Origin of the sequence: Fructilactobacillus ixorae (genome assembly GCF_024029915.1) — a bacterium.
GTDB classification, from domain to species: Bacteria; Bacillota; Bacilli; order Lactobacillales; family Lactobacillaceae; genus Fructilactobacillus; species Fructilactobacillus ixorae.
In genome coordinates this window covers 1,209,742-1,267,412 of record NZ_CP097478.1, presented here as the reverse complement: position 1 = coordinate 1,267,412, position 57,671 = coordinate 1,209,742, and the positions used below count along the sequence as shown (strand labels likewise).

The following is a 57,671-nucleotide window of genomic DNA, read 5'->3' as shown; positions in this document are numbered from 1 at the left end:
ATGAGTCGCAAATCACTGGGGAAGCCGATCCCATCAGGAAGCAGGTGGGCGACCCGGTCACGTCGGGAAGTTTTGTGGTGAGTGGGAATGCCCTGATTCAAGTTACAAAAGTAGGGGCTGCCACGTTTGTAAACTCATTGACCGCCAAAATTAAGCCGACCCAACAAAATAACAGTCAGTTGCTTCGCCTGATCAACCGCATCATTAAAATTTTAACCATCATCATCGTGCCCTTGGGAACAATTCTCTTGGTATCCCGGTTTCTCCACGGGGTAGGGTATGCAGAAGCGATTCTCGGGACGGTTGCTGCCATGATGGGGATGATCCCCGAGGGTCTGGTTCTGTTATCGTCAGTTACCTTAGCAGTCTCTGCTTATCACCTCGCCCGGCAACACGTGCTGGTGCGGGACTTGGCTTCGATTGAAACTCTGGCCCGGGTTGATACCATTTGTTTGGATAAAACCGGAACGCTCACGAGTGGCGCCCTCCAGTTTAAACAACTCCAGTTAGAAACCACGCGGTACACGAAGGCGGAAGTCGGAGCGATTTTGGGTTCACTAGTAAACGGGATTGGGGACACGAACGAGACGGCCCGGACGTTACAGGCCCACTTTCAAGAACATCCCGATCCCGTGACTGACATTGTGCCCTTTTCGTCAGCGCGAAAGTGGAGTGGGGGCACGGTTGGAGCAGTTGGTAAATTTGCCATGGGGGCGCCCCAGTTTGTGTTGGACTTAACTCCCAAACAGCAAGCGGACGTCCAGCGGTTAGCGCAGGATGGTAACCGGGTCTTAGCCTTGGTGCAAGCGACCACGCTCCAAACCAATGACTTACAGGGAACGCAGTTAATTGCCTTCCTTTTAATTACGGATGTTATCCGGCCGGATGCCGCCTCCACGTTAGAGTACTTGCGGAATCAGGGCGTGACCGCCAAGGTGATTTCTGGAGACGATCCCACTACGGTTGCCCAGATTGCCAAGGCAACCGCGATTCCAGGTTGGCAACGGAGCGTTGATATGAGTCAAGTGGGAGCCGATGCGGACTATCAAGCGTTAGTTGCGAAGCACACCATTTTTGGGCGGGTGAAGCCCGCCCAAAAGGAACGGCTAATCAAAGCGCTTCAGGCGAATGGACACACGGTCGCAATGACTGGAGACGGGGTGAATGACATCCTGGCGTTACGCCAGTCTAACTGTGGGATTGCGATGGCCAGTGGAAACGAAAGTACCAAAAGCATTGCTGATTTTGTCTTGATGAATTCGAATTTTTCCGCGCTCATCAACGTTTTAAGGGAAGGGCGCCGGGTGATTAATAACATTGATAGCATTGCCTCGTTGTACCTGATTAAAACGATGTTTTCGGTAATGCTCAGTGTCCTCTTTTTGTTTCTGGCCAAGAGCTATCCGTTTGCACCAATCCAGTTAACCCCGATCAACAGCCTCATGGTAGGAATTCCGTCCTTTTTATTGGCCCTAGCCCCTGCGTTTCATCCAATCCGCGATCGGTTTATCGCTGGGATTACCGAAATTTCATTGCCGTCGGCGCTCACCGTGGTGATTAACGTTTTAGTAATCGATGGCCTCGGCAGTTTGTTGCACTGGCAGCAACTACAACTGTCCACTTTGAGCGTGCTCGTAACGGGCTTTGTCTGTTGGCAAGCGCTGATCTTAGTGAGTCGGCCCTTGAATCCCTACAAAACCGCGATCATTGCGGGCAGTATCATGCTCTTCTTAGGCACCTTCGTCCTGTTCCGCCACTTCTTGGGGTTTGCCTCGCTGGTTAGCTGGCCCCTCGGAGTGATTGGGTTAGTCCTGATTCTGCTAGTTAATCCCCTGTTTTTAGGGTTACAACGGGTAATCCACTGGTTAACAACGATCGTATCAGCCGTGTGGCGGAACCGGCGCCCGGCAGAGTAAGGATTATAGTTGAATTACCTGCGTGTGCACACGAAACTCGGTTTAAAATTTAATCTAGCTGATCAAAAAGCGTCCTCATCAAAGTTGATGGGGACGCTTTTTGGTAACTGTTTATTGATGGGAGCTAAGCCACTCCCTGACTTGTTGGTTAACTTCCACTTGATAGTTACCGGTGATGACTAATTTTTGGCCGGCACCTTCGTTACCACCCTTGACGGTTAAGCTAGGTTTGATCGTGGCACCAGGAGCGAGTTCTTTGATTTGGGCAAACAAAGTTCCGGTTCCAAACCCGGCGTTGGTAGCAAAGGGGAAAAGGGTTTTGCCCTGAAAAGCATAACTTGTTAAGAAGCTAGCCACTGGTTGGGGCAACGCCATGTCCCACGTTGGAGTTCCGAGGTAAATCGTGTCATATTCCGCAAAGTTTGGCACCTGGTTTGCTAACTCCGGACGCCGGTTAGCGTCTTGATCTGCCTGCGCCACGGTTTTTTGCTCTGCAAAGGAGGCCGGTAGGGGCTGTTTCGTTTGAATCGCGAACAGGTCGCCTCCTACGTGCGCGTGGATCAGCTGAGCAACTTCCTTGGTGTTGCCAGTCCGGGAAAAATAAGCGATTAAGGTTTTTGATTGTGGCATGGGATTCAATCCTTTCTATAACAAATAGTAATGCACAGCTAGAATAGCACAAAAAAGTGGGCAGGGCGCACTTTTACCCTAATTGATCTTAATTAATGAAGGCAAGGGATAATTTTTGAAGCCTTTTTTGTAAATTGATGGTATTTTTTGGAACATAAATTAAAAAAAGGTCCCTTTTAAGCCCCTTTTTTTGAAATTAAACTGTTTTTTTGTTATATATTTACAAACTGGGTGTTTCGCTGCTCGGTTTTTGATGATAGTATTTAAGGTGAATTAATCAGGAGATACAACCGGATTCAGAATTTGCAGAACTGCTGGATGCCGGTGGGCTGGAAGTTAGAAATAAAGGTGTTTTGCATGCATAAATATCAAACATTAGCTAAAAAAATAAAAAAACGCGCGCACGACCTGCAGAGCTTGACGGATCAGGAGCTGAAAAACCAAACGGTCCAGTTTCGCAATCAAATTAAACACGGGCGTCGCCTCGACGATTTACTCATTGAAGCCTATGCAACTGTTTGTGAAGCAGACCGGCGGGTTTTAGGGCTTTCTCCCTACCTGACCCAAATTATTGGAGCCTTAGTGCTCCACGAGGGCAACATTGCGGAAATGAAAACCGGAGAGGGAAAAACCCTCACGGCCACGATGCCCCTGTATTTACACGGCCTGATTGGGAACGGGGTGTTTTTGATCACGGCCAATCCCTACCTAGCACGGCGGGATGCTGAAGAAATCGGGAAGGTCTACCGCTGGTTGGGCTTAACCGTGGGGTTAGGCGTGACTAAGGACGATGACGAAGATGATGATGAACGGGATTTAGCTAAAATCTATGCCTCAGACATCGTGTACACCACCCACAGTAGCCTGGGGTTTGATTATTTATTTGATAACCTGGCCACGACCCCTGATGAACAGTACATTCATAATTTAGATTTCGCCATTATTGATGAAATTGATTCGATTTTGCTAGATCAAGCGCAAACGCCATTGATCGTGTCCGGAGCGCCGAACGTGAAATCGAATCTCTATGCGCTATCAGAACTGATGATTCACCAATTACAGGAACACGTTGATTTTGAAAAAGCGACGGACGGAAAAAGCGTGTGGTTAACGGAAGCGGGTTTGACCCACCTCGAAACCTATGCGGGCATCGATGATTTACTAAGTGAAGAGCACCATAATCTGTATCGGCACCTCGTGATTGCCTTAAAGGCGAACTACTTATTTACGAAGGATCGTGATTACGTGGTGGAAAACCACGAAGTGATTCTGCTGGATAAGATGAACGGGAGAAAGCTTCCGGGAACCAAACTCCAAGCAGGACTTCACCAAGCGATTGAAGCCAAGGAACATGCCAAAATTAGTGAAGAAAGCAAAGGGATGGCCAGCATTACCTACCAAAACTTATTTAAGCTGTTCCAACGAATTTCCGGGATGACTGGAACCGCCTTGACGGATGCCGATGAGTTTCGGGATACCTATCATTTAGATACCATCGTGATTCCGACCAACCGGAAGGTTATTCGCAAGGACCATCCGGATCAAGTGTATGTCACGAACCAGGCTAAAATCGAAGCTTCGTTGGCGAAGGTAATCGAAATTTCGCGCGCGCACCGGCCAATTTTAATTGAAACGGGCTCCGTCTCCATGTCGGAACTCTATTCCCGGCTCTTACTTTCAAAGGGGTATGCGCACAACATTTTAAATGCAACGAGTGCTGCTAAGGAAAATCGGATTATCAAAGAAGCTGGGAATTGTGATTCCATTACGGTGGCGACGGCAATGGCCGGTCGGGGCACGGATATTAAGCTGTCCCCCCAGGCCAAGCAAAACGGCGGGCTCTATGTGATTGGGACCGAACGGATGTCGTCGGCACGAATCGATAATCAACTGCGGGGTCGGGCCGGCCGGCAGGGAGAACCCGGCGATAGTATGTTTTTTGTCTCACTTGAGGATAAGATTGTGACGGAAAACGCTCCAAAGTGGGTCAAGAAATTCCGTAAGCGGGTGACAGCTGATCCTAATTTTGATCTTAGTCAACCGCTGGCAAGTCTGCGCTTCAAACACGTGGTTGATCGGGCGCAGGGCGTGCAAAAAAACAGCGAGGTTGCTGGGCGGCAACAAACGCTGGCTTTTGATGAGGTGGCGAAAGTGCAACGGAACTACTTGTATCAGTTACGAAACCGAATTATGCGGTCGGCGGACCTCAATCAGATCCTGAAAACGGCGATTCGATTGGCTGTTTCAGATTTTGTGGACCAGGCGACGAATTATACCGAGGTCATTGACTTCATTTACAACAACATTGACTACTTTTTTGTGGATGAAGCGGGAGAACTAGAGGCAAATTGGCAAACTCCCCGGTTTTTAACTGAGTACCTCATGAAGCTGATTCAACACCGGCAAATCAAGGTTGCCCAACAGTTTGATAATGAAGACCAGTTAGCGTACTACAAGCGGCTGGTGATCTTGAAGTCGTTGGATTTAATGTGGATTGAACAAGTTGATGCCTTGCAACAGTTAAAAGAAGTCGTTAGCAACCGAAACTGGGGTCAGCATAAACCGGTGTATGAATATCAAGATGAAGCACAACGATCCTTTAAAACCATGAAACGCGAAATTTACCGGTTGATTTTAAAGAACAGCCTGCTTTCTGAGATCGTTGATCAAGATGACGGCACGCTTAAAGTGATTTTTGTGTAAAGCCAGCACAAAGAAGAGGTTAGAAAGTGAAAATCGTACTAAAAAAAGGGTGCTTCACACTCGGATTGTTAATTATCTTCGAATTAGGTAGTCTGGTGCTCTTGCCAGGCTTTGCACCCAGAGACTACGTGGGCACGATTGAACAAAGCTCATACATTAACATTGTTTCTGGAAACTTTGGGAGTCAAATTACCGTTCCCAGTCTCTTCGCGCTCGGAATGGGCCCCTATATGACGGCCCTCATTATTTGGCAAACGTTGTCCGCCATTAATGAGAAATCATTTCAGCGGTTATCACAAAAAACGGTGGGAACGTTGCAAAAGGTAATCACGATTTTTTTGGCGGTTGTCCAAGCGATGGCGACGACCCTCTTATTTTTACGGTATCACCCCCACTACTTGGGTTTTTCCAGCGGGGCGTTTTACTTTATGACCCTTACCGTTCTCGTGGCCGGCGCGATGTTGATCGTGTGGATGGCTGATTTAAACGCGAAGTTTGGGATTGGGGGGACCAGTATCTTTATCATTCCTGGAATCATCAAGAACCTGCCAAGCGTTTTGAACTCCGGGCGCACCACGCCGTTGCAGTTTCCAGTTTGGGGATGGTTGATCGTGGCCGTGGTGATTCTCTTGTTCGTGATTGGCGCCGTGTTTATCAACAATTCCGAATTACGCATTGAAATTGAACGGATTAACATTAATAACCGGTTGACGAATTCGTATATTCCAATCAAAGTGCTGGTTTCCGGGGCGATGCCGTTTATGTTTGCTCTCTCCTTGTTCTCGATTCCGTCCCTGTTGGTAGCCGAATTACAGGGAAATGGGGGGCTAAAGGCAGGGCTAGCCACCCTCTTTTCGTTCAATACTTGGCAAGGGGTGGTGCTCTATGGCTGCATTATTGTGTTACTCGGATACGGATTTGCGTTCGTGAACTTTCAACCACATAACATTGCGAAGTCGTTAAAGAAAAATGGTGATTACATTATGGATGTAACGCCGGGGGTCACGACCGAAGCTTACTTAAAAACCCAGTTAATGCGAATGGCCTTTTTAGGGAATGGATATATTTTACTGGTAGCCACGGTGCCTTTAATCATTGGGTTATTTTTCAATCAAGTGACTAATTTTTCGTTCTTATTTGGGTCAATTCTGATCTTAATCACGATGTTGGACAGTATTTTTCAAGAAATCCGGGCACTGGTGAATAAGCAACAATACCAAATTTTTTAACTCGCTTTGTAGGAGTAGACGCATGTTTTACTTAATTCCAACGTGGAAACGCGATACGTTAGCGCTCGATTACGATGCCATTTTAAACTATGCTTTGATGCTGGAAGAAAATGATGAACCGTACGTGCTGGTGACGGATACGTTTCTACCAATGTTTATGTACCAATTAAATCAATTTAACTTACTGAATGCTCCGGTTTTTCAAGCGTTTGATGTCATTCAGGGAGTTCAGCCGCGGCTCGGGAAGCCCTTGGCACTAGAAGATTTGCCAGAGCTTAACCACCTGGATCGCATTTATTCGCCCCAGGGGGTGCTCCTGGTCCAGGGAAGACAACGGGTTGCTACTGCCCGGATGTTTGCGGATCAATTTTTGCAACAGCTTACTTATTATCATGGTGATCAACGTCAGGTGGATGATTTTGATGCCCGGGGGTTTTTAGCGCGGCGTCGCCAGTATCAGGGCCATGCGTTACAAACAGAAATCCTGTTTGACCCAACCGGAACTCCAGTGCTCACAGTTGATCAAACAGAAGCGGGCCGGGTGAGCATTAATCCTGACTGCCACCGCTTTAAGCACGCTAGCTATGCCTCATTGGATGAACTCGTCACGGAGGTGATGGAGCGGTATTTAGACCAGCAGCCCCACTCCGTTAACCTGGTCGCCGCGTTTGCGCGTGAAAACATGGCCATTACCAAGCAGTTACAACGGCATTACCGCACTGGCATCGTGATTAATCAGGATGACTATCGGGACCAAAAGCTCATGCACGCAGCGTTTCAACTGCGCTCACCGTTGTTACTCCCTAGTTCCAACGTGGCTGATCAAGTGCGCCAGTTGGGGCGGCACCATAATGCAGCGTTACACGTGGTATCACCGTACACAACCCAACTTGAGTTAGGAAATAGTAACAGTAATGATACGCAGATCATTTTTTGGCACGTCAGCACCATGCATGCAACCCGTTTCAAGCGCTTAGCTACCGGATTAATCGAACTAGTCTTGGCCGCGGAAGACAAAGAGTTGATGATTGATACTCATTCAGAAGCACTTTATGGATTGGCCCAAACGACCATTAAAAGGCAGGTGGAGGCGTATTTCCAGATCTCGATGACTTCGGAAGCCTTTCGGTGGGTCCAACGGTACCTGCGCAAAAAGGCGAAGCATCAGATTACGCCGCCGTTAGCCAAAGAGGCCAAGCTGCGCAAGCAACGGCCCGATTGGAAACGCTTGGTGCGCGCGTGTGAGACGTTAGACCGGTTACACGTGCAGGGTAATAGTTCGGTTGCGTTTTACAACCAAATTTTTGACCGGCTTCGGATTCTCGTTGATCTGGAAATTGTGCCAAATAACTATTTGCAGGTTAAAGCGATTAACGCCGGGATTCCGCAGATTAACCAAGTGCGCACGCAGTTTGTGAAGAATCAGCAGAACGGCGTGGTGGTTAAAAAAGATGATGAAGTGGTTTTAGCAGTGCAGGCCTTCTTAGATTCACTACAGCGGTGGAATCAGGCCTTGGTGGAGAATGTGAAGGAAATTTCGGCCTTTTCGGGAACGGCCAACATCGAAAAGTTGCAGGAGATTTTTAAAGGAATGGGGTCTTAAGGTGGCACGGATAACAAAGGTCATTCAGTTAGGAGGTTCGCAACTGCTGCTTCAAGCGGATCTTAGTGCACAATTTACCTTCCAGTACTTTCCCCTAAAAACACCAGAAGACGTTTTAGCAATGGAAGACGAACTGGTTGAAAACAATGCAATTAAAGGCAAATACCAAACGGCGGTGTTTCTGTTAGGAATTCAATCCTTTGCCTACTTGATGCCCGAGTTACTGCAAAAGTTACCGGCTCATCAAATTATTTATGATCAAGCCGGGCAGTTACCGCCAGAAATTGAGGAACTGCTACAGACCAAACTAGCCAAACCGGTTGATCTGCAAGATCGCTTGGAGCTGGCTCGGTTTATCGAAGAGGTCTTTTTTGGGGGTCAGTATGGGGTGCGACTGGGCTTTGAGCAGTTAGAGATTACTCCGGCCTTTAAAGGATGTGCCACGCAATTAGGGAACGGGCGCCTAACTCTCGGCCCCGTGGAACTGGAACACTGGACCCAGGCAATTAACGAACGAATGACGTTGGCGTTAGAACCGAATACGAACTTTGAATTTTGGCCGGAATTTGACCTTAATTCCGAAGCGGCGGTTCAGTTCAAACTGTATTTACTCGATCAAACGGGGCAAGAAGTCCTCGACTATCTGGTTGTTGACGGTGCGGCGGTTTGTGAACAGGCTTATCGGTTCCGAACGCCAACGCAGAGCTGTATGCTGTACGTTTCGGTGTTTTTGCAGGGGCAAGTGACTAAGTTTAACTTACAAAATCTCCACATTCGTAAGTATCGGCGTCAATTTGGAACCTATCTAGTTGATACCCAGATGATTACCGATCCAGTCAACGGGCACGGTCAAGTCGCTGCTTACTTTAACCCGGGCGATGGTCATCCGCCACTTAACGTCTACTTTAGTGGGTTTCGAACCGCAGAAGGGTTTGAAGGAAATCGGATGATGAGTCAATTAGGCGATGGCCACGCCCCCTTCCTACTGATTGCAGACGAACGGTTAGCCGGAGGGGCCTTTTACATTGGCAGTCCGGAGTTTGAAGCGGCAGTCATCCAGACGATTCAAGCTTGTTTAAATCAGCTACATCTGTCCTCCCATGATTTGATTCTGTCGGGCCTTTCAATGGGGACCACCGCGGCCTTGTACTACGCGGCAAACTTGGAGCCACATGCCGTTATCGTTGGAAAGCCCCTGGTCAATTTAGGTACCATTGCTGCGAACGAACGGATTAACCGGCCTCATCAGTTTGAAACGTCGCTGGACCTATTGTTATTGCGGGAAGGCGCCACCGATCAAGCGGCGCAAACCCGGTTAAACCAGTATTTCTGGGATAATTTTGCAACGGGCGATTTTACCCAGACGACCTTTGCGATTGCTTACATGCGCCAGGATGATTATGACACCCAAGCGTTTCATGATTTGTTTCGGTATCTAAAGGACGCGAACCCCTTTACCCGCATCTTGTATAAGGGACTTACTGGTCGACATAATGATGACACTAGTGGGGTAGTAGCATGGTTTCAACGGCAGTACGAGAATATCTTGGCGAGTGATTTTAAGCGAAAGGGTGGTGTAGATGCAGAATGATTGTGTGATTTTAACCTGGGGCCAAGCGCTAAACGCGGCTGAGACCCACGGCGCTAAGGTTAACTATGGGACCGATGGCGTTCGCTTTGCTGCGCCCATGTTACCCCCCGGAACCGATTTATATACCTGGCATTCACAGCAAAGTTTTGAGGTAACTCGCTCCCAAGGGGCACTTCCATTGTTAAAACCCGATCAGCAGTATCAATTACGGAGTGATGTACAGGCGGAACCGCAGGGATCACTCTACTTTAAACTAATGACGTATGATCGTCACCAGCACTTAGTGGAAGAGTTTCGCTTAGACCACGCGCACCAAACGTTTCGTTACCCGGCAACGGCGCAGACGTATTCACTAGCACTGGTCATGCAGGCTAATCAATCATTCCATTTTCGCTGGGCGGCGCTTGCTCCAGCGGCAGATTTAGCGACGGACCACGTCGAACTTAATTCGGATCTCAGTCTGACCTGGATTGCACCCCCGGCGGCAACCGGAATTAACTTGTATGTTGGGCGCCGAGATGCTGAGAGTTGGAGTGTTCCATTAGCTTCCAAGCAAATTAGTGCGGTGGTTCGGCTTAGTGAGCAGGAACTAGCGAGTGCCGCTGTTACCACTGCCGCGTTACACCGGCGGCTGGCGCCGGTTAAGGAACGGAATCAGCAGGAGTTGCCTGTAACAATTTGTGGGTATGGTTATCCTACTCCTCACTTAACGCAATTAGCACGGCAAGTGCTGCAGACTAGCAAATAAGGAATGTTAAGATGAAAAAAAAGACTAATGGCGAAGCGATGAATTTTTTTGTCAACCGTGCGATGGGAATTGGAAATTCTGGGATCGAACACGCCCAGTTTTATCGGGCGCAACGGTTTACAGAGGCCCACTTACCCTATCGGTTGGTGTTCGTACAGTTAATTAAAAACCTGCATGAAGCAATGGCGGAGTGGAACTTACAGAATGATCAAGTGATCAATATGTATGAATATTTTGTGCTGGGCGAACGGTACCTTACCAAGGGGGTGCGCCGGTTTTATAAACCACGTGATCAGCAGGTTGTCGATGGAACCAAGACCATCCGGATGTTAAAGTCGGTTACTAGTTCAGGAGTCCAAATCATGGAAACCATGGTGCGCTATTCTCAGCCGACGGAACTCCTGGCGGTTTCTAAAGTAGAATTGTTTGAATACTCCTCTGGAACCCGAAAAGTAACCTTTGATTTTTACCATAATCAAAAGGGAGGGACGGTAATCCGGAACATTCATTTGTTTGATCAAAATCAGCAGCATCTTTTCTTTCGCAATGAAATTCAGTTACAACGGTATTTTTTTGCGCAACTAGACCGGGTTTATGGTTACAAAAGTAACTGGTTTCTGGATCGGGGCGAAGAGAGTGAAGTGGCTCTCTTTTATCCGAAGTTTGCTAACAGTCGAGTGCTTGAAATGGTCCATGCCGATCATCTGGCTAACCGGGATGATCCTAACCATCCGTTGTGGAATAACTATTATGAATATGCGCTAACCCATTTAGACCGGATTGACCGGGCTGTATCAGCGACGCAACGGCAAACTGATGACTTTTTAGTCGATTTTCCCAATGAAACTCAGAAATTTGTTACGATTCCCGTAGGTGGGGTTGCTGATCATCCAGAGCCACCACGACGAACCTGGAAACCGGGCGAACAATTCCACTTGGTAACTGCCTCGCGGCTCGCTGGCGAAAAACACATTGATCTCGCAGTCCGCGCCATTGCTAAGCTACGCCAATTAGGGTTTGACGTGACCTTTGACATCTATGGAGTCGGCACGCAGGAAAAAATTATCAGTGATACCATCAAAACAGAAGGCTTGGAAGACTACGTGCACCTTAAGGGCTTTTCTAGTCAGCTTGACCGCGTTTACCCGCAGTACGATGCCTTTTTGACGGCTTCTTTTTCCGAAGGCTTTGGGCTAACCACCATTGAAGCTCTGAATGCCGGCCTACCAGTGGTCGCTTATGCCGCGCGGTTTGGGGCACTTGAATTAATCAAGGATGGAGTGAACGGCTTTTTGGAGCCGTTTAAAGTGGGAGATGACCATCTGTACTTTAACGTCAATAGCTTGGTTAACGGAGTTCAGCGCCTGCTAGCTTCGGACTATGCTCAGGTTCAAAAGGCAACCCAAGCGTCCATGAAGCCGTTTCGGCATCACGTCATTACGAAAAGGTGGGAGGAACTAGTTCATGCACTACGAAGTGGTAAATAAGATTGATGTGGAGCACCCCAGTTGGAGTAGTCAAAAAAAACGCTTGGAAGCAACGGGAGGAGAGGTAATCACGTTAGCTCCCAATCCGACGTTGCGGGATCAACTGAATGAAACCCAGGTCACCGGATTTAACGTTCTTGATCGGGTTACTGGGCGCACTATTGATTTTGATCCCAATACGTACCTATATTTCAACCAGCTTCCGACGGTTACTGGCGCTGAAATCTTCATGAACAGTGACTTTAGCGTTGATGTCATCGCCGATGGGAACGTAATTGGCAATGTGATTTTGTTACCGAAACTGCGTCGCCACGTGCAACAAGTGGACTACCTTTACGAAAATGGGGATCGTGATTTTACGGAAGTCTTTGCGAGCGATGGGAAAAAGTTTAGTAACGAAATTTACACCAATCGCCAACTACAGCGAATCGATTTTTATGATGATCAAGAACGTCCAGTTGTCCGGTTCTATTACTTCGGAGGTCGCTTAAACTACATCACGGTCGAAAACTTTAAGACGATGCGAATCACGGCAACCTACATTTCGATGGCTGATTTTTTGGCAACTGAAATGAAAAAAATTGTAAAAAAACAGGACACCGTTGGGATTAACTTCATGGGAAATGAACTGTGGTCGTTGGCCAAAACCAAATCGCACAATACGTTATATTTAGAAGAAGATCCCTTTACACCGGATGGTCGAATTAAGCAAAATTTAGCTGATATTTTGGCCGATAACATTAAGTTCGTGCAAACGGTCCGGATGCCCGCCCCGTATTTAGAAAAGCTTCGGGTTGCCGGCTTACCTACCAAGAAAATTGTGACGGATTAAGGTTATGGAGAGATAACACAGATGCCAATTAAAAAACATGATGATTTACAAACTGATATTCAAAAACGCTTTAATCAGGAAAAAAAGTATGTAACGGATGCTAGTGATGAGAAGCCACGGGGTCGCGGTTTTATGCTTGTGACTTCGATTATTATGTTAGTAATCGTTGTGATTAGTATGGTTTCAACGTTTGTTTCCTTTTTAAATTAGATAGGGTTACAACTTTATTTTTCCATTTTTTCATCAGGATTGACTTAGTTATTTTTAACTAAGTCAATCCTTTTTGTTTAGATAGATAATCGTCTGGGAGTGTCCAGACACGGACTCTCCGTCGTCAAGCAAACAAAAATTATCAAAATATAACCAGCCCTTTTTATTTTTTAGCAAAATCCATTGTAATATTGAAATTAATTTAGTGCAATCCAATTGGTTACGTTAATTGTACGTAACAATAAAATTTTTAGATGGGGGTTATCTGAATGGATGATAGAAGTAACCATAAGCAAAACCTCACTCGTCTAGTCCATGAAAATGGCAAAATACATTATAAGATGTATAAAGACGGAAAAAAGTGGGTTTTTGCTGGAATCACCCTGATGGGAGGAATTCTTGGTGCTAACGTTGGCGTCAGTGCAGCGCATGCTGATACAACGACGGGGGCCGGGAACAATCCCAGTAAGGAAGCAAAGAAGGATGTGCTAGCGGGAAATGATTCTGCAACCATCCCGTCGACATCGACTAGCAATTCTGGAGTCAGTAGTAATCAGGATTCGCAAGCCAAGTTAGACCAAGTCTCAACTAGTATGAGTGAAGCTTTACAGCTCTCAACTAGTAACAGTCAGTCATTGTCAATCTCTAACTCAACTAGTCTGAAGTTGTCCATATCAGCCTCAACTAGTCTGAGTATGAGCACTTCGACCAAGGCTGACCAAGAGGCTGGTACTGATCAACAGGTGCACCAGACTGATTTGGACCAAGCCAAGCAGCCAGCTACTGATCAATCGGTAGTTCGGCCCGAACAGCTGGAAAACCAACATGGTGGGCAAGGGACTGCTAACCAGTCAAGTAGCCAAGCTAACCAGACTGAAGAACAATCGGGTGCCCCGGTTGCTAAACTCCAAACCATGGTTGCTGGCGTTGCTACTGCTGATAACAACAAGGTGGCGCAGCAACAACCAGCTAATTCTGCGATTAACGAGCAGACAGCGTATAACGACATCAAACAAAAAGCACCACAAGATGCCGTGGTTTCAATTAACGCGCATGATGGAGTTGCTAACATTGGTTTACCAACCAACGTAACGCCAAGTGCCGCTGTTTTGGCAGGAATTACGGAAGCTGGTAAGAAGAATAATTTAAAGACCAACTTCGTACATTTGAATGCCGATGGTTCACAACGAGATACATTACACGTTGCCTCTGATCCGGACAGGAATCGGCAATCGTTTGAGGACCAAGTTAAAAATGGTGACTCTGCTAAAACGCCAACTTCAGTAACGGTATTAACTCCAGATCAAGTTACCAATAACGAACGTTATAAGCAGGCGGCAATTGCCAATAATGCTTACGCTAAGGTGGAAAGCTATAGCCAACTGAAAGCAGCTTGGGAAAATAATTCGATTCGTTATATTGACATTGCCAATGATATTCAGTTTAAAAATGGTGAGCAGCAAATTAAGACCAGAAATACTGGGAACAGTGTCATTATCAACGGAAATAATCATATTGTTGACTTAGGTAATAATAACTTTGCATTCAAAAACAATAGTGATAATCCGACTGAAATCACAATTTCTAATATTACTTTCAAACAGGGATATACCTCGAACAAAAATATTTCTAGCTCATTGGTATATGCTGCACAAGGTAAGTTCGTTACGGCTAATTTCAACAACGTGACGGTTCAACCATCAACTGCAGGGAATACCAAGGGCAATGTTCAAAATCCAATTCGGATTTTCTATGGGATAGGTTCTAAACTTACCTTCTCCGGAAATAATGTTTTTGAACTTTCAAATGAAATTGCTCGTGGAATGGGTAGAGTTGAAATTGCCAATAATGCACATGTAACTCTAAACCGGACTGCTAATGATAGTGAATTCTCAGAATTTAACTTTAATGTATACGAAAAAGACGGTAATGCTGGAGAAGGAAATCTCTTTATCATGGGGGATAACTCTTCCAATACCGTTAATTCATATGACAACAAAGCCGAAGACTTTCCTGCTATTTATCACAAACTTGGTGGGATGCGAGTCGGTGATAATGTTACCTGGTCACAAAGTGGATTCCGTTACTTCTTGAATGGTGATCAAGGGAACGCTGGACGTGACCATAAGAATGCGGAATTTATTTTTGGACAAAACTTCCACATTAAAGCAGATGCTGCTAATCGCCGTGGTGCAATTAAGTTAATTGGTAACCAGAAAGCGATTTTTAATGCAGGAACGGTGATGGATATTCAACAACAAGATAAACGTCCAGTTGTTGATTTACGAAATAATTCTAGCGTGGAATTTATTTCACCGAAATCTTTACACCTAGCAATTCAAGATGATGATGGACGACCTAATGCAGCTCGTAAAGGAATAATTTCTGGTACTGGAACCTTTACGATGGACAATTCTGGAATCAAAACTTGGATTAACAGAGATTCACCAGAGAACGTTCCCGATGGTAATGATAGTACAAAGTTTGTAAAACTTGTGGTGAAAAATGGAGAGGCAACTGTTACTGATTTAGATGGTCAAGTTGCTGATTCAACAATTCTGACTAATAATACTCGAGAATTACAAACAGAGGCTTTATCAGCCGGTAAGATCAAAATTGAGTAAGTTGATCAGTACGGTAAAGTCATTAAAACGACTGAAATTCCACAACAAGATCGCGGTTCGGTTGATTCTTATATTCCATTGAACACTGATCAGTTTGCGAACAAAGAAATGCCAGAACATTACATGTGGGGCTTAGGAAAACAAGTTCCTGAGGCTGCGCAAAATGATGCACAATCTGGCGGTGATCCAACTAGTACCGCTGATAATGGTGATGAAACCGGACAAGCAAATTTAGCAATTGTGCCAATGGATGGGCAGACGTACACATATAAAATTTATGTATATGGTCAACCTAATAAGAATGTTACTTATCGGTATGTTGATGTAAATACTGGGAAGGTAATTGAAGTAAATGGCAAAGTTGCTGGGCAAGAAGCAGCTGGGACTAAGAATGTTCCCGCAAATTATGGAAATAAAATTAATTGGAATGATCCTTACTATACCCAAGAAAATGCTCCGGCTGGATATCATTATGCAACTGGTCAGTATCTAAAAGGTAACCAACAACCTAGTGAGATGGTAGTTACTGATCAACCACAAAATACTAAAATTTATGTAATTGCTGATACCTATCCATCTGAATCAACTTCAACAAGTAATAGTAATTCTGTAAGTACGAGTAATAGTTATTCAATTAGTGAATCTAATAGTTTGAGTACTTCGGATAGTGCGAGTGTCAGTGAATCTGATAGTTTGAGTGTTTCAGATAGTGCGAGTGTTAGTGCCTCCGATAGTTTGAGTGCTTCGGATAGTGCGAGTGTCAGTGAATCTGATAGTTTGAGTGCTTCGGATAGTGCGAGTGTTAGTGCCTCTAATAGTTTGAGTGCTTCGGATAGTGCGAGTGTCAGTGAATCTGATAGTTTGAGTGTTTCAGATAGTGCGAGTGTTAGTGCCTCTAATAGTTTGAGTGTTTCAGATAGTGCGAGTGTTAGTGCCTCCGATAGTTTGAGTGCTTCGGATAGTGCAAGTGTTAGTGCCTCAGACAGTCTGAGCGTGTCCGATAGTGCGAGTGTCAGTGCCTCCGATAGCTTAAGCATGTCGGACAGCGCCAGTGTTAGTGCCTCAGACAGCCTAAGCATGTCGGACAGTGCGAGTGTCAGTGCCTCTGACAGCCTAAGCGTGTCGGATAGTGCGAGTGTTAGTGCTTCTGATAGTTTGAGCACATCAGATAGTGCAAGTATCAGTACTTCAAACAGTACGAGTGACTCGGCCAGCTTGAGTACTTCAAACAGTGCCAGCTTGTCAATGAGTACGAGTGACTCAGCAAGCTTGAGCACTTCAAACAGTGCCAGCTTGTCAATGAGTACGAGTGACTCAGCAAGCTTGAGCACTTCAAATAGTGCCAGCTTGTCAATGAGTACAAGTGATTCAGCAAGCTTGAGCACTTCAAATAGTGCGAGCCTGTCAATGAGTACAAGTGACTCGGCCAGCTTAAGTAGTTCGAACAGTGCGAGTCTGTCAATGAGTACAAATGATTCAGCAAGTTTGAGCACTTCAAATAGTGCCAGCTTGTCAATGAGTACAAGTGATTCAGCCAGCTTGAGCACTTCGAACAGTACCAGCTTGTCAATGAGTACAAGTGATTCAGCAAGCTTGAGCACTTCAAACAGTGCCAGCTTGTCAATGAGTACGAGTGACTCGGCCAGCTTGAGCACTTCAAACAGTGCCAGCTTGTCAATGAGTACGAGTGACTCAGCAAGCTTGAGCACTTCAAATAGTGCGAGCCTGTCAATGAGTACAAGTGACTCGGCCAGCTTGAGCACTTCAAACAGTGCCAGCTTGTCAATGAGTACGAGTGACTCAGCAAGCTTGAGCACTTCAAACAGTGCCAGCTTGTCAATGAGTACGAGTGACTCAGCAAGCTTGAGCACTTCAAATAGTGCGAGCCTGTCAATGAGTACAAGTGACTCGGCCAGCTTGAGCACTTCAAACAGTGCCAGCTTGTCAATGAGTACGAGTGACTCAGCAAGCTTGAGCACTTCAAACAGTGCCAGCTTGTCAATGAGTACAAGTGACTCGGCCAGCTTGAGCACTTCGAACAGTACCAGCTTGTCAATGAGTACAAGTGATTCAGCAAGCTTGAGCACTTCAAATAGTGCAAGCCTGTCAATGAGTACAAGTGACTCGGCCAGCTTGAGTGCCTCTGACTTAAACAGCGCTTCGATGAGTGCAAGTACATCTGCTAGTGTTGCTGCTTCAGACGCTAACAGTTTATCGATGAGTACTAGCACTTCACTAAGTACAAGTGCGTCGAAATTTGTTAGCGAATCTATGAGTGCAAGTTCTTCACTAAGCACAAGTGCTTCTGATTTTATCAGTGCTTCATTAGGTAATCATGGATCGATGACAGTCAATAGCATGAGTGAGGCAGCCAGGGTTTCAAATGGAAACGGGACTGTGCTGAATCAAAATGCTACTGAAGAAAAGCAGAAACAGCCTAGTTCCAAGCAGCAAAAATTACCGCAAACTGGTAGTGATCAGCAAAATCTGACGTTGCTAGGCTTGTTGACGATGTTCCTAGCCGGATTGGGAATTAAACGGCGGAAACGCGACGAAAAGTAGTGCAACAATTAAATAAAAACTGGTAATGATTAGTAATGGTGTGGTTGCTTATTTACCAATTTAGTTTTTGGGATCTATTTCGATTTAACGATTGAAATAGATCCTTTTTTGATTGATAAAGTGATTTTATAAGTGAAGTTAAATTATGAAAATATAATTATCTGATTGATAATTAGCTTTTAATTTTTATAAATTTTTGGAAAAATTATCCGAGCTGGAAGCCTTGTCCAGCAAGGGATTCGGGTGTTTTTGAGCTCGTGATTTGAATTTTTTTGAGCAAAAATGAGTTTTTTTGCTAGACAAGAAAAATGCGTAGTGATATATTTAATTGTGCGCGATAGATAAGTAGGCAACTGCTTAACGTGCGGCATGGAAACTATTGGTGAGTAAAACGATGAGAGTCGGTTACTCAAAGAACAGAAAGGATGTTTATTTTATGTTTAAACACACACGCAAACTACAGTACAACGCCAAACCTGATCGTCCAGATCCATTAATGGCTCGTCGGCTTCAAGAATCATTGGGTGGCCAATGGGGTGAAGTTACGGGTATGATGTCATACCTTTCCCAAGGTTGGTCTTCAACTGGCGACGAAAAGTACAAGGATCTTTTATTAGATACTGGTACTGAAGAAATCGCCCACGTTGAAATGATTTCAACGATGATCGCCTACTTATTAGAAGGCGCTCCATTTAGCGAACAAGATGCTGCTTACGAAAAAGATCCTGCCTTGGCTTCTGTAATGGCTGGGATGGATCCAGAACACGCCCTTGTTCACGGGATGACTGCTAGCTTGAACAACCCGAACGGTTTTGGTTGGAACGCTGGCTACGCTACTTCAAGTGGTAACCTTGTTGCTGACATGCGTTTCAACGTTACGCGTGAATCAGAAGCTCGTTTACAAGTTAGTCGTCTTTACTACATGACTGAAGACGAAGGTATTCGTGATATGCTTAAATTCTTGTTGGCTCGTGAGACTCAACACCAATTACAATTCATGAAGGCCCAAGAAGAATTAGAAGATAAGTACGGCGTAATCGTACCTGGTGATATGAAAGAAATCGAACACAAAGAATTTGCTCACGTATTGATGAACTTCTCTGATGGTGAAGGATCACGTGCCTTTGAAGGACAAGTTGCTAAAGATGGTGAGAAATTCACTTACCAAGAAAACCCAGAAGCAATGGGTGGAATTCCTGAAACAAAGCCAGCTGACAAGCGACTTCACAACGACCAAGGTTAATTTTTATCCTTTGGTTCAAATGGAAGACCGAATCTGCAATTTGCAGATTCGGTCTTTTTGTGTTTATTTTTTGCTAAATACGCGTGCCACAATTGTGATAATGGTCAATAACAAGGCGATGCAACAGGACCAACCAAGGGTCCCCTGCGGAGAATTATAGGCAATTACTGGTAGGAGGTTGAGCACGGCATTGGTTTTAATAGCGTTGACCAGAATGTAAATGGGCACCCAACTAACCAACGTGATTACTAAGAGTAGGTAAAAGTAGCCTTTTTTATGAAAAAGCCCGCCAAATTTTAATTTTGTTATTAAATTAACAAAGTCAATGAAGCAAAACAACATAATCATGATAAACTAAGGCCGAATCTAATTACTTAGTGGGTTGCTATCCGTAAGTCGATTATTTTGTCGACACGCCACTTAAAAAACAAAAGGAGATTTTACTTATGCAAATGACTTCAAAGCGGAAAAACCAAATTATTAGATGGGCGTATCAGACAGCTGGGTCCAACTGGTTTGACTATCTAGGGGTTGCGCTGGTTTTAGTAGCTACGCTTTCAGCGGGATACTACGCCACGACAATGGCGCAATCGCCAATTCCTTGGTTACGGACCAGTAGTTGGAAGTGGTTCCCGTTGGGGATTGTATCGACCATTTCCGCCGTTTTGTCGGTATTATCGACTCGGTACGTCGGAAAGCTTAACAACCTTGGGAATTTGATTGGGTTCATTAACATTGTGATTGCCGGGTTTGTCGACTATGCGTTAGGGAACTTTGGCGCCATTTATACGTACCCGATTTCGTTCGTGCTCAACATGTTGGCTTGGTGCACGTGGCGGACCATTTTTAAAAACCGCAAGGGAACGGTTCCTCATGCTAAAGTGGTGATGCCGATGATTGCGGTCTTGGCTGTGCTAGTTAGCTTTGGGATTAACTACTTCGCGTTTCGCCAGGTTAACTTTTTGTTCATCATGACGTCGTTGGTCTTCTCGTTTTCCCTGATGGCCGACACGTTAAACGTGTTCAAAGTGAAATCCCAGTGGACTGCTTGGGGTGTTTATAACGTGCTGCAATTGATTCGGAACGTAACGATGGGCAACTGGGCGAACGTCGGCAAGTACATTTACTACGTTTTGAACTCTGTGATTTCGTTTGTATATTGGAAATTGACGGGGAAATCGTTGCGCCATGACTAGAATTCAATCTTGATAAAATTAAGTAACAAAATAAGCGTCTGCTTATTGCTGAAAATGCAATGAGGAGGCGCTTTTTCATTTGCATAAATAATTAAACCAAAATTAATGTAGAAAAAATAAAATTTTTCTTCCGGTTTAAGAATCTGGTTACAACTGGTGATAAAAATAGGATGAAAGCGAATTCAAAATCAGAAAAATTTAAATAAGTTCGTCATTTACTGATGAAAATTAAAAAATAATATTGTAAGTTTGGAAAATGCGTCATATAATGAGTGAAATTTAAATTAAAGTTAAGTTATTGGCTTGGAGACGATTTTATGACAGCACCGACGACAAAACGACAAACACTGCTTACGGTTAAGAATCTAACCACTTCATTTAAAATTGACGGAAAATTTTATCCAGCGATTTCTGAAATCAATCTGAAAATTAAACAGGATGAAATTTTAGCAATTGTGGGTGAATCTGGGTGTGGCAAGAGCACGTTGGTTAATTCAATCATGGGCTTGCAGGATCCAGCCGAAACGAAGATTAGTGGTGAAATTGAGTTTGAAGGACAAGATTTAACTCAGCTTGACGAACATACATACAATCAGATTCGGGGCGCCAAAATTGGAATGATCTTTCAAGATCCCCTGTCAGCCCTCGACCCCTTGAAGCGGATTGAAGAACAGATTCAAGAAACACTGATTTACCATACCGATTTAAACGCTCATGAACGGCATGCTCGGGTGCTGGATCTGTTAGATCAGGTTGGAATCGTTGATCCGAAACGAACTGCGCATCAATTTCCCCACCAACTATCTGGCGGGATGCGGCAACGGGTTGTCATTGCGATTGCGATTGCCTGTAAGCCAGACTTCATCATTGCGGATGAACCAACAACTGCTCTGGATGTTACGATTCAAGCTCAAATTCTAGACCTACTCCGCCACATTCAAACTGAAAACCACGCTAGCATCATTCTCATCACTCACGACTTAGGGGTGGTGGCCGAAACCGCCGATTACGTGCACGTGATGTATGCCGGTAAAATCGTGGAAAAGGGCACGGTGGAACAGATTTTTAATCAGCCAAAACATCCCTACACCCGGTCATTATTAAAATCAATTCCCCAAGCGGACAGTGAAAACGATGATTTATACGTGATTCAAGGCTCCGTTCCATCACTGCAAAAGATGCCCAAAACGGGAGATGCCTTTGCTCCGCGGATCCCCTGGATTCCGAAAGGTGACCATGAAGCACATCCGAAAATGCACCGCTTAGCGGATGGACACGAAGTCCGTTGTACCTGTTATCAACATTTTTACTTTAAGGAGGAAAGTGACGCATGAACTTGTTAACTGTTAATGATTTAAAAGTTCACTTTCCGATTCGGGGCGGGTTTTTCAATCGCGTGGTTGATAAGGTTTACGCCGTTGATGGAATCAGCTTTTCCATTGAACCCGGAGAATCATTTGGCTTGGTTGGTGAATCAGGATCCGGAAAATCAACCACTGGTCGGACAATCATCGGATTAGAAAAGGCGACTGCCGGCAAGATTGAATTTGAAGGGCACCCGATTGATACCAAACACGAACGCGAAAAGTTGAACTACGATAAAGAAGTACAAATGATCTTTCAAGATTCCTTTTCGAGTTTGAACCCGCGTAAACGGGTGGAAAGTATCATTGCGGAACCCTTGAAAAACTTCGAAAATTTGACTCCCGAACAAGAAAAAATCCGGGTGCTACAACTGATGAAAATTGTGGGATTAGCACCAGAGATGCTTTACAAGTATCCGCACCAATTTTCTGGAGGGCAACGGCAACGGATCGGAATTGCCCGGGCCGTGGCTACTAACCCGAAGTTAATTATTGCGGACGAACCCGTTTCTGCCTTGGACTTATCCGTTCAAGCCCAGGTGTTGAACTTCATGAAGCAGATCCAACGAGAAATCGGGGTTTCCTACCTCTTTATCTCCCACGATTTAGGGGTGGTACGGCACATGTGTGATCGAATCGCGATTATGAACCGAGGTCAAATCGTCGAAATTGGAACGCGCAATGACATTTATCGCAACGCCAAACACATTTACACCCAACGATTATTAGCCGCCATTCCAAGTACGAACCTGGAAAAGCGAGCAAGCAATTTGGAACACCGCAAAGCAGTGGAAAAAGCTTACCAAGCCCACAAAGATGATTACTACGATGAAACCGGGAAGGCATATCCAATGGTAGAAGTTAGTCCGGGACACCTCGTTTCGTTACCACCCAAAGAAGCATTGAAGTACAAGCAATTAAAGGAGGATGACTAATCATGTGGAAAACAATTTTACGCCGAATCTTGATTATGATTCCCGAATTAATTGTCTTAAGTATCTTAGTGTTTTGGATGGCCAAAGCGATGCCGGGAGATCCATTTACCGGTTCAATTAACCCGAAGAGTAACCCCGCTGAAATTCACCGCTTGATGAAGGCTAACGGATTATTTGATCCGTGGTACGTGCAGTATTGGCACTGGGTCGTTAATTTATTCCATGGAAATTTAGGGATGAGTTACGAATATCAAATGCCAGTGGTGGATCTAATTAAGCAACGGGGACTTAACACGCTGTGGTTAGCGGTCTTTACGATGATTTTAACGTATGTAATTGGACTGCCATTAGGGATTTATGCCGGGAAGAACGAAGGTAAATGGTCGGATACGTTGATTCGAATCTATACCTACGTCACCATGTCAATTCCGTTTTTCGTGGTTCTGGTAATTGGAATCTGGATTTTTGGTTATGCCCTCGGATGGTTTCCAACTGCTGGTTCGGTCTCACCAAGTGTTTCCGGATTAGGACCAACATTACTATCGCGCTTAGGACACATCATCTTACCGGGACTGCTGGGGGCCTTGTTTGGAACTGTGAACATTATTCAGTACTTACGGTCCCAGGTAATTGATTCCAAACATTCGGCCTTTGTGAAAACGGAAGTTGCGAAGGGGGTTCCCAGTCAGGCCATTTATCGGCACCACATTTTTAGAAACTCGGTCTTGCCGATTGCCGCCTTTGCCGGCTACTCGATTACGGGGTTGCTAGCCGGGTCCATTTTTACCGAAATGATTTTCTCATACCCAGGGATGGGGCAACTGTTCTTAAATGCGGTGAACTACCGTGATTACACGGTTATCACGACGCTCGTGTTACTGTACGGATTCTTGAATCTGCTAGGGACTTTACTTTCAGACATTGTCTTGAGCATCGTGGATCCACGGATTCGGATTGAGTAGGAAGGAGGAGCGCAGATGGCAGATGAGCTTAGTGGTCGCAATGAGTTGGCGGCTGACGAGTTGTTAGAACTTTCCAAAGAAGCGGAAAAAGAAGCTACCCCGAGTACGATTCGGGTGATGCTGAAGGAATTTAAAGCAGATAAAACCGCGATGGCTTCCGTAATTTTTATCATTGCTTTTATCCTGTTAGTGGTAATTGGTTCTTTCTTGATCAACGTACCCCAAATCATGCAGACCGATTTAATGGGTTACTACGCTAAACCCTTTACGAATTACATTTTAGGGGGTGATTCCTCCGGACGACCAATCTTTTCCCAGCTGATTGTTGGCTCTAGAAATTCCATTCTAATTGCGATTGGGTTAACTGCTATTTCATCCACCTTTGGGATTGGATATGGATTAGTGTCTGGCTACTACGGCGGATACGTCGACCTAACAATGCAACGGGTTTACGATTTTATGATGATTATCCCGATGTTAATGACCATTATCGTATTAGTGACGATTATCCCACACTATAATGCAATTACGTTAACCCTGCTCCTATCAATCTTTTACTGGATGGGAACGTCCCGCTTGATTCGATCTAGTACGTTGGCCGAGGCGCAAAAAGACTATGTGGCGGCTTCCAAAGTTTCTGGAACCAGTAACTTAAAAATCATGTTCCGTGAAATTTTACCGAACATTTCTTCATTAATTGTTGTTGATACCACATTATCATTCGCAGAAAACATCGGGGTTGAAACGGGACTATCCTACTTGGGATTCGGGCTTCCCGATGGGACTCCCTCGTTAGGGACGTTGATTGCGAACGCCAACGACCCGAACAACATTACCCAGTACTGGTGGACGTGGTTACCGGCCGCCGTAGAGATCATTCTGTTATGTTTAGCGATTAGTTACGTGGGACAAGTATTACGGCGCACTGCGAATGCTTCACAACGGCGCGCAAGTTAATTACTAAAGGAGGTGGTGACGAATTTTACAGCGGTTACGATGTTTACGAAACTTTAGCTTAAAGGAGGAAAAACAGACAATGAAAAAACGACACAAACTAGCTCTATGGGGGAGCGTTGCCGTAGTGGCACTGTCACTGGCAGCCTGTTCTAACGGCGGCAGTGATGCGACTGCTAAAACACCCAAACTCCCACAAACCTATAGTGCTGCAGGGAAATCAGATGCTAAGGCGAACGATGGGACTTTGAAAATCGGCGAGGTTTCTCCATCTCCGTTTACTGGGATTTCCGATCCAATTTTATTGGGTGATAAAACGGATGCAGATGTTTTTCTCCCAGGCGGACAAAATAACCTGTTTGCCACCGATAATAATTACAAGATTAAAGATGGTGGGTTGGCAAACCTGCGTTTAGACCGGAAAAATAATACGGCAACCATCATCTTGCGAAATAATGCCAAGTGGTCGAACGGAATGCCGGTTACGGCTAAGGACGTGGAGTATGCCTACGAAGTATTGGCTAATCCCCAAACGAAATCACAGCAATATTCAGATGACTTTGAACACATCAAGGGAATGAAGGATTACCACGACGGGAAGGCCGATAAGATTACGGGAATCTCTTTCCCAGATGGTGAAAACGGCAAGAAGACGGTTATTCAATATGATCGGATCACACCGGCCATGCAGTACGCTGGAAACTACTTCATGTGGGGAACAGTTGAACCGTATGAATACTTGAAGGACGTTAAGATTCCGGATCTCGTTGCTTCTGATAAGATTCGGAAAACACCGATCTTTACCGGGGCTTACAAGCTTGATAAAGTCGTGGAAGGGGAGTCAACGAGTTGGAGTCCGAATAAGTATTACTGGGGTAAAAAGGCGCATATCAAACACATCAACATTCAAATCGTTTCACCAAGTAACGTGACGGCCGCGTTGAAAGCGAAGAAGTATGACTTTACCCAGGGAGTCCAATCTGCAGCTGACTATCCAAAGATTGCCAAAATGAGTAACTACCAAGTGGTTGGGCAACCTGATTTAGGATATTACTACTTTGGATTTAACCTAGGGCACTTCGACACGAAGACTAATAAGCAGGTTACCGACAAGAACAAGAAAATGAATAACAAGAATTTGCGCCAGGCCATGATGTATGCCATTGACCAGGATGAAGTTGCTAAGAAGTTTGGAAACGGGGTTTCTTGGCGAGCTAATACCCTGATTCCACCGGTCTTTAAGAAGTACTATAACAAACAGGCTCAGGGATACCCATACGATGAAGCCAAAGCCAATAAATTGTTAGATCAAGCTGGTTACAAGAAGAAAGGTAAATGGCGGGTACAGCCAAATGGGAAACCATTGGAAATTAACTTTGCGGCGTCAAATAGTTCTGAAGCTTCAAATGCAACTAGTAAGTATTACGTTCAGCAATGGCGGAAGATCGGCCTGAACGTGAAGTTTACCACTGGTAAGTTGATGGAAGGAAATAGTTATCTAGACGCATTGAGAAAACCTGATAACAAGGACATTGATGTTTGGCGGGGCGGATTCTCGGTTAGTTCTGAACCCACTCCTACTGCACTGTATGGGAAGAGCGCGCCATTCAACATGGGTCACTTTGTATCCAAGGAAAACACGCAACTGATGAACAACATGAATAACGACAAGGCTTGGAATGAAAAATACCGGGCTAAACAGTTCAAGGACTGGCAGGAATACATGAACAAGGAAGCAGCTTATGCTCCAAGTTCATTCTCACTAGATTGGCAGCCAGTTAACAAACGGGTGAAGGGCTATAGTGTTAAACCAGCTGATAGCGACAACCAATTTAGTAATTTGCAACTTACGCAAACTGAAACCAAATAATTTCTAATTTTTGGACTCATGATGATTTTATCGTTATGAGTTTTTTTATAACCAAGAGATGCTAGTATTAGAAAGTAATAAACTAACTTATAGCTCATGTTGATCTCTATAATTTATAAAAAGATGCTTATTAACTAGGAAGAAACTGGATTTAATTATGTGGAAAGGAGCAGTAATCATGATTGTGAATAACCTAAATCAAACAATTAAAATCGTAACTAATTCCCCAAAAGAATTTAAAAGAATGCTGGATATAATTCGGCCTTCCGCTCAAACTAGAAAAAGTCTAGAATACAGGAAGAGTATCAAACAGGTACAAGCTAAATTAAATAAATCAGAATTTTGAAAAATGAGCAAACCAATGAAAAAAGACCAAGTTATTTCGCTGACCACCTTTGTGATTACTTTGGTTACGTTGGCAATTTCACTGTATAATTTCTTGCGAGAATTAACGAATTTTGAAGATTAAATTTCTGCATAACAAAAGAGCCGTAACCGACGAAACGTCAGTTACGACTTTTTTAGTTTGCGTTTAAATTAACACATGTCCATGCCCATCTTGTGGTAGGATTCCAAGCTCTTGATTTTCAAGTCTTCTGGACGACAGTGCCGTTCTTCAGCCAGGGCATCCATCAAGGTTTTCATGTCCATCAGTTTGTATTTCTTGTGCGGATCATCCTTGGTGTAAACCTGTAGTTGTGCCATCATGCCCCCATCTTCGTGTTCGATGATGTGGCAGTGGTACATGAAGACCCCGGGGAGGTTAAATTTCATCTTCACCCGCACGGTTTCGCCCGCGTTGACCCCGATGGTATCTTTGTAACCGCGCTCGTTGGGATATGGTGCTTTTCCATTTCGCGAAACTACCATGAACTGACCACCGTGGGAGTGGTAGGGGTGAATCATGCCCCCACAACAATCGTTAGTGTTCGTGATGTCCCAGTATTCGGATTTTCCGAGTTCTTGTCGGTCATCAATCCGCATCATCCCAAATTTTTTCCCGTTGATTTGAACTTCTTCGTCAGTTCCAGACATTACAACTTGGTGGACCAAGGCGTCTTTGTCAGGATCTGGATACTCGACGTCAGCAAGGTGATCCGGAATTTCCGTGTCATCCGTGGCGAATTCGTGAATCTTGAACTTGAGAATCGGCGTGTCATCAGAGTACAAGGTCACTTCGTCGCCTGGTTTGTACTTGCCAAAGTCTAAAACAACTTCCGTCCGTTCGGCACAGGTCATCATTAACTTGGTTAGGTAAACTGGTTCAGGCAATAAGCCACCGTCAGAAGCGATTTGGGTCATCACCATGTCATCGCTGAGGTGCAAACGCCATTCCCGCCGGTTCGAACCGTCTAAGAATCGTAACCGCAATTTTTGCGTGGTAACGTCAAAGTAGGGATTGACGGTTCCGTTAATTAGGGCCGTTGGACCGGCAGTTCCATCGGGATCGTAGTCATCGTCGTAGTTCCACTGGTTGTGTTCGTCAAACCGGCGGTCTTGCAGGATTACCGGAAGATCGTCCACCCCGTAGTTCCGTGGCAATGGCAACGTTGCTTCGTGTTGGTCTTTGACGACCACCGCACACGCAAGGCCATGCCAAACGTCCCAACCAGTTAAAGGACACGGATGAGCGTGCAACCAAGTTGTTGCAGCTGGTTGATGGATTGGGAATTCGATTTCCTTAGCTTCCCCAGGGTAAACCGGTGCGTGACAACCACCGTCAATGTACGGACCAGAAACGTCTAGGCCGTGCCAGTGGTAGGTAGTTAATTCGGGAAGACTATTTTTTAGGGTAACATGGTAGTTTTTACCATCTTCATAAATAATCGTTTTCCCCAACAAACTTTGATTGTAACCCCAGGTTTTGGTTGGTTCCCCCGGTAAAATTTGGGTTTCCCCTGGTTGGGCTTCCACGGTGTACCAAACATCATTCCCCTCGACCTTGTCAGGTTTGAGTAATTCGGGGATGTTGAGCTTACTTTCGGGAGCATCGTGCTTTTCCAACGGAACGTAGCCGCCATCGTGATAATCATAAGCGGATTCGTTGAAAAAGTAATCAGTATAAACGTGGTGCTTTGCTTGATCTTCCATTGTTTTCCACCCTTTCTATTGGTTCCCCTCTAGTTTACTACAATTCCAAATTGGATAAAGCTTTTTTTAATTTACGAAAAAATAATGTTACAACTTACCTTATTCCTAAACTAAAGTAAGGAATTATTAAGCACTGCTTACGGGGCTTGGATGTGGTTAGTTAAAACTGCAATCAACGACTGTTCCTTAGGGGTGAGCACGTGGCTTTTGCGGTAGGCAACCGAGACGTAAAAGGGGGGCAGTTCATCGTCTGCAATCGTGAGGGCCACTAGGTCATCACCGGGTTGAATGGCTTCGTCCGTGAGGAGCGCGGCCCCCACTCCGCGGCTAACTAACTGTTTGAGTAATTCCACGTCACTGGTAGTGTAGCTCACGTGAACGTGTAAACTGTGCTCTTTTAGGAGATCAGCAAAGACCTGCTGGTGGATGAAGTCGGGGGTAAAGGTGATGACATCCTGGCTTGCTAGGGCTTTGATTTTGACACTTGGTTGTTGTGCGAGCGGGGAGTCCTTGGCCACGATTAGTTTGAAGTCACTCTGAGCGACGACCTGGGCTGCAATTGTGGGGCTGGCAAGGGGGGTCGCCGAACCTAACAGTGCCACATCGACGCTTCCCTTTTTGAGCCGTTCGAGTAGGGATGCTGAACCACCCTCCACGTGATCAAGACTATCAAGAATCCCGTCGGAACGGAGGGTGACGGCCAGTTCCGGGAAGTAATAATGGGCAACGATCGGCGGCATCCCAAAGTTAATGTGTTCTCCACTTTGGTTGTCCAAATCCCGTTGGATTTCTTTAACCTGAGTGGCAATTTTTTGGGTGTGCGCGTAGAGAGTAGCTCCCGCTTGGTTAATTTTGATGTGGTGGTGGGACTGATTCCGATTAATTAATTCTGTGTTAAATTCATGCTCCAGCCGGTGGATGGCGATTGAGATGGTTGGTTGGCGTACGCCAAAGTATTCAGAAACCGCCGTGTAACTCTGCAGTTCCACCAGCTTATTAAAATAAAGTAGGTCTTGGAGTTTGATGGTTTCACCTCATATAAATAATATTTATGGAAGCTAGAAGTTTGACTATTGTTTTTGTCCTGCCTTAAGATGGGATTGTTTAAAATGGATGACTTGGATGATAGCTCCATTACTGTACCTATTATACTACGAACAAAGGAGTTTTAGCTTATGACAAAGAGCCAAGCAATCGTTAACAATCCCTTTCTGAACAAGGGAACTGCGTTTACGGAAGCAGAACGAAAAGCGTTAAACCTGGAAGGAATGCTACCACCGCGCGTTCAAACCCTCGATCAACAGGTAGAACGAGTTTACGCTGAATACCAACAAAAGAGTAACGACCTGGAAAAACGGGTTTACTTGATGAGTATTTTCAACGAAAACCGGGTGCTATTTTACGCAACGTTTGCTAAGCACGTTAGTGAATTCATGCCCGTGGTGTACGACCCGACGATTGCAGAATCAATTGAAAACTACAGTCGGATGTACGTAAACCCACAAAATGCCGCCTTCTTGTCAATTAACGATGGCAGCCGGGAAACGATTCGGCAAAGTTTACTTAACGCTGCTGAAGGTCGTGACATCGAACTGTTAGTGGTGACTGATGGGGAAGGAATTCTGGGAATCGGTGACTGGGCAACCCAGGGAATTGACATTCCGGTTGGAAAACTGATGGTTTACACAGCGGCTGCTGGCATTGATCCTGCGAAGGTCTTACCAGTGGTCTTAGATGCCGGCACGACGCGGGATGCATTACGCAAAGATCCGTTATACGTTGGTTTAGATCAAGAACGGGATTACTCTGACAAATACTACCAGTTTGTTGATAATTTTGTTCAAGAAGCCGAAGACCTCTTCCCGAACCTGTACCTGCACTTTGAAGACTTTGGGCGGGCCAACGCCGCTAACATCCTTGATAAGTACAAGGATCAATTCCTGGTCTTTAATGATGACATCCAAGGAACGGGCATTATCGTGTTAGCTGGAGTACTGGGCGCCTTAAACATCTCTGGGGAAAAGATGACGGACCAAACTTACCTCTGTTATGGAGCTGGAACGGCCGGAGCCGGAATTGCCCAGCGGGTCTGTGAAGAAATGGTGCAAGCAGGTCTCTCGGAAGCAGAAGCTAAAAAACACTTCTACATGGTTGACAAGCAGGGACTCTTGTTTGATGACATGCCGGATTTAACTCCCGCTCAAAAAGCATTTGCACGGAGTCGTTCTGAATTTGAAAACAGTGAAACTTTAACTGATCTGCTTTCAATTGTGAAGGCGGTGCAACCAACTATCATGGTTGGAACGTCAACGAACCCTGGATCCTTCACGGAAGACGTTGTGAAGGAAATGGCTGCTCACACGGAACGGCCCATTATTCTCCCAATTTCTAACCCAACCAAGTTATGTGAAGCTAAAGCTGCTGACTTGATTAAGTGGACTGACGGTCGGGCCTTAGTTGCTACCGGGGTTCCAAGTGCTCCCGTTGAATACAATGGAGTTACTTACGAAATTGGTCAAGCTAACAACGCCTTGGTTTACCCGGGAATTGGTTTAGGTGCAATCGCTGCTACGGCCACTACGTTAAATGATGAAATGATTAGTGCAGCGGCTCACTCACTTGGTGGAATTGTTGATCCAAGTCAACCAGGGGCTGCTATCTTACCACCAGTTGATCAATTAACTAAGTTCTCGCAAACGGTTGCGAATGCGGTAGCGCAAAGCGCAGTTGATCAAGGAGTGACCCGAGAAAAGATTAGTGACGTGAAGGGTGCAGTTGAAAACGAAAAATGGTACCCCGTTTACACTGATCTCACTAATTTAGCTAACAAATAAAACGATTAATTTAGGAGGATTGAGCGTCAATGACAGCGTTTTTAACTTCATTGTCAAGTGTCGGTGAAATCGTCCTCGTTATTGCCTTAGGTTACTGGTTACGGAAATCGGGCCGATTAGGCGACACTTTTAAAGGCAGCATTTCATACATTATTATGAACATTGCGCTACCAGTTTCGATTTTTATGTCCGTGGTTACTAATTTAAACCGGGATAAGTTGATTAGTCTGTCCAGTGGGTTGCTGTACGTCTTCATCAGTTTTTTCCTCGGTTATCTAGTTGCCATCGCCATGGTTTATCTATTCAAGATTCGCAAGGGACGGCGGGGAACGTTCGTTAACATGGTGGTGAATGCGAACACCATCTTCATCGGAATGCCACTAAACATGGCTTTGTTCGGTGATAAAGGGTTACCATACTTCCTGCTGTACTACCTGATGAACACGATTTCAACCTGGGCCATCGGAATCTTCTTTATCTCTGCTGATGATCCAACGAAGACCAAGGCCGATCGTGGGTCGGCGAAGTTTAACTGGAAAAAGTTACTGCCTGCGCCGTTGATTGGATTCTTAGTGGCTCTCGTTTGGTTGATTTTGGGCTTACCAATTACATTCATCGTGGAACCACCTGCTTTCCCAATGCTCGGGAAGACGTTCACGATGATTGGTGGCTTAGTAACACCACTGTCCTTGATTTACATTGGGATTATTCTGGCCGATGCCGGCTTGAATTCTATCCACTTTGACCGGGATACCATTCTGGCCCTCGCTGGTCGGTTTGTCCTTGCTCCCGCTATCATGATTGGGGTGTTAATGGCCTTTACTGGATTGGGGGCCAGCGTTCCGAGTGCAGAATTGAGTACTTTTGTGATTCAATCTGCCGCTCCTGGACTTGCTGTGCTTCCAATCTTAGTTGGAAACGCGCATGGAGACGTCGATTACGCTACGAATGTAGTTGTTACCAGTACCGTTCTCTTCGTGGTTGTAGTTCCAATTTTAATGGAAATCATTACGTTCCTATAAGATGACGAATTAAAAGGGGTTTGCTGTCAGTAGCAAGCCTCTTTTTGTGTTTCAAGGGGATTTATGGCAGAATTAAACAGAGATAATGAAGGGGTTTTAAATGATGACAGATAAACTAACCGCCGTGGCTAATTTTGTCCAGACAACGATGGCCGGAGATCAATCCGGGCATGGTTATGATCACATTGAACGGGTGGTTAACCTAACGCGCCAGTTACTAGCCGAGAATCCGGCGAATGGTGAGATTGCGTTAACCGCTGCCTATTTGCACGATTGCTTTGACGAAAAATTAACTTCGGATCCCGATGCGGCGCGTGCGCGAGTCACGGAGCAGTTAACCGCCATTGGGTATCAACCAGCAGCAATTACAGCGATTCTAGCAATCATTGATCACATGTCATTTGCGGCTAACCTAGAGCATCACCAGCAGTTGAGTCCCGAAGGGCAACTGGTGCAGGATGCGGACCGCTTGGATGCCTTAGGAGCAATTGGGATTGCCCGCACCTTTGCGTATGGCGCCGTGCACGGCTATGCCATGTATGACCCCCAGGTTCGGCCCCGGACTAACCTGACGAAAGCCAACTACCGGCAACCCGAAACGACGATTAACCATTTTTATGAAAAGTTGTTTAAACTGCCAGAGCAAATGAACACGGTGACGGCTCGCCGCCTTGGCAACGAGCGCAAGCAGTACATGCAGGAGTTTGTGGCAGAGTTTAAGGCGGAATGGAACGAGCTGTAGGAAGTAGGAAAAAGGGGGCGGATGATGAAACGTCGCTTAGCACACGTCCAAGCTTACGTGCAAGCAGAGATGGCTGCGGATCACACGGGGCATGATGTAGCCCACGTAAATCGGGTCGTTAGCCTTGCCCGGCAGTTGTTACAGACGGAACCCGCAAATGAGGAACCAACCCTCGTTATTGCCTATTTGCACGACGTGGGCGATGAAAAGTTGACGGAGACCCCTGCTCAAAAACGGCAGGAAGTCAGTGCTAAGTTACAAGAGTGGGGTTATCCGCCGGCTCTCGTTATGAAGATCATGGCAGATATTGCTCACCTGTCGTTTGCTAAGAACTTAGAGCATCCCTATCACTTGGATCGAGCCGGGCAAATTGCTCAGGATGCCGACCGCTTGGATGCCTTAGGTCCAATTGCGATTGCACGGACCTTTGCCTACGGGGCCATTCATGACTTGCCGATGTATGCTCCAGAAAATGAGCCAGCAGTGCTCAGCACGAAACAAGCATATCGACAGGCTCGGGATACCTTCCACCACTATCAAGCCCGATCAGAACGAGTAGTTGCCCAGTTAAATACCCCAACGGCCCGCCGGTTAGCTGCCCCACGAATGGCAGCAACCCGGCGGTTTTTGGCGCGGTTTAGGATTGAGTGGCAGGGAGGTGCCTAAATAGCAGTGCTGGGTGCTAGCACGAACTGGCAAAAATTAACCGCTGGTGGGTTTGAGAATGTGGTAAGATTAAGTGGTAAAAGAGATTCTAAACTAGTAACAAGCTCGTGAAATGGAGGTAGAAAGCATGAAAAAGGTGTTAGTCTTAGGGGCTGGCTACGCTGGGTTACGCGCCTGTAAACGCTTGGCAAAGAGTAAACAGGATCTAGAAGTGACCCTCGTTGACCGCACCCCATATCATTATGATGCGACCCAACTATATCGCGTTGCGGCTGGTAGCATTTCCGCGGCCAAGATCATGTTTCGGATTCCGGACCTGATTAGTCCTAAAATCAAGTTTATTCAAGATGAAGTCCAGTTGATCAATGGGGAGCAAAACACGGTTACGTTAGCCGAGCATGGCGAAATCGGGTATGACTACTTATTTAATGGGCTCGGGTTTGAACCCGAAACGTTTAACACGCCGGGCGCGGCGACCACTGGCTTGCAAATTAGTAACATTGAAAACTCCACTCGTGATGCCGAAGCGTTACAAACGGCTTTGGAACAGTATGCTCAAACCAAGGATTCCAAGTTTTTACGCGTAGTAACGGTCGGTGGAGGTTTTACCAGCATCGAACTGCTTGGTGAATTAGTACATATGGTTCCAAAGTGGGCCAAGCAGTATGGCTTTAAACGCGATGACTTTCAGATTACCTGTATCGCGCCAGATTTCTTAGGCATGTTTAACGAAAAACAAGCTACATATGCAAAACGATATTTAGAAAAAAAGGGCGTCCGGTTTATGTTGGGCGTTACGGTTAACCAGGTGACTGATGACGGGGTTTTCTATGGCGATGATAACCAGTTTATCGAAGCGGCCCGGGTCTTTTGGACAGCGGGGGTGAAGGGGAGCGATGTAATCGCAGCCTCTGGCTATGAGGAACGCCGGAACCGGGTGCTGGTTAACGATGACATGAGTTTGACGGCTTATCCGAATCAATACTTAATTGGAGACGTTTCCGCCGTCCAGGAACCGCAGTCGGGCCGGGTTTATCCCACGACTGCTCAGATTTCGATTTATGAAGCTAGCAACGCTGTGGCTAACTTTGAAAATAAACTAGCCGGAAAACCGGTCGTTGCGTTCAACTATCATTCATTAGGGACCGTTTGTTCACTGGGTCCTTACAACGCCGTAGCTGATGTTGCGCTCGGTGGTTTAAGTGTGAAAATTAACGGATTCCCAGCGGCAGTGTTGAAAAACATCATCTTTAAACGTAGTAGTTATGAACTATCTGGATTGAAAATGATGCTCCAAAGTTAATTGAAAGCGAGATTAGAATAATGTTAAATGTTGGCATGAGCGTGGTTTCATTAGCGCGGTTCCAGTTCGCTATGACCACGATTTTTCACTTTTTCTTCGTACCAATGTCCATCGGTTTAGGATTACTGGTGGCAATCATGGAAACGATGTATGTAATTAAAAAGCAACCTGTGTACCTAACGATGACCAAATTCTGGGGGAAACTCTTTTTGCTGAGTTTTGCGGTTGGAGTGGTAACCGGAATCATTCAAGAATTTCAGTTTGGGATGAACTGGTCGAACTATTCCCGGTTCATGGGGGATATTTTCGGTGCGCCGCTTGCCATCGAAGCGTTACTGGCCTTTTTTTTAGAATCAACCTTCTTAGGGGTCTGGATGTTCACCTGGGACAAAATGAAACCGGTATGGCATGCCCTGATGATCTGGCTTGTGGTAATTGGATCCACGTTATCCGCCCTGTGGATTTTAGCGGCCAATAGTTTTATGCAGAACCCGGTCGGATACAAAATTGACCCGAAAACGGGCCACGCGGTAATGACGGATTTTTGGGCCATCATTAAGAACCAACAACTGTGGTACGAATTTCCCCACGTAATCTTTGGGGCCTTTGTAACGGGGAGCTTTATTATCGCGGGAGCCTCTGCGTGGATGCTCTTTCGTAAAAAGTCCCCGGCATTCTTCCGCAAATCAATGCGGTTAGCCCTCGTAATCGGGTTATTCGGGTTAGTTGGAAGCTTCCTATCTGGTGATAGCCAGATGCTGTACCTGACGAAAAACCAGCCGATGAAGTTTGCGGCGTCCGAAGGGGAATACCAGAACGCCAAGAGTCCGGCGGCGTGGAGCGTGGTCCAAATTTCCAACACCAAGGAAAAGACCGCTACATATCGAATTGAGATTCCCTACATGTTAGATATTTTGACCTACCATAAACCGAGTGGAGATATCACCGGGATGGATCAGGTTAACCGGGAACTCCATCAAAAGTATGATAAGAAGTTTGGAAAGCACATGAATTATTACCCGCCCGTTAACGCGTTGTTCTATTCCTTCCGAATCATGGTAGCCGGTGCAGGAGCACTAGGGATGCTGTCATTGCTAGGGCTCTGGTTCTCACGGAAGAAAAAGAATACCATTATGCGGCAAAAATGGCTTCTACTGTTACTGAGTCTTGCCACCTTTGGACCGTTTCTCATTAACAGTTGTGGTTGGCTAGTAACCGAACTAGGGCGGGCCCCCTGGGTTGTGTACGGGCTCTTACCCATCGCCGATGCGGTTTCGCCTAGTACTAGTGCAACGGCCGTGCTCTTTACCATCATTGTGTACTTCTGCCTTTTCTCCTTCCTAGGGATTTTCATGTTTCTGTATGCCAAGCAAAACCTGGAAAAGGGACCGGAAGCAATTGATGACACGATTCAATACGATACGGAAGATCCGTTTTCAAAGGAGGCCTTTAGCAAATGAGTTTTTTACAACTATTGTGGTACGCCGTCATTGGCCTACTCTTTGCCGTTTTTCTCGTTTTAGATGGAGCCGACCTGGGCATTGGCATGGCCACCCGGTTGTTGGCCTTTAACTACGATGAACGACAACAGTTATTACGGACAATCGGACCCCATTGGGATGGCAACGAAGTGTTTCTGATCACCGCAGGGGGAGCCATGTTTGCCTCGATGCCCATGTGGTATGCGAGTCTCTTCTCCGGCTTTTACCTGTTACTCTTTTTAGTGTTAATCGCGCTGATTTTTCGGGGCGTGTCCTTTGAATTTGCTGAAAATGCTGAAACTAAACGGGGACGCAACGCCTGGATGTGGACGAACTTCTGGGGGAGCTTTTTCACGGCCTTTCTCCTCGGGATGCTATTTACCGCGATGATTCAAGCCGTGCCAATGGATGCGCATGGTGATATCTTTGCCAGTTTTGGTGACGTCGTTAATCCGTTGTCGTTACTTGGGGGCGTGGCGCTCACCGCACTGTGTCTCTACCAAGGGTTACACTACGCAACGTTGCGAACATCAGGACTAATGCGGTATCACGCCGCCACGTTATGTGGTAATTTGTATTGGGCAGCTTATCCAGTGGAAGTCCTGTTTGCGTTGGCCCTCTACCTGCAAACGGATTTCTTTGTCACCCATCCGGTGGCCACGATCCTATTTCTAGTGATGATCGTCTTGTCCACGTTAGTGGGGCACTTAGCAACGCTCCGTGACTACGAATGGACGGCGTACTTAGCCAGTACGATTACCCTGAGTGCCGTAGTGGCGCTCATCTTCGTGGGCCTGTTCCCAAACGTATTAATCGCAAGGAATCCCGCCCACACCTTGACCATCGTCAAGGCCTCGGCCACGCCGTACACGTTAGGCGTCATGACCATCGTGCTCTGTGTGTTACTCCCAATCGTGATTGCGTACTTTACGTGGAGTTACGTGTCACAGTGGCACCGGGTTTCGTTACAAGAAGTGCAAGCAGAGGAAGCTGGTTATTAGACCACAGTAAGGATTGATAAAATGTTTGATCAACAGTTACTATCAATTCCCGGAATTAAACCATTGATTGGCAAATTAAGTGGACTAGCAGTCCTCCAGGCACTCGCAATCGTGCTAGAAGCCGTTTTTTTGGCACGGGCGTTAGTGTTAGTGTGGCAACGAACAAAGATAGCGGACCTAATTTGGCCAGTGCTATCTTTTTTTGTTTTTTTTGCCTTTCGGTACTTAATTACTCGAATTGAAAATCAGATGACGGAGACCTTTGCAGCACGAGCGGTAGCTCGGTTAAAAAGCCAGTTATTGCACCAGGAGTTCCGCCTCGGACCGCGGATGGTGAGGGAGATTGGCTCCGGCCACGTGGTGACGTTAGCGTTGGAAGGGTTAGATCAGGTCCAAAATTATTTAAATTTAATCGTGATAAAAACGATTAATCTCGCCATTTTGCCGTGGTTAATTGTGGCCTACATTTTCTATGTAAATTGGTTATCTGGGATCATTTTACTGGTGATGTTCCCAGTCATTATCCTGTTTATGGTGATTTTGGGCCTGTCCGCCAAAGCTAAATCCGACCGGCAGTATGCCGAATTTAAACAAATGGCGAACGTGTTTGTTGATAGCATTCGGGGCTTAAAGACCCTGAAATTATTTGGGTTGAGCAAGCAGTATGGTTCCAATATTTACCGCGTTAGTGAGAATTATCGTAAGAGCACGATGAGCGTGTTGAAAGTGGCGTTATTATCGACCTTTGCCCTTGATTTTTTCACCACGATTTCGATTGCAATCGTTGCGGTGTTGCTCGGGCAAGCTCTGATTAGTGGTACAATTGGTCTTCTGCCCGCGCTGACCATTTTAATTTTGTGTCCCGATTACTTCTTACCGGTCCGTGACTACGGTGACGATTACCACGCAACGCTCGATGGAAAGAATGCGTTGACCGAGGTGAACGCCATTTTGGCACTCCCGACGCCCCACAGTCAGATTTCCCTTACTAAGTTTACGAATTGGACGGCGACGAGTACTCTGACGACCCGGGACTTGAGCTTTCGATATACACCGGATGCTGCGCCGGCGCTTGCCCACCTCAACTTGACGATCCATGGGTATCAAAACGTTGGTATCATTGGGAAGTCCGGGGCGGGGAAGTCGACGCTGCTAAACGTGCTTGGCGGGTGGCTGGAACCCACGAAAACACCAGCAGCACTGGTTGTGGACGGCCAAGCAGTTGATAGTTTGGCGCAAGCGACCTGGCAAAAGCACATTAGTTACATTCCCCAACATCCGTATTTATTTGCGGGAACCGTCGCTGAGAACGTAGCCTTTTACAAACCGGATGCCAGTGAGGCCGAGTTACAACGCGCCCTTCAGCAAGCCGGGTTAGATCAGTTTGTGGACTCCCTTCCGGCCGGATTAGCAACGCGGATTGGTGAAGGTGGTCGGGGAATTAGTGGTGGGCAAGCCCAACGAATCGCCCTAGCTCGAGCGTTGTTAGATCAAGAGCGGACCATTTTGTTGTTCGATGAGCCCACGGCCCATCTCGACCTGGAAACGGAGTACGAATTAAAACAAACTATGGTGTCGGCCTTTCACCACCACCTCGTGTTATTTTCGACTCACCGACTCCACTGGCTGAGTGCCATGGATTATGTACTCGTGATGGATCAGGGTCAGATTGTGGACCAAGGGACACCGGCGGAATTACAGCAACATCAGGGGGATTACCATGCCCTGGTAAATGAGATTCGAGGTGAGCATAATGTCGACTAAGTGGCAACAAGATCAGTGGGTTCGCCCCAATTTAAAGCAATATCAAAAACTACTTGCTCTGGTTTTTTTCTTGGGTGTCCTGACCATTTTGTGTGGGGTCGGCCTCATGTTTGTGGCGGGTTATCTAATTAGTAAAACTGCGACCCACCCCTATAACATCTTGCTAGTTTACGTGCCGGTGTTGTTAACCCGGGCGTTTGGGATTGGTCGACCGGTGTTTAAATATTTAGAACGGATTAACAGCCATAATTGGGTGTTGAAGGTGACTTCAAGTTTGCGCCAACACCTCTATGTTACCCTAGAAAGCTCAGCGTTGTTTTTGCGTGAACGGTTTCAATCCGGGAAGTTGTTAGGTTTTTTAGACGACGACATTGACCACTTGGAAAACTTTTACTTACGTACCATTTTTCCGATGGTGGTGGCCTACCTCACTGGAATTTTGATTTTACTGGGATTAAGCATCGTGAGCTGGCCCTATGCCCTCATCATGTTCGGATTGTTTAGCGTGATTTTACTGGTAATTCCTTATTTTTCCCAAGCAATTCAAGGAGCTACCCGCGTGCGCCAGCGGGCTCGCGTGCAGGATTCCTATCAACGATTGCTGGATGCGACCATGGGAATCTCCGACTGGATGATTTCTGGTCGGGAAACGGAGTTCTTGGATCAGGTGCAAAAGCAGGACCAACCAGTTGCGCGGTTGAAGCACACGGCCGATCGGTTTGACTGGAATCGGGATCTGCTGGTGAAGGGACTGTTTGGGCTAATGATTGTGGTGACGATTGGTTGGGCGGACCTAACCCTGACCGGGCATCAAGCCACTGCCAACTACGCAGCTGCCTTTACGCTCGGCATTTTTCCGCTCATGGATGCCTTTAGCATGGTTCCCCAAGCAGCGGAAGAGGGACCCATGTACGAAGAGTCGTTACAACGTTTAAACGATTTATCCCGTCAGGTACCAACTTCATCGGCGGTTGCCCAGAAACTGCCCCAGCCCACGGACTTTCACAAGTTGCAGTTTGCAGACGTTAGTTTTCGTTATAATCCTAGCGAAGCGGCCATTATTCAGCACGTTTCGTTTACCGTACCAGCCGGCCAGTCCCTGGCAATCATTGGACCGAGTGGGGTCGGGAAAACGACGCTCTTAGAGTTATTAACCGGTAGCTTAGTTCCAACGCAGGGGCAGGTCTGGTTTAATCAGACGCCAGCCAGGGACCTACAACCGGTCGCGGACCAGTGGTTTAGTGTGTTAGATCAACAACCCTTTTTATTTAATACAACCATGATGAACAACGTCCGGATTGGGAATGAACACGCCACTGATGCAGACGTAAAAAAAGCCATTCAGGCAGTGGGGCTGGCGGACCTAGTCGCAACCCTTCCGAATGGCTTGGAAACAGTTGTAAGTGAAAATGGAACCCGGTTATCCGGGGGCCAACGACAACGCCTGGCGCTCGCCCGTATTCTGTTGCAGGATAACCCGGTCGTGGTGTTAGACGAACCAACCGTGGGGCTCGACCCCATCACAGAACACCAACTAATGACGACCATTAATCGGGTCCTTGCTGGCAAAACCATGATTTGGGTCACCCATCACCTTCAGGGTTTAGCTCACGTTAACCAAATCATTTTTCTCGAACATGGCACCCTCCAGATGCAGGGAAAACCCGCCGAATTATACCAGCACAACGCTCGTTACCGGAACTTGTACCGTATGGATCGGGGCGACCCAACCTTATAGTTGTGCAAACACGTGGTGTAAGAGCCGCATCAGTAAGCGAGTACTGTCGTTAGCAGGTAATTCGTGGAGGAGCTGTTCGGCCTGGTTGAGGTAGCGTTCCCCCTCAGCTCGCGCAGCAGCAAGGCCTCCGCTGGCTTTCACTAATTGAACAATTGTTACTAGATCACCTGTTTCCAGGTGGTCTTTTTTTAGGAGGGCGGAGAGTTCGGCTCCCCGGTCGCTGGCAAGGGTTTTAATGATGGGGAGGGTGTAGGTCCCCTCTTGCACGTCGTGAAGGCGGGGAACTCCGGTTTGAGGGTCAATGGCAAAGTCACCCAGATCGTTGAGAATCTGGAAGGCAAACCCAATCTGATTTCCTAGCGCTTCGGCGGTCTCTACGACGGCGGTAGTGGCATTGGCTAGTTTGGCTCCCTGGCCAAAACTGAGGCGGAATAGTTCGTTCGTTTTCCCCTGCACGGACTGTAGGTATTCGGCTTCCGTCCGCTGCAGGTTAAAGTTCAGTTCGGTCTGCTGGATTTCGCCGGCGAGCACGGCCTTCATTGCGGTCACACAGGACTGCAGGTTTGCAAAGTCCGTTGAATAACTAAGTAACAGTTCAAAGTACTTTGTGAACAGAAAATCACCGAGGTAAATCGCGGTTTGCTGGCCAAACCGGGCACTTAGCGTCGGTTGACCCCGCCGCAGGGTGGCGTCATCGATCACGTCATCATGAACGAGGGAGGCCAGGTGGATGATCTCGACAGCTGCCGCGGCCTTGATTACGCGCTGCCGGGCGGGCGAGGTTTGCCCCCAGGTGCTCGCTAGGATGACAAAGGTGGCCCGGAGCATCTTACCGTTGCCCGTTACGAGAGCTTGAATCGCGGCTTGGTGCACGGGACTAGTGACCTGAAGGTTGAGTAGTTGTTGTTCCACCGCCTGCAGATCGGCCCGTAGGTGGGGTGGTAGAGCGAGAATGTGTTTATCCATGGATTTGTAGTTCCTCTTAAAAACTAAGGTAATAGGGTCAAGGTAGCTGAGGTGGGCAAAAAGTTTATTCAGTCAGATCCGCGAAGTGCCCGTGCACGAGTTGTGCAATTTGGGTTGCATTCACGCGCACTGAGCGGCCAATTTGACCGGAAGAAACGATGATGTCGCCCTGTTCTTTTGCACTCTTATCAAAGTAAATGGGATAGCCCTTTTTTTCGTAAATTCCAATCGGGGTGTTGGCGCCGTGTTCGTACGTAGTGGTGTCCGCTAGTTCCTTTAAGGGGATCAACCCGACCTTTTTGTTGCCAGAAACTTGGGCAATTTTTTTGTAACTAAGGCGGGTATCTAAGGGCACCACCCCGACGATGGGACCGGTCTGGTTGCCGGTTAACGCGAGCGTTTTATAAATCTGGTGCTCTGGATAATCGGCTCCATTAGTGTCTAATTGGGCAACATCGCCAGCTTGGTAGGTGTTAAAAATGATTTGCTGGTAGGGAATTTTGTGCTGACTGAGAATTTGTTCGACCAACGTTTTGTGCAGTTTTGTTTTCTTATGTGCCATTGTAGTTCACCTCTTGTTCATTTTAGCATATTCCCCCGTTTGAGAATTTTTAATGACAATGTCTACTTTATAATGTACAATAAGACTGAATTTAATAGAAAAAGGAGAGATAGCGGATGGCAGAAGCACAAAAGAAACACCGTCTGGTTGAATATGCGAATGGCAGATCACTAGACGAGATTAACGGTTCCATTGAGGTTCCGAAGAACATTGGGTTTTGGAAAACTTTATTCATGTACTCCGGACCCGGTGCATTAGTAGCAGTGGGGTACATGGATCCTGGTAACTGGGCCACGTCCATTACGGGGGGACAAAACTTCCAATTCATGCTAATGTCCATTATCTTGATTTCAAGTTTGATTGCGATGTTGTTGCAATACATGGCAGCTAAACTTGGGATCGTGACACAAATGGATTTGGCCCAGGCAATCCGGGCACGGACTAGTAAGGGGCTCGGGATTGTCCTCTGGATTACAACTGAGTTAGCCATCATGGCAACGGATATCGCCGAGGTAATTGGGGGGGCGATTGCCCTCTACCTCCTGTTTGGGATTCCGATTGTGTGGGCGGTGTTGATTACCGTCTTAGACGTGTTGGTGCTCTTGTTGCTCACTTCGATTGGATTCCGAAAGATTGAGGCGCTCGTGGTGGCCCTGATCTTGGTCATTTTCTTCGTCTTTGCGTACGAAGTGGCCCTCTCTAAACCGGATTGGTTAGGCGTGTTAAAGGGCTTAGTCCCCAGCGTTGATACCATTAAGGAAAAACCGGTGGTTCACGGAATGTCACCACTGACGGGGACCTTGGGGATTATCGGAGCTACGGTAATGCCACATAACCTGTACCTGCACTCGGCCATTGCGCAAACGCGGAAGGTTGACCACAACGACGAGGAAGATGTGGCTCGCGGAGTGAAGTTCTCTGCCTGGGATTCGAACATCCAACTGACGATGGCCTTCTTTGTGAACGCCCTCCTCTTAATCATGGGAGTGGCAGTGTTTAAGTCTGGGGTGGTTGAAGATACGTCATTCTTCGGGCTTTACGATGCTTTGAAGAACCCCGCCTTTATGAATAATGGCTTGTTAGCGGGAGTTGCTAAAACGGGACTCCTATCGACGCTCTTTGCGATTGCCCTCCTTGCGTCCGGACAAAACTCGACGATTACGGGGACCCTAACCGGGCAAGTAATCATGGAAGGGTTCATTCACATGCGAATGCCCCTCTGGGCACGGCGGCTAATCACGCGATTACTTTCAATCGTGCCGGTGCTCCTGTGTGTCTTGCTGTCAGCTGGCAAGCCGGAATTGGCGCAACACGCTGACATTAATGATTTGATGGAAAATTCGCAAGTCTTTCTGGCCATTGCCTTACCGTTCTCAATGCTACCAGTTCTGATGTTTACGAATAGTAAGGTGGAAATGCACGGAAAGCGCTTTGAAAACTCCCTCTGGGTAAAAGTTTGTGGTTGGGTAGCCGTCATCATGTTAGTGTTCTTGAACGTTTACAACATGCCGAACGCTGTCCAAGGGTTCTTTGGCGAAAACCCATCAGCTAGTCAAATTACGCTGGCCAATGGGATTGCCTGGGCCGTGAACATTTTAATTCTCGCGTTGCTCGCGTGGGTCCTCTACGATATCATTCGGTCTGACAAGCAGTTTGCGCAGAAACAACCAACTAATAACGAAGCATAATTAACGATTAAGTCGCTCCCGTCAGCATGACAGGGGCGACTTTTTTAGTTAGCGGCCAGTTAGCTGCTTAATTCTGCTATACTTTAACTATCAAAGAAAAAATGAGGTAGGGTGTTTGTGGCTGATTTAGTGTATCAAAAAGTAATGAAGCGGTTGCAAGAACAGATTCGCGCCGGCCGGTTTGCGGACAATCGGTTACCCGATGAACGAACGCTGAGCGAAACGTACCACGTGAGTCGGAGTTCAATTAAGCGGGCTCTTAGTATTTTGGCTCACCAGGGGGTCATTTTTAAAAAACGGGGCTCTGGAACCTTTGTTAATCCGCTGTATCTAAAAAATAAATCCATCTTTCGGTATGAAGGATCCAACCTCGGGATTACCAATAACTTAAAAACCGAGGGTTATGAACCAAGCATTCGGGTGCTTGATTTTCAGGTGATTCCGGCCCCGGACGAGGTGCGAGCGAGTCTCTTTTTGCAACACGAAGAGTTCGTCTATGAAATTAAACGGTTGCGGTTGTTAAACGAGCAGGCAATCATCATTGAAACGAGTTACATCCCGATTAAAATTGCGCCCGCGCTGACTCGTGAAATCGTGGCAGGCTCATTGTTTGATTATTTTGCGCAGGAACTTCACCACACCGGGACCAAGGCCGTTATGTCACTGAAAACGGGGCCAAGTAATGCTGACGACCAACGGTTACTGAGTTTAACGGCGCAGGAACCGGTCGGGTTGATGGAGGGGATTTTCTTTCTCGATAACGGAACTCCGTTTGAACTATCAAAAATGCGGGTGCACTACCGCTACTTTAGTTATAATACCTTCGTTGATTTGCCGAATTAGACGGTGAAAACCGTGCGTTAATTCCGGTTAAATTGATACGTACCAATTGTTGAATTGTTTGACTTTTCAACAAAAGTTGTTAAGATAGATACTGTAGTTGAGTGCGAATGAGAGCGCATTCAGACTGTTTCTTCAACCGTTTGGTTGATAATACTAAAAAGGAGTGTTATTGCATGTCAGTAGATTATGATTCAAAAGAATACTTTGACAAAATGAAGCAATACTGGAACACTGCCAACTACCTATCAGTTGGACAACTGTTCTTACGTGCCAATCCTTTACTGAAGGAACCCTTAACCGCTGAAGACGTTAAGGTTAAACCAATTGGACATTGGGGTACGATTTCATCGCAAAACTTTATTTACACCCACTTAAACCGTGTAATTAACAAGTACGACCTCAACATGTTCTATGTTGAAGGTTCTGGTCACGGTGGCCAAGTAATGGTTTCTAACTCATACATTGATGGAAGCTATTCTGACATTTACCCAGAAATCAGCCAGGACGAAAAGGGAATGGCTAAGTTATTCAAGCGCTTCTCCTTCCCAGGTGGAATTGCTTCCCACGCCGCCCCTGAAACTCCAGGTTCAATTCACGAAGGTGGAGAATTAGGTTACTCCCTATCTCATGGGGTTGGTGCTATCCTTGATAACCCAGACGTAATTGCTGCGGTTGAAATTGGTGATGGTGAAGCTGAAACTGGTCCATTAGCGGGATCATGGTTCTCAAGCAGCTTCATTAACCCAGTTACTGACGGTGCTGCACTTCCAATTATCAACCTGAACGGGTTCAAGATTGCGAACCCAACGATCTTCAACCGGACTTCTGACGAAGACTTACAAAAATACTTTGAAGGTTTAGGTTGGAAGCCATACTTCGTAGAAACTAACGAACCACACGGAACTGACATTGATGCTGTTAACGAAAAGTTAGCGAAAGCAATGGACGCTGCTGTAGAAGACATTCAAGCCATTCAAAAGCACGCACGGGAAACTGAAACGGCTGAAACGGCAACTCGTCCACAATGGCCAATGATTATCTTCCGTTCACCAAAGGGTTGGACTGGTCCAGAAAAGAACCCCGAAGGTTTACCAATCGAAGGTTCCTTCCGGGCTCACCAAGTTCCATTGTCATTAAGTGCTAATAACATGGAAACGGCGGACGAATTTGTTAAATGGATGGAAAGCTACAAGCCCGAAGAATCATTTAACGAAGACGGTTCTATCAAGGATTACTTGAAGGAAATGGCACCGAAGGGTGACCGCCGGATGTCAGTTAACCCAATCACAAACGGGGGAATTGATCCGCAACCATTAGATCTGCCAGACTACAGAGACTACGCCGTTGACGTGCAAACGCCAGGTGCTACGGAAGCAATGGACATGGTCGTTTGGTCTGACTGGGTTCGGGACACAATGAAGAAGAACCCAACTAACTTCCGAGCCTTTGGACCTGATGAAGCTTGGTCAAACCGGCTTTGGGGCGTCTTTGAAACGACGAACCGGCAATGGGAACGTACCATTGACGAACCATATGATGAACACATGGCTCCTTACGGGCGGATCATTGATTCGCAATTATCCGAACATGATGATGAAGGTTGGCTAGAAGGTTACGTCTTGACTGGTCGTCACGGCTTCTTCGCTACTTACGAAGCCTTCGGTCGGGTTGTTGACTCAATGCTGACCCAACACTTCAAGTGGTTGCGGAAAGCAGCTGAAATGAAGTGGAGAAAGCAATACCCTTCATTGAACTTCATTGATTCTTCAACTGTGTTCCAACAAGACCACAATGGTTACACGCACCAAGACCCAGGGATGATTACCCACTTGGCTGAAAAGAAACCCGAATTCATCCGGGAATACTTCCCAGCTGATGCTAACACGTTATTAGCAACTGCTGATGTAGCCTTCTCAGACTACGAAAAGATTAACCTGATCACGACTTCCAAGCACCCACGGCCACAATGGTTTAACATTGACGAAGCTACGAACTTAGTTCACAACGGACTTGGTAAAGTCGAATGGGCTTCAACTGATCACGGTGAAAAACCAGACATCGTGATTGCTTCTGCTGGGGTTGAACCAACGCTTGAAGCTTTAGCGGCGGTTTCAATCTTGAATAAGCACTTCCCAGACCTGAAGATTCGCTTCATCAACGTGGTTGACTTGCTGAAGTTACGGAGTCCTAAGTTTGACCCGCGGGGCTTGAGTGATGCTGAATTTAACAGCTACTTCACGACTGATGCGCCTGTTCTGTTTGCTTTCCACGGTTTTGAAGACATCATTAGAACGATTTTCTTTGACCGTGATAACCACAACGTTGACGTACACGGTTACCGTGAAAACGGTGATATCACTACGCCATTCGATATGCGGGTCTTGAACCAATTAGACCGGTTTGACCTTGCTAAAGACGTTGTTGAAAACGTGCCTGGTTTAGCTGAAAAGCACCCCGAATTCATTCAAGCAATGAACGCAATGGTTGACAAACACAACCGTTACATCCGTGCTGAAGGGACTGATTTACCAGAAGTAACGAACTGGAAATGGGAACCATTAAACAAATAAGCATGTAATTAGTTTGTTGCAAAGACCCGCATCTGCGGGTCTTTTTTTGGCTAAAATTAAAGCCGAATAATCAGAGTACTTAAACTTGATTAATTCCATAAATCAGCCCAAAAACATCTTGACGTAAATTAATTTTCGTGTTTTAATGAATATAATTCAGTTTTAGAAAGGAATTAGTTCTTATGCCAGTTCAAAGTTTGCCAATGATGACCACTTGGTCCAACTTTTATTACTTCACTTATTTTCAGTAGCCGTTCGCCGAGCTGTAGGTGCGAACGGGACCGTTCGTATCTAAGTGGAGTAGTTTAAAGGCCTCAGTTAGATGCGTGAACCAACGTGATTCTAACTGGGACTCATTGGCAGCTTGCTTTTGGTAGAGAAGTAATTCCATGAGCGTAATTTTTCAACCAGTCAGACTAACGTTGGTTAGCCGAACTGGTTTTTTTGTTGCAATGGAAAGGAGTCGGTGATGGTAATTCATAAACGGCGGTTAAGTTGGAGTTTATACTTTAATTATTTCATTCATGGCTTTGGCCTGATTATTTTGGCGCAAAACATGACGAGTTTAGCCACCAGTTGGCAAACCACGATCGCAGTGGTGTCCTATGTTATGTCAGGAGTTGGAATTGGCCGGCTGATTGCTTATCCGGTGATGGGATGGCTGGCGGATCGGTTTTCCCGGAAAAACTTTGTGTACCTAGGTATGATTGGCTATTTGCTGTTTGCCATTGGGATGATTATGACCACGAACTTAGTGATTGCGTACGGATTGGCGGTCATTGCGGGGATGGCAAACTCCGCCTTAGACTCAGGAACCTACACGACGTTAGTGGAATTAAACGAAGGCAACGGGGCCGGGACGGTTTTAATCAAGGCCTTTATGTCGGCCGGAGAATTCGTTTTACCGTTAATTGTGGTAACGTTACACGACCACCAACTGTGGTACGGTTGGTCATTTATTTTGATGGCAGGGTTATTAGTCATTAACTGGGGTAATCTAATTCCACTTGCTTTTCCCCCGCGCCAACAAATTACGCAACCCGCGTCGCTAGGCACAGAACGAATGGTAGCGCAGCCCCAGCGCCGGTTAGTCACTAGTTTGTTATTGGCTTACGGATTTACTTCCATGGCCCTGATGATCTGGTTCACCCAGTGGATTACGCTCTTTGCCCAGCGCAGCTTAGCTTTTTCTGCCGGCTTAGCGCATTTATTGTTGTCGTTGTACAGCATCGGGTCAATTAGTGGCGTGCTAGTTTTATACTGGCTATTAAAGCGGCAAGTGGCAGAGCAGCGGTTATTAGGACTGCTTAATGCGGGAGCTGTAGGTGCTTTAATGCTAGTTAGCTGGGGACAGCACCCCGTCATTGTGGCCCTCGGGAGTATCTTATTTGGTTTTTGTGCTGCTGGCGGGGTGATGCAAACGGGATTAACGCTCTTTATGAAGCTGTATCCACAACATCGAGGCCTGGTCACCGGCCTGTTTTACTTCTGTGGGAGTTTAGCTTCATTGGCGGTTCCTTTGATTACGGGCTGGTTATCACAAACGAGCATTCGCAGAACCTTTACTGCCAATCTAGTGGTGGCCCTTGCCGGGTTATGTTTAACGCTCGGAACGTTTCTTTTACTCCAAAAATGGAGCAGGAGGGAGGAAAAATGACAGAATTAGAGCAACAACGCCAGCGAATTAATCAGTTGGATGACCAAATTATTTCGTTGTTGGAAGAACGACTTCAGGTTGCCACGGACATTGCAAATTATAAAGCGAGACAACACCAACCCGTTTATGACGAGCGCCGGGAAGCAACCGTTTATCAGCACCTTCACGAGGTGGTGAGGCATGCCCAGCTGCTTCCGTACTTAACCACGATTTATAGCACCATTATGCAGACCACGAGGAACTTAGAACAGCATCAACAGGAGGAGAACCATGCTTAGTTACGTTACAGCAGGGGAATCACACGGTCCCCAGTTAACGGGGATCGTCACGGGTGTTCCGGCCGGCTTAGAATTAGATGTTGCAGAACTTAACACCGCCTTAGCCGCTCGCCAAGGGGGTTATGGACGTGGGAACCGGCAAAAGATTGAACACGATCAAGTGCAAATTGTCGGAGGTGTGCGCCACCGCATTACGCTCGGTAGCCCGATTGCATTGGTCATTCAAAACCGGGATCACGCTCATTGGAGTCAGATTATGGATCCAACTGCAGAGGCAACGCCCCAAAATACCCTACGGAAGGTGGAACGACCCCGGCCCGGACATGCCGACTTAGTTGGCGGAATGAAGTATCGGCACCGTGACCTGCGGAATGTCTTAGAACGTTCGTCGGCGCGCAAAACCGCGATGCGGGTTGCAATTGGAAACATCTGTAAGCAACTGTTACGTCAGTTAGGGATTGACCTGGTCGGATTTGTAACTCAAGTTGGTCCCATTGGTGGGACGGCGGTCCCGACACATGATGTTGCCCGGATTACTACCGCGATCCAGGAAAATGACCTCCGGATGGTGGACCAGACGGAAGTGGGGGCGGTCCATGACCTCATTGATCAAACAAAGCGAGCTGGGGATACCGTCGGTGGCATCATTCGGGTAATCGCGGAAAACGTACCAGCGGGGCTCGGGAGTTACGTTAACTGGGATACCAAGTTAGATGCCAAGTTAGCGGCCGCCGTGATGGGGGTGAACGCCATGAAGGGAGTGAGCATCGGGGCCGGGTTCACCGCCGCCCAAAGCTTTGGGAGTCAGGTGATGGATCCGATTAATTGGGACGAAACGAACCACTGGTCACGGGCGAGTGATCATCTCGGGGGCTTTGAGGGTGGCATGACGAACGGGATGCCCATCATTGTGAACGCCGCCATGAAACCAATTCCAACCCTGTATCAACCGTTGCCAACGGCAGATGTGAATACCAAGGAAGCGAAAAAAGCGAACGTGGAGCGTTCCGATACGACCGCAATTGTTCCCGCGTCCTTGGTCATCGAAAGTGTTGTGGCCATTGAGTTAGCTAAGGTCATCACGGATACTTTTGACGGTAGTAACCTTGGCCGGCTGCAGGAACAAGTGGCCGTTTATCGTCAAGAACTGGCGGACTATTAACATGCCACCGACGAAAACATTGCATACCTTGGGACCGCAAGCCACGGATTGTTACCGGGCGGCCCTGGTTTATGAAGGCCGGCACCCAGACGTTGACTGGCAAGTGAAATTACACGCGAGTTTTCCCGCTGTGTTGCAGGCGGTTGAGCAGGATCCGGGCGCGCAAATCCTACTGCCCGCGGCGCTCCAATTAGCGGATGGAACTGACTGGGGGACGCTGCACTACCGGTATCTAGAACGGTGGCAGCTCGTGGATGTTTTTACCCATCCGCTCGATCCGTTGGTGTTAGTTCACAGTCTTCGTCGTACCGGGATTGTAGATCTACATCCCGCGACCGCGGAGGTGGTCCAGCACAGGTTGCCAGCGACAACCCAGTTCCGCTATGCCTCCAGTAAATGGGCTGCGTATCAGGCATATCAACGAGATGGCGAATTTTGTGTTACCAACCAAGCCAACCTCCAGTCAACAGAAACCGTGCTGAAACGGTGGCAAGTTGACATGGTCTGGACGGTTTATCAGGTATAGGAGGATGAAACATGCGCAAGTTAGAACCAGCACCGCACGGCCTCCACGGTCAACTAGCCGTGCCAGGTGATAAGAGTATTTCGCACCGTTCCCTGATGCTCGGGGCGGTGGCGACCGGTACCACCACGATTGAACATTGGTTACCCGGAGCAGACTGCCTGCACACGTTACAGGCCTTGCGGGACGTGGGGGTTAGCATTGAACGGCAGGGAACCCAGGTTACGGTGCACGGCCAAGGTGGCGCGCAACATTTCACGGCGCCCACCGCTCCCTTGGAGATGGGTAATTCCGGGACGACGACCCGGCTCTTGATGGGCTTGTTGAGTGGTGCTCCGTTTACCAGCACGCTGGTCGGAGATGCGTCACTGCAGCAGCGCCCGATGCAACGAGTTACGACCCCCCTAGCAGAACTAGGAGTGACGATTGACCTGACTGAGGCGGGAACGCTACCGGCCCATGTACACGGGGGACCAGTGCAGGGCGGGAGGGTTCGGTTAGCCGTGGCGAGTGCACAGGTTAAGAGTGCGGTGTTACTCGCCGGGTTAACGGCTCCTGAACCAACGGTGGTGGTCGAAAAACTGCCCACCCGTGATCACACGGAAATCATGTTGCGCCAGTTTGGAGCAGAGGTCACCACGGCCTCCGATCGCCGGACAATCACCTTACAATCGCATCCCCAGCTCACGGGGCAGACCGTGGTGGTGCCCGGTGATTTGTCTTCGGCCGCCTTCTTTTTGGTGGCGGCAACGATTGTGCCTGATTCTGAAATTCGCCTGACCAACGTTAATTTAAATCCGACGCGGACCGGAATTTTGCATGTGCTGACGGCGATGGGCGCGGATGTCACCGTTCAACCAACGGCGAGTGCGGGAGAGCCCCGGGGTGATTTAATCGTGCGGAGTCAGCACTTACGGCCGATTCACCTGACGCCCCCCGAGATTCCAGCGGTCATTGATGAATTACCGTTAGTGGCCCTATTGGCCGCCACGGCGAAGGGAACCAGTACGATCCGGGGTGCGGCCGAGTTACGGGTGAAAGAAACCGATCGGATTGCGGTGTTAAAAACGGAACTAGAAAAGCTGGGGGTCGCGGTGTCCGAGTATCCAGATGGATTGGCCATCACGGGCCGACCAGAATGGCAGCCCCAGACCATCCAGTTGGATAGTCACGGCGACCACCGCATTGGCATGATGTTAGCCATCGCTGCGCTACGAAGCCAGAAGCCGTTGACCTTGCAGAATGAAAGCGCCGTGGCCGTTTCCTACCCGCAGTTTTTCACCGATTTGGAGCACTTACGGGAGGGTAGCTAATGACAACGGTTTTACTTCACGGCTTTGGGTTGTTAGGGAGTTCGTTAGCGCGAGCGCTGAAACAGGATCCCACGCCCGTGACCATCATTGGGAGCGATCAGAATCCAGCCCAACTGGAATATGCGCAGGCGCATCAGTTAGTGGATAAGGTCAGTCAGGGTTTAGACCTCGTGCCCCAAGCGGATGTGATTATCCTTGCTACTCCGGTTGACCAGATTAAACAAACGTTGACTGAGTTAGCCCACCGGTCGTTAAAGCCCGGCACAATTATAACCGACGTGGGGAGTACCAAGCAGAGCATCGTTACGGCTAGTCAAGCACTGGCTACGACTCCGGCGGTCTTTGTCGGCGGTCATCCGATGGCGGGTTCCCACAAAACCGGGGTGCGAGCGGGCCGAGCGGATCTGTTTGAGAATGCCTTTTACTTTCAGACGCCCCAAACAAACGCAGAACGTAACGCGGCGCAACAATTACAGCGCCTGTTAGCTGTTACTCGGGCTAAATTCGTGACAATCACACCCGCCCGGCATGATTTCCTAGTCGGGCAGGTGAGCCATTTACCCCATGTGTTAGCCGCCGGACTGGTGAATCAGGCCCAGCAAACTCTACAATCGGATCCACTCGGATTACGGGTGGCCGCGGGGGGCTTTAAATCCATGACGCGGATTGCCGCCGCGGATCCGACGATGTGGCAGTCAATTTTGTTGAATAACGGTCCGGTGGTGAGCGCACAGATAGCTACTTACATGGAAACGTTACAACGCATTAAGACTGCCATTGATGATCAGGATGGGAACGCGTTGTTGGCCTACTTCCAACGCGCGCAACAAACCCGCCAGCAGTTGGAACAACATGATGATAACCGGGGAGCGGGCTTCTACGATCTGTTCTTAGACATTCCGGATCAGCCGGGGACGTTGGCGCACATCACAACGTTACTGGCCGAGCAGCATTTAAACCTCGTGAACCTCCAGATTTTAGAGGTGCGCGAGGAGGTTAACGGGATTTTACAACTGACGTTTAGTACTGCACAGGATGCGCAGACAGCGGCAACGTGGTTAGCACCTGATTATCACATCGTGAGGAGGAAGTGAGATGGACTTGATTTTGATTGGGTTTATGGGGAGCGGGAAAACCACGATTAGTCAACGGTTAGGACAACGGCTGGCGCTTCCAGTGACCGATCTTGATCAGGTGATTGTCGCTACCGCTGGCCAATCGATTGCCACCATTTTTGCGGAGCAGGGCGAAGCGGGATTTCGGCGGTTAGAAACGCAGGCGTTAGCGCAGCAAGTCGCCCGGCCTGGGATTTTAGCAACGGGGGGCGGGGTTCCTACCCAAGCGCAGAACCGGTTCCTCTTGCACCGGCAGCCCGCGCCCGTAGTTTTACTGGAAATTGCTCCGGAAACCGCCTACGAACGGGTTAAGGCGGATAAACAGCGTCCGCTGGCCAAACGGCTTGATTTAGCCGAATTAGCGGCCCTGAAAGTCACTCGGCAAGCTAACTACCAACGGTGCGCAGATTTAATTGTGGATGCCAACCAGTCGCCGGATCTGATTGTGGATGAGATTTTGACTAAGTATCAACTGGGCTGATGGAGATGGGCAACAGTAGTTAAAAAGGCTGGCAGTAAATAACCTGACTGCCATTCTTTGGATTGGCTTAGATCAAGCGTTGTTTTTCTAAGGATTTACAGTAATTTAAGTAATTCACGTGAATTAGGAATATAATTAAAGGAGAACCAATATTGCTAACTAAGTTAAGAAGGGAAACAGTAAACCAGGATTTATTTGTCACCACTGCATGCAGTGAGTCCGACAGAGAGAAGGTTAGCAATGTTGGCTGCTGGATAATTAGTCACAGGGTCAAACAAGGAGAACAATCAATGGAATTTCCGCGACATTTAAAGCAAACTGACCCGGCCTTTAATGAAACCTTCAAGATTAAAAATGCGAACGAGCCGTTAATTCAAGCGTTCAACCAAAAGCCACATTCCTTAGCAGAAATTCGGGCCCTGCTAACCCAAATCACGGGGAAGGAAATTCCCGCTAGTACAGAAATTAGCATTCCGTTTGAAACCGACTTTGGTAAAAACATTACAATCGGTAAGGAGTGCTTTATCAATAAAAATGCGATGTTTGATGATCTGGGCGGAATTTCAATTGGAGACCGGTGTTTAATTGGGCCGAATGCAACGCTAGTTACCATAAATCATGTTCGTGCGGTCAATAAGAGATGGGACCTTCACCTTGGGGCCATTCACATTGAATCAGACGTCTGGTTGGGAGCTAACGTCACGGTTTTGCCGGGCGTAACCATTGGCAAAGGCGCTATTATTGGTGCAAACAGCCTAGTCAACAAGGATATTCCCCCGCGGACGCTTGCGGTTGGGAGTCCGGCTAAAGTGATTAAGCAAGTTGAACCGGATGCTGATTAAAAATAAAAACTCTCCGAACAAAGAATTCATTGTTCGGGGAGTTTTTGGCTTTGGCAAGCGGTGGATGCTAGCTAAGGTTTAGCTGAAAGGGGTCAAGCTAACTTGAGATATAAGTTCATTGTTTAAGCGATTTCAATTAAGGGCATTATCTGCACCAAGGAGTTTTGCCCCCGGCGGATAATTAAATTAGGGAAATAAGTCGTGAGTTAGATTAAGCAAGAAAGTGAGTCAAATGATACTATTAGTGAGTTATAGTTGGATCAGCGTCATTAAAAAAGTGACTTATTTATTTGAACACGGTCTAACCGGTAGTCGCAGCATGGTGGTACTAGCCACGTTATTTGTAACGTTATTGGTGGTAGTGATTTACTGGTGGTCACGCCAGGGTTCAGATCCCCACCGGCGTCAAGTGGCCAAACTGGTCGGGCGTACCGGTTCGATCATTAAGCGGGTCATGAACCTGTTTCCATTTAAATAAAGTTACCTGAATAGTTAAATAGCCCTCCGTTGGCAGTGGAATCCAACGGAGGGCATTTGATAGTTTATGCATTACGGAGATGAGGATGTTATGGTGACGCTAGCTCCGGTGGTATCGGCGCCGTCACGGCCACCGGTTGGTTAAAAAAAGGCGTCCGCATCTGCACGCGCCACGAATGGAGTTGCATGGCCTGACCTGCTTGGGCGTCCGGGTCATACAGGGGATCGTTTTGAATCGGATGCCCCAACAAGGCGAGGTGCACCCGAATCTGGTGGGTGCGCCCGGTTTCTAAGCGGACAGCCAGTAAACTGCTAGTTTTAGTCTGCCTCAGGACCCGGTAGTGGGTAACCGCGGCCTGCGCCTGGGGACCGTTGACCTGCCGTTTGCGTTGGTCATTCGGATCTAATCCAATTGGAGCCTTGATAAGCCCCGCCGGTGCTAGTAATTGCCCCCGAACCCGCACTAGGTATTCCCGCTGAATTTGTTTCTCACGAATCATCTTGGTGAGGATTGGAACCGCAGCGGGGCTTTTGGCAAAGATGAGGGCCCCACTGGTTTCCTGATCTAGACGGTGAATGATGTAAACCGGATCTGGAGCATAGTGAGCTGCTAGGCCGTTTAAAACGGCCCCGGATTCGCCCGGTTGATTGGCATGTGTTTTTAGCCCCCGGGGTTTATTGACAATGACAAAGTCGGAGTTTTCATAGAGAATCGGGATTTCGAGCTGTGGGTCTAATAGCGTCTGGGGAAACGGATTGCGAAAATCGGCGGGCTGGAAGGTCAAACTGATTAAATCAGTGGTCTGTAAGCGCGTGTTCATTGGGCGATACCGCTGGTTAACTAGAACACGCTGGTTTCTCCGCAAGTCCCCGATTAACCGTTTTGGAAGTTGGAGATAGTCCTTGAGCAAATCACGGAGGGGGCGCGTTGCAAACGCTGCGGGAACTGGTAATTGATAGTGCCACTGCATGCCAAAGCTCCTTTGGGGTAGTAAAAAACCGACCACCACGGTGATCGGTTTGCTGCGAAACGCAGTTATTTAACGATTAAAACGTCCGGTTTGGCGGTCCGAATCACGTAGCTAGTAACGGATCCCACCACTAGTTGTTCTACAGCCGATAAGCCGGTGGCTCCCATGACAATTAGGTCGTCTTGGTGGTCGTCCGGAAATTCGTGGGCAATGATGCGCTTCGGATTTCCAAACCGCATGTGGATGGAAACGTCCGTTAAACCATTCTTCACAGCGTCTTGTTTGAGGGTTTCCAAAATTTCCTTCGTTTGATCCGTTAATTGATATACCGTATCAGCTGAAACGGCATTGCCGTAATTCCGATTAAACTGGGTCACTTGGATGACGTTTAAAATGTCTAAGTGACTGTGATTTTGTTTTGCAATTTCAATTGCCCGATTCAACACCGGCATGGTGTCTTCTCCACCATCTACAGGAGCTAAAATCCGTTTGTAATTCTCTGTCATTACGATCACCCCATCATTCTATTTACTTAACTATATCATTTTTTGCCCCACTTGACACGTGAAGTAAGAGCCAATTAAGGCAGAAATAATTGCGAAAAAAGGTTTGACAGAAGCAGGGCGCCGTGCTTAAATAATAACAACTCAAAAGAGAGGAATTTACTAATGAAGAGCCTGACGAACCAACCTACCAATCGTGCCAGTTTAGTCATTGCGTTTAGCTCCTAACGGGAATCTACGCAGGGACGATTTGGGAGTGCTCGGCTAGATTCACCACGTGATGGTTGCCGGGCGGCTCTGCTAATGAATTCGAAGCTAGAATGATAACCAGCCCGCGACCACCATGAGGTGGCGTGGGCTTTTTCGTTTAGTAATTTGCTGATGATTTTAGAGGGGAGATGAGCAGCTGTGAGACGGAA

At 47.0% G+C, this 57,671-nt stretch carries 49 protein-coding genes (1 of these 49 running past the window's edge); 40 read left to right on the top strand and 9 right to left on the bottom strand.

All coding sequences use genetic code 11. The features are described from left to right. A protein-coding gene (locus M8332_RS06325) for an HAD-IC family P-type ATPase (RefSeq protein WP_252780013.1) crosses the window boundary here: on the top strand, positions 1-1,916 show its 3' portion. 430 nt of this gene lie to the left of the window's left edge; 1,916 of the gene's 2,346 nt are visible here — the last part of the coding sequence; its start codon lies off the left edge, out of view; the stop codon is at positions 1,914-1,916. A 111-nt stretch (positions 1,917-2,027) separates the two neighbouring features. Here M8332_RS06325 and M8332_RS06320 read toward each other — a convergent pair whose 3' ends face one another. Next, positions 2,028-2,546 carry a flavodoxin gene (locus tag M8332_RS06320; protein ID WP_252780012.1) on the bottom strand — a complete coding sequence of 173 codons (519 nt, stop codon included), beginning with the start codon at positions 2,544-2,546 and terminating at the stop codon, positions 2,028-2,030. A 357-nt stretch (positions 2,547-2,903) separates the two neighbouring features. Between M8332_RS06320 and secA2 the strand changes: the two genes are divergently transcribed. The 10 genes from secA2 (at position 2,904) to M8332_RS06270 (ending at position 16,066) form a co-directional block, all read left to right on the top strand. After that, the gene (gene secA2 / locus M8332_RS06315; RefSeq protein ID WP_252780011.1) at positions 2,904-5,249 is read left to right on the top strand and encodes an accessory Sec system translocase SecA2; all 2,346 of its coding nucleotides are present in this window, start codon (positions 2,904-2,906) and stop codon (positions 5,247-5,249) included. A 26-nt stretch (positions 5,250-5,275) separates the two neighbouring features. Next, a complete protein-coding gene (locus M8332_RS06310) occupies positions 5,276-6,478 on the top strand; it encodes an accessory Sec system protein translocase subunit SecY2 (RefSeq protein ID WP_252780009.1) in 1,203 nt (400 codons plus the stop codon). Between the two features lie 22 nt (positions 6,479-6,500). Next, positions 6,501-8,081 carry an accessory Sec system protein Asp1 gene (gene asp1, locus M8332_RS06305; RefSeq protein WP_252780008.1) on the top strand — a complete coding sequence of 527 codons (1,581 nt, stop codon included), beginning with the start codon at positions 6,501-6,503 and terminating at the stop codon, positions 8,079-8,081. Between the two features lies 1 nt (position 8,082). Continuing rightward, positions 8,083-9,672: an accessory Sec system protein Asp2 gene (asp2, locus tag M8332_RS06300; protein ID WP_252780006.1), complete on the top strand. Its 1,590-nt coding sequence runs from the start codon at positions 8,083-8,085 to the stop codon at positions 9,670-9,672. Next, on the top strand, positions 9,662-10,420 hold the full coding sequence (gene asp3, locus M8332_RS06295) for an accessory Sec system protein Asp3 (RefSeq protein WP_252780004.1): 759 nt from the start codon (positions 9,662-9,664) through the stop codon (positions 10,418-10,420). The genes asp2 and asp3 overlap by 11 nt, the downstream gene beginning before the upstream one ends. A gap of 11 nt (positions 10,421-10,431) precedes the next feature. After that, the gene (locus M8332_RS06290; protein WP_252780002.1) at positions 10,432-11,907 is read left to right on the top strand and encodes a glycosyltransferase; all 1,476 of its coding nucleotides are present in this window, start codon (positions 10,432-10,434) and stop codon (positions 11,905-11,907) included. Beyond that, positions 11,885-12,739: a hypothetical protein gene (locus M8332_RS06285; protein WP_252780001.1), complete on the top strand. Its 855-nt coding sequence runs from the start codon at positions 11,885-11,887 to the stop codon at positions 12,737-12,739. The genes M8332_RS06290 and M8332_RS06285 overlap by 23 nt, the downstream gene beginning before the upstream one ends. Positions 12,740-12,760: 21 nt before the next feature. Further along, complete coding sequence (locus M8332_RS06280) at positions 12,761-12,949, top strand: hypothetical protein (protein WP_252780000.1); 189 nt, start codon at positions 12,761-12,763, stop codon at positions 12,947-12,949. Between the two features lie 269 nt (positions 12,950-13,218). Next, positions 13,219-15,573, top strand: a complete 2,355-nt coding sequence (locus M8332_RS06275) for a KxYKxGKxW signal peptide domain-containing protein (protein WP_252779999.1) — start codon at positions 13,219-13,221, stop codon at positions 15,571-15,573. A gap of 352 nt (positions 15,574-15,925) precedes the next feature. Further along, positions 15,926-16,066, top strand: a complete 141-nt coding sequence (locus M8332_RS06270; RefSeq protein WP_252779998.1) for a hypothetical protein — start codon at positions 15,926-15,928, stop codon at positions 16,064-16,066. Positions 16,067-16,199: 133 nt separating this feature from the next. On the opposite strand, the gene M8332_RS06265 is transcribed toward M8332_RS06270, so the two are convergent. Next, a complete protein-coding gene (locus M8332_RS06265; RefSeq protein ID WP_252779997.1) occupies positions 16,200-17,804 on the bottom strand; it encodes a hypothetical protein in 1,605 nt (534 codons plus the stop codon). Between the two features lie 40 nt (positions 17,805-17,844). Here M8332_RS06265 and M8332_RS06260 point away from each other — a divergent pair, with 40 nt between their 5' ends. From M8332_RS06260 to M8332_RS06225, 8 genes are all read left to right on the top strand, one after another. Continuing rightward, a complete protein-coding gene (locus M8332_RS06260) occupies positions 17,845-18,135 on the top strand; it encodes an LPXTG cell wall anchor domain-containing protein (RefSeq protein WP_252779996.1) in 291 nt (96 codons plus the stop codon). Between the two features lie 436 nt (positions 18,136-18,571). Beyond that, complete coding sequence (locus tag M8332_RS06255) at positions 18,572-19,378, top strand: manganese catalase (RefSeq protein WP_252779995.1); 807 nt, start codon at positions 18,572-18,574, stop codon at positions 19,376-19,378. A gap of 446 nt (positions 19,379-19,824) precedes the next feature. Then, a complete protein-coding gene (locus M8332_RS06250) occupies positions 19,825-20,574 on the top strand; it encodes a nicotinamide mononucleotide transporter (RefSeq protein ID WP_252779994.1) in 750 nt (249 codons plus the stop codon). Positions 20,575-20,891: 317 nt separating this feature from the next. Then, complete coding sequence (locus tag M8332_RS06245; RefSeq protein WP_252779993.1) at positions 20,892-21,908, top strand: ABC transporter ATP-binding protein; 1,017 nt, start codon at positions 20,892-20,894, stop codon at positions 21,906-21,908. After that, positions 21,905-22,873 (top strand): ABC transporter ATP-binding protein, encoded by a 969-nt coding sequence (locus M8332_RS06240; protein ID WP_252779992.1) that lies wholly within the window; start codon positions 21,905-21,907, stop codon positions 22,871-22,873. Before M8332_RS06245 ends, M8332_RS06240 begins: the two co-directional genes overlap by 4 nt. A 2-nt stretch (positions 22,874-22,875) precedes the next feature. Continuing rightward, positions 22,876-23,835, top strand: a complete 960-nt coding sequence (locus M8332_RS06235) for an ABC transporter permease (protein ID WP_252779991.1) — start codon at positions 22,876-22,878, stop codon at positions 23,833-23,835. 15 nt (positions 23,836-23,850) lie between these two features. Next, a complete protein-coding gene (locus M8332_RS06230; RefSeq protein ID WP_252779989.1) occupies positions 23,851-24,792 on the top strand; it encodes an ABC transporter permease in 942 nt (313 codons plus the stop codon). 79 nt (positions 24,793-24,871) lie between these two features. Then, positions 24,872-26,659 (top strand): oligopeptide ABC transporter substrate-binding protein, encoded by a 1,788-nt coding sequence (locus M8332_RS06225; protein WP_252779988.1) that lies wholly within the window; start codon positions 24,872-24,874, stop codon positions 26,657-26,659. A gap of 537 nt (positions 26,660-27,196) precedes the next feature. Here M8332_RS06225 and M8332_RS06220 read toward each other — a convergent pair. Together M8332_RS06220 and M8332_RS06215 are read right to left on the bottom strand one after the other, a co-directional pair. Next, positions 27,197-28,750 (bottom strand): multicopper oxidase family protein, encoded by a 1,554-nt coding sequence (locus M8332_RS06220; RefSeq protein ID WP_252779986.1) that lies wholly within the window; start codon positions 28,748-28,750, stop codon positions 27,197-27,199. A 137-nt stretch (positions 28,751-28,887) separates the two neighbouring features. Beyond that, positions 28,888-29,775 carry a LysR substrate-binding domain-containing protein gene (locus tag M8332_RS06215; RefSeq protein ID WP_289847041.1) on the bottom strand — a complete coding sequence of 296 codons (888 nt, stop codon included), beginning with the start codon at positions 29,773-29,775 and terminating at the stop codon, positions 28,888-28,890. A gap of 150 nt (positions 29,776-29,925) precedes the next feature. On the opposite strand from M8332_RS06215, the gene M8332_RS06210 reads away from it, so the two are divergent. The 9 genes from M8332_RS06210 to cydC all read left to right on the top strand — a co-directional run bounded on the left by M8332_RS06210 (position 29,926) and on the right by cydC (position 41,301). After that, positions 29,926-31,584, top strand: coding sequence for a malolactic enzyme (locus M8332_RS06210; RefSeq protein ID WP_252779983.1), 1,659 nt, complete (start codon positions 29,926-29,928; stop codon positions 31,582-31,584). Between the two features lie 29 nt (positions 31,585-31,613). Further along, on the top strand, positions 31,614-32,606 hold the full coding sequence (locus M8332_RS06205; protein WP_252779982.1) for an AEC family transporter: 993 nt from the start codon (positions 31,614-31,616) through the stop codon (positions 32,604-32,606). 100 nt (positions 32,607-32,706) lie between these two features. Then, positions 32,707-33,348, top strand: coding sequence for an HD domain-containing protein (locus M8332_RS06200; protein ID WP_353937850.1), 642 nt, complete (start codon positions 32,707-32,709; stop codon positions 33,346-33,348). Between the two features lie 21 nt (positions 33,349-33,369). Beyond that, complete coding sequence (locus M8332_RS06195; RefSeq protein ID WP_252779981.1) at positions 33,370-34,014, top strand: HD domain-containing protein; 645 nt, start codon at positions 33,370-33,372, stop codon at positions 34,012-34,014. A gap of 127 nt (positions 34,015-34,141) precedes the next feature. Then, complete coding sequence (locus M8332_RS06190) at positions 34,142-35,317, top strand: NAD(P)/FAD-dependent oxidoreductase (protein ID WP_252779980.1); 1,176 nt, start codon at positions 34,142-34,144, stop codon at positions 35,315-35,317. A gap of 20 nt (positions 35,318-35,337) precedes the next feature. Next, a complete protein-coding gene (locus M8332_RS06185) occupies positions 35,338-36,777 on the top strand; it encodes a cytochrome ubiquinol oxidase subunit I (RefSeq protein WP_252779979.1) in 1,440 nt (479 codons plus the stop codon). Next, positions 36,774-37,799 carry a cytochrome d ubiquinol oxidase subunit II gene (cydB, locus tag M8332_RS06180; RefSeq protein ID WP_252779978.1) on the top strand — a complete coding sequence of 342 codons (1,026 nt, stop codon included), beginning with the start codon at positions 36,774-36,776 and terminating at the stop codon, positions 37,797-37,799. The genes M8332_RS06185 and cydB overlap by 4 nt, the downstream gene beginning before the upstream one ends. 21 nt (positions 37,800-37,820) lie before the next feature. Beyond that, positions 37,821-39,563, top strand: coding sequence for a thiol reductant ABC exporter subunit CydD (cydD, locus tag M8332_RS06175; RefSeq protein ID WP_252779977.1), 1,743 nt, complete (start codon positions 37,821-37,823; stop codon positions 39,561-39,563). Further along, positions 39,553-41,301: a thiol reductant ABC exporter subunit CydC gene (gene cydC, locus M8332_RS06170; protein WP_252779976.1), complete on the top strand. Its 1,749-nt coding sequence runs from the start codon at positions 39,553-39,555 to the stop codon at positions 41,299-41,301. Before cydD ends, cydC begins: the two co-directional genes overlap by 11 nt. On the opposite strand, the gene M8332_RS06165 is transcribed toward cydC, so the two are convergent. After that, positions 41,296-42,267, bottom strand: a complete 972-nt coding sequence (locus tag M8332_RS06165) for a polyprenyl synthetase family protein (protein WP_252779975.1) — start codon at positions 42,265-42,267, stop codon at positions 41,296-41,298. The two genes, cydC and M8332_RS06165, sit on opposite strands and share 6 nt — an antisense overlap. A gap of 64 nt (positions 42,268-42,331) precedes the next feature. Further along, positions 42,332-42,829, bottom strand: a complete 498-nt coding sequence (locus M8332_RS06160) for an aminoacyl-tRNA deacylase (RefSeq protein ID WP_252779974.1) — start codon at positions 42,827-42,829, stop codon at positions 42,332-42,334. A 116-nt stretch (positions 42,830-42,945) separates the two neighbouring features. Between M8332_RS06160 and M8332_RS06155 the strand changes: the two genes are divergently transcribed. From M8332_RS06155 to M8332_RS06145, 3 genes are all read left to right on the top strand, one after another. Further along, entirely contained in the window at positions 42,946-44,517 is a 1,572-nt protein-coding gene (locus tag M8332_RS06155) for an Nramp family divalent metal transporter (RefSeq protein WP_252779973.1), read from the top strand. Between the two features lie 117 nt (positions 44,518-44,634). Further along, positions 44,635-45,360 carry a GntR family transcriptional regulator gene (locus M8332_RS06150; protein WP_252779971.1) on the top strand — a complete coding sequence of 242 codons (726 nt, stop codon included), beginning with the start codon at positions 44,635-44,637 and terminating at the stop codon, positions 45,358-45,360. A 173-nt stretch (positions 45,361-45,533) separates the two neighbouring features. Then, positions 45,534-47,930 carry a phosphoketolase family protein gene (locus tag M8332_RS06145; RefSeq protein ID WP_252779970.1) on the top strand — a complete coding sequence of 799 codons (2,397 nt, stop codon included), beginning with the start codon at positions 45,534-45,536 and terminating at the stop codon, positions 47,928-47,930. A gap of 244 nt (positions 47,931-48,174) precedes the next feature. Here the strand turns inward: M8332_RS06145 and M8332_RS06140 are convergent, their stop codons facing one another. After that, positions 48,175-48,321: a hypothetical protein gene (locus tag M8332_RS06140; protein WP_252779968.1), complete on the bottom strand. Its 147-nt coding sequence runs from the start codon at positions 48,319-48,321 to the stop codon at positions 48,175-48,177. A gap of 78 nt (positions 48,322-48,399) precedes the next feature. Between M8332_RS06140 and M8332_RS06135 the strand changes: the two genes are divergently transcribed. The 9 genes from M8332_RS06135 to M8332_RS06095 all read left to right on the top strand — a co-directional run bounded on the left by M8332_RS06135 (position 48,400) and on the right by M8332_RS06095 (position 55,779). Then, positions 48,400-49,587 carry an MFS transporter gene (locus M8332_RS06135; protein ID WP_252779966.1) on the top strand — a complete coding sequence of 396 codons (1,188 nt, stop codon included), beginning with the start codon at positions 48,400-48,402 and terminating at the stop codon, positions 49,585-49,587. Beyond that, positions 49,584-49,865 (top strand): chorismate mutase, encoded by a 282-nt coding sequence (locus M8332_RS06130; RefSeq protein WP_252779965.1) that lies wholly within the window; start codon positions 49,584-49,586, stop codon positions 49,863-49,865. The genes M8332_RS06135 and M8332_RS06130 overlap by 4 nt, the downstream gene beginning before the upstream one ends. Beyond that, positions 49,858-51,027, top strand: coding sequence for a chorismate synthase (gene aroC / locus M8332_RS06125; RefSeq protein ID WP_252779963.1), 1,170 nt, complete (start codon positions 49,858-49,860; stop codon positions 51,025-51,027). Before M8332_RS06130 ends, aroC begins: the two co-directional genes overlap by 8 nt. 1 nt (position 51,028) lies before the next feature. After that, positions 51,029-51,553, top strand: coding sequence for a hypothetical protein (locus M8332_RS06120; RefSeq protein WP_252779961.1), 525 nt, complete (start codon positions 51,029-51,031; stop codon positions 51,551-51,553). 11 nt (positions 51,554-51,564) lie between these two features. Beyond that, positions 51,565-52,863, top strand: coding sequence for a 3-phosphoshikimate 1-carboxyvinyltransferase (gene aroA, locus M8332_RS06115; protein ID WP_252779960.1), 1,299 nt, complete (start codon positions 51,565-51,567; stop codon positions 52,861-52,863). Beyond that, positions 52,863-53,957 carry a prephenate dehydrogenase gene (locus M8332_RS06110; protein WP_252779959.1) on the top strand — a complete coding sequence of 365 codons (1,095 nt, stop codon included), beginning with the start codon at positions 52,863-52,865 and terminating at the stop codon, positions 53,955-53,957. Before aroA ends, M8332_RS06110 begins: the two co-directional genes overlap by 1 nt. Before the next feature lies 1 nt (position 53,958). Further along, positions 53,959-54,459 (top strand): shikimate kinase, encoded by a 501-nt coding sequence (locus tag M8332_RS06105; protein WP_252779958.1) that lies wholly within the window; start codon positions 53,959-53,961, stop codon positions 54,457-54,459. Between the two features lie 290 nt (positions 54,460-54,749). Next, positions 54,750-55,301 (top strand): DapH/DapD/GlmU-related protein, encoded by a 552-nt coding sequence (locus M8332_RS06100; RefSeq protein WP_252779957.1) that lies wholly within the window; start codon positions 54,750-54,752, stop codon positions 55,299-55,301. A gap of 277 nt (positions 55,302-55,578) precedes the next feature. Next, positions 55,579-55,779 carry a hypothetical protein gene (locus M8332_RS06095; RefSeq protein WP_252779956.1) on the top strand — a complete coding sequence of 67 codons (201 nt, stop codon included), beginning with the start codon at positions 55,579-55,581 and terminating at the stop codon, positions 55,777-55,779. Between the two features lie 88 nt (positions 55,780-55,867). Here M8332_RS06095 and M8332_RS06090 read toward each other — a convergent pair whose 3' ends face one another. Together M8332_RS06090 and M8332_RS06085 are read right to left on the bottom strand one after the other, a co-directional pair. Then, positions 55,868-56,749: an RluA family pseudouridine synthase gene (locus M8332_RS06090; protein ID WP_252779955.1), complete on the bottom strand. Its 882-nt coding sequence runs from the start codon at positions 56,747-56,749 to the stop codon at positions 55,868-55,870. A gap of 65 nt (positions 56,750-56,814) precedes the next feature. Next, positions 56,815-57,255, bottom strand: coding sequence for a universal stress protein (locus M8332_RS06085; RefSeq protein WP_252779954.1), 441 nt, complete (start codon positions 57,253-57,255; stop codon positions 56,815-56,817). Positions 57,256-57,671: the final 416 nt, after the last annotated feature.

Excerpts from the sequence above, each read along its gene's own strand:
- M8332_RS06320 (WP_252780012.1), bottom strand. The coding sequence starts at position 2,546 with ATGCCACAATCAAAAACCTTAATCGCTTATTTTTCCCGGACTGGCAAC.
- secA2 (WP_252780011.1), top strand. The coding sequence starts at position 2,904 with ATGCATAAATATCAAACATTAGCTAAAAAAATAAAAAAACGCGCGCAC.
- asp1 (WP_252780008.1), top strand. The coding sequence starts at position 6,501 with ATGTTTTACTTAATTCCAACGTGGAAACGCGATACGTTAGCGCTCGAT.
- asp3 (WP_252780004.1), top strand. The coding sequence starts at position 9,662 with ATGCAGAATGATTGTGTGATTTTAACCTGGGGCCAAGCGCTAAACGCG.
- M8332_RS06290 (WP_252780002.1), top strand. The coding sequence starts at position 10,432 with ATGAAAAAAAAGACTAATGGCGAAGCGATGAATTTTTTTGTCAACCGT.
- M8332_RS06285 (WP_252780001.1), top strand. The coding sequence starts at position 11,885 with ATGCACTACGAAGTGGTAAATAAGATTGATGTGGAGCACCCCAGTTGG.
- M8332_RS06280 (WP_252780000.1), top strand. The coding sequence starts at position 12,761 with ATGCCAATTAAAAAACATGATGATTTACAAACTGATATTCAAAAACGC.
- M8332_RS06275 (WP_252779999.1), top strand. The coding sequence starts at position 13,219 with ATGGATGATAGAAGTAACCATAAGCAAAACCTCACTCGTCTAGTCCAT.
- M8332_RS06270 (WP_252779998.1), top strand. The coding sequence starts at position 15,926 with ATGGCAAAGTTGCTGGGCAAGAAGCAGCTGGGACTAAGAATGTTCCCG.
- M8332_RS06260 (WP_252779996.1), top strand. The coding sequence starts at position 17,845 with ATGAGTGCAAGTTCTTCACTAAGCACAAGTGCTTCTGATTTTATCAGT.
- M8332_RS06255 (WP_252779995.1), top strand. The coding sequence starts at position 18,572 with ATGTTTAAACACACACGCAAACTACAGTACAACGCCAAACCTGATCGT.
- M8332_RS06250 (WP_252779994.1), top strand. The coding sequence starts at position 19,825 with ATGCAAATGACTTCAAAGCGGAAAAACCAAATTATTAGATGGGCGTAT.
- M8332_RS06245 (WP_252779993.1), top strand. The coding sequence starts at position 20,892 with ATGACAGCACCGACGACAAAACGACAAACACTGCTTACGGTTAAGAAT.
- M8332_RS06240 (WP_252779992.1), top strand. The coding sequence starts at position 21,905 with ATGAACTTGTTAACTGTTAATGATTTAAAAGTTCACTTTCCGATTCGG.
- M8332_RS06235 (WP_252779991.1), top strand. The coding sequence starts at position 22,876 with ATGTGGAAAACAATTTTACGCCGAATCTTGATTATGATTCCCGAATTA.
- M8332_RS06230 (WP_252779989.1), top strand. The coding sequence starts at position 23,851 with ATGGCAGATGAGCTTAGTGGTCGCAATGAGTTGGCGGCTGACGAGTTG.
- M8332_RS06225 (WP_252779988.1), top strand. The coding sequence starts at position 24,872 with ATGAAAAAACGACACAAACTAGCTCTATGGGGGAGCGTTGCCGTAGTG.
- M8332_RS06220 (WP_252779986.1), bottom strand. The coding sequence starts at position 28,750 with ATGGAAGATCAAGCAAAGCACCACGTTTATACTGATTACTTTTTCAAC.
- M8332_RS06210 (WP_252779983.1), top strand. The coding sequence starts at position 29,926 with ATGACAAAGAGCCAAGCAATCGTTAACAATCCCTTTCTGAACAAGGGA.
- M8332_RS06205 (WP_252779982.1), top strand. The coding sequence starts at position 31,614 with ATGACAGCGTTTTTAACTTCATTGTCAAGTGTCGGTGAAATCGTCCTC.
- M8332_RS06200 (WP_353937850.1), top strand. The coding sequence starts at position 32,707 with ATGATGACAGATAAACTAACCGCCGTGGCTAATTTTGTCCAGACAACG.
- M8332_RS06195 (WP_252779981.1), top strand. The coding sequence starts at position 33,370 with ATGATGAAACGTCGCTTAGCACACGTCCAAGCTTACGTGCAAGCAGAG.
- M8332_RS06190 (WP_252779980.1), top strand. The coding sequence starts at position 34,142 with ATGAAAAAGGTGTTAGTCTTAGGGGCTGGCTACGCTGGGTTACGCGCC.
- M8332_RS06185 (WP_252779979.1), top strand. The coding sequence starts at position 35,338 with ATGTTAAATGTTGGCATGAGCGTGGTTTCATTAGCGCGGTTCCAGTTC.
- cydB (WP_252779978.1), top strand. The coding sequence starts at position 36,774 with ATGAGTTTTTTACAACTATTGTGGTACGCCGTCATTGGCCTACTCTTT.
- cydD (WP_252779977.1), top strand. The coding sequence starts at position 37,821 with ATGTTTGATCAACAGTTACTATCAATTCCCGGAATTAAACCATTGATT.
- cydC (WP_252779976.1), top strand. The coding sequence starts at position 39,553 with ATGTCGACTAAGTGGCAACAAGATCAGTGGGTTCGCCCCAATTTAAAG.
- M8332_RS06165 (WP_252779975.1), bottom strand. The coding sequence starts at position 42,267 with ATGGATAAACACATTCTCGCTCTACCACCCCACCTACGGGCCGATCTG.
- M8332_RS06160 (WP_252779974.1), bottom strand. The coding sequence starts at position 42,829 with ATGGCACATAAGAAAACAAAACTGCACAAAACGTTGGTCGAACAAATT.
- M8332_RS06155 (WP_252779973.1), top strand. The coding sequence starts at position 42,946 with ATGGCAGAAGCACAAAAGAAACACCGTCTGGTTGAATATGCGAATGGC.
- M8332_RS06145 (WP_252779970.1), top strand. The coding sequence starts at position 45,534 with ATGTCAGTAGATTATGATTCAAAAGAATACTTTGACAAAATGAAGCAA.
- M8332_RS06140 (WP_252779968.1), bottom strand. The coding sequence starts at position 48,321 with ATGGAATTACTTCTCTACCAAAAGCAAGCTGCCAATGAGTCCCAGTTA.
- M8332_RS06135 (WP_252779966.1), top strand. The coding sequence starts at position 48,400 with ATGGTAATTCATAAACGGCGGTTAAGTTGGAGTTTATACTTTAATTAT.
- M8332_RS06130 (WP_252779965.1), top strand. The coding sequence starts at position 49,584 with ATGACAGAATTAGAGCAACAACGCCAGCGAATTAATCAGTTGGATGAC.
- aroC (WP_252779963.1), top strand. The coding sequence starts at position 49,858 with ATGCTTAGTTACGTTACAGCAGGGGAATCACACGGTCCCCAGTTAACG.
- M8332_RS06120 (WP_252779961.1), top strand. The coding sequence starts at position 51,029 with ATGCCACCGACGAAAACATTGCATACCTTGGGACCGCAAGCCACGGAT.
- aroA (WP_252779960.1), top strand. The coding sequence starts at position 51,565 with ATGCGCAAGTTAGAACCAGCACCGCACGGCCTCCACGGTCAACTAGCC.
- M8332_RS06110 (WP_252779959.1), top strand. The coding sequence starts at position 52,863 with ATGACAACGGTTTTACTTCACGGCTTTGGGTTGTTAGGGAGTTCGTTA.
- M8332_RS06105 (WP_252779958.1), top strand. The coding sequence starts at position 53,959 with ATGGACTTGATTTTGATTGGGTTTATGGGGAGCGGGAAAACCACGATT.
- M8332_RS06100 (WP_252779957.1), top strand. The coding sequence starts at position 54,750 with ATGGAATTTCCGCGACATTTAAAGCAAACTGACCCGGCCTTTAATGAA.
- M8332_RS06090 (WP_252779955.1), bottom strand. The coding sequence starts at position 56,749 with ATGCAGTGGCACTATCAATTACCAGTTCCCGCAGCGTTTGCAACGCGC.
- M8332_RS06085 (WP_252779954.1), bottom strand. The coding sequence starts at position 57,255 with ATGACAGAGAATTACAAACGGATTTTAGCTCCTGTAGATGGTGGAGAA.